This is a genomic window from Herbaspirillum robiniae, assembly GCF_002213415.1.
Lineage (GTDB): Bacteria > Pseudomonadota > Gammaproteobacteria > Burkholderiales > Burkholderiaceae_D > Herbaspirillum > Herbaspirillum robiniae.
The window spans coordinates 514,945-571,290 of record NZ_NJGU01000004.1; the positions used below are offsets into that span (position 1 = coordinate 514,945).

Consider the following 56,346-nt stretch of genomic DNA (forward strand, 5'->3'; position numbering starts at 1 on the left):
CAGGCTGTAAGCAAAGGCAATCAGGGGCGACACCCGTCGCCGGTCGCTTTACAATAGCGGCCATGTATATCGATTCCCATTGCCACATCAATTTTCCCGATCTCGCCGCGCGCCTGCCCGAGATTTTCGGCAAGATGGCCGAAAACAAGGTCAGCCATGCGCTGTGCGTCTCGGTGGACCTGCCTGACTTCCCGCAAGTGCTCGCCCTGGCCGAACAGTATCCCAACATCTACGCCTCGGTCGGCGTGCATCCCGACTACGAAGACACGCCCGAGCCCGACGTCGCGCAGCTGGTCAAGCTGGCCGAACATCCGCGCATCGTCGCCATCGGTGAGACCGGGCTGGACTATTACCGCCTGCAGGGCGATCTGGAATGGCAGCGCGAGCGCTTCCGCACCCATATCCGCGCCTCGCGCGAAACCGGCAAGCCGCTGATCATCCATACCCGTTCCGCCTCGGAAGACACCATCCGCATCATGCGCGAAGAGGGCGCCAGTCCCGATGCCGGCGGCGCGGCCGGGGTGATGCACTGCTTTACCGAGTCGCAGGAAGTGGCCGACGCGGCCATCGAGCTGGGGTTCTATATCTCGTTTTCCGGCATCGTCACCTTCAAGTCCGCCAAGGACCTGCAGCAGGTGGCGCGCACCATTCCGCTGGAACGCATGTTGATCGAGACCGACTCGCCCTACCTGGCGCCGGTGCCGTTCCGCGGCAAGACCAATGAACCCGGTTACGTGCGCCATGTCGGAGAGTTCATCGCCGACCTGCGCGGCATTTCGGCCGACGAGGTCGCGCGCCAGACTTCCGCCAATTTCTTCAAGCTGTTCGGAATCAAACAATGACGTCTTTGCTGGAAAAGCTCCGTTCCCGTTTTCCCCGTTTCCGCGGCCTGGGCCGCGTCCTGCTCTACACCTCGCTGCTGCTCCCGGGCGCGGCGCGCGCCGGCGCCTATGAGGACTATTTCCAGGCGATCCGCATGGACAACGTCTACTTCCTCAAGCAGCTCATGCAGCGCGGCATGGGACCCAACCTGATCGAGCCCAAGCGCGGCTATACCGGCCTGATGCTGGCCATCCGCGAAGACTCGATGAAGGCTTTCGAGGTGCTGGTCAACGCGCCGGACGTCAATCTGGAAGCCCAGGCCGTCAACGGCGACACGCCGCTGATGCTGGCCGCCTTCTATGGCAACGTGCCGGTGGTGAAGCTGCTGCTGTCGCGCGAGGTGGAGGTCAATCGCCAGGGCTGGACGGCGCTGCATTACGCCGCCATCAACGGCAGCTCCGAGATCGTCAAGCTGCTGCTGGATGCGTCCGCTTACATCGACGCCGAGTCGCCGGACGACAAGATGACGCCGGTCATGCTGGCGGCCATGCGCGGCCGTGTGGCGGCGGTGGCGGTGCTGCGCGACGGCGGTGCCGACCTGACGCTGAAGAACAAGGACGGCCTGACCGCGCTGGACCTGGCGCAACGCTACGGCCAGGACGGCGTGATCGACGTGCTCAAGGAGCCGCCGAAGCAGTGAGCCCCACGTCATACGTCTGTGGCAGATAAAAAAATCCCGGAGCGCCGCAAGGCGTCCGGGATTTTTTTGCGCTGTTCGCGTGCGCTCAGGCGCGCAGGGCGCGTGCTCAGGGCACGAGAATTTGCGGGCCGACGTCCTTGATGTCCTTGGTGCCGGTCAGGGCCATGCTCACGTCCAGCTCCTTGCGCAGGATTTCCAGCATCTGCGACACGCCTTCGCCGCCCATGGCGCCCAGGCTGTAGAGGAAAGCGCGGCCGATCATGGTGCCCTTGGCGCCCAGTGCGGTGGCCTTGAGGATGTCCTGGCCGCTGCGGATGCCGCCGTCGAACCAGACCTCGATCTGGTCGCCCACCGCCTGGGCAATCGCCGGCAGCGCCTCGATCGACGACATCGCGCCGTCCAGCTGGCGCCCGCCGTGGTTGGACACCACCAGCGCGTCGGCGCCGGTCTGGGCGGCGATCTTGGCGTCTTCCACGTCGAGGATGCCCTTGAGGATCAGCTTGCCGCCCCATTGTTCCTTGATCCAGGCGACGTCGTCCCAGTTCAGGGTCGGGTCGAACTGGCTGGCGGTCCACTTGGAGAGGGTCTGCACGCCGCTGCCGCTGTTGCCGCCGTTGATGTGGCCGGCCAGGTTGCCGAAGGTCTTGCGTCCGCCCAGCGCCCGCAGCGCCCAGCCGGGTTTGCTGGCCAGGTCCAGCAGCGTGTCCAGGGTCAGCTTGGGCGGCACCGACATGCCGTTCTTCAGGTCCTTGTGGCGCTGGCCGAGGATCTGCAGGTCCAGCGTCAGCACCAGCGCCGAGCACTTGGCGGCCTTGGCGCGGTCGATCATGGACTTCACGAAGCCGCGGTCGCGCATCACGTAGAGCTGGAACCAGAACGGCTTCTTGGTGACGCTGGCGACGTCTTCGATGGAGCAGATGCTCATGGTCGACAGCGTGAAGGGGATGCCGAACTTCTCGGCGGCCATGGCGCCCAGCATTTCGCCGTTGGCCCATTGCATGCCGGTCAGGCCGGTCGGAGCGATCGCCACCGGCATGGTGACGTCGTGGCCGATCATGGTGGTGCGGGTGCTGCGTTCGTCGACATTGATGGCCACGCGCTGGCGCAGCTTGATGGCGGCCAGGTCGTCGCTGTTGGCGCGGTAGGTGCCTTCGGTGTACGAGCCGCTGTCGGCATAGTCGTAGAAGGCTTTGGGAACCCGCTTTTTCGCCAGCAGGCGGAAGTCTTCGACACAGGTCATGACCGGCATATTGTTATCTCCGTATAAATGAAACGCGGCGTTTGCCGCCGGGCGGTGTGGACTGCAGGCACGAACCGGAATCGGGGCTGCTCTCAGGATGCGTCATCCTAGAGCAAAGCGGCGATGCGTGGGGTGAATCCATTTCCGGCTATCCATGAAAATTTTATATGAGGTCACCCCGGGCGGATATGGGCGCCAGCTTTGGATGGCTATGGATTGCGGCAAATGATTCAGGGGTTTTCTTCAGGCCGGCGGGAGACCAGCCGCTTGGCCGCCGCCGTGCCGCTGCGCACCGCGCCTTCGAGCGTGGCCGGGTAGTCGCCGGCCACGTAGTCGCCCGCCAGCGCCAGCCCGGCAGGCAGGCCCGCGTTGTCCGGCCGGACCAGTCCCGGCGTGCAGGAGAAGGTGGCGCGCTTTTCCGTGATGAGCTTGCTCCAGCGGGGCGCGGCCAGCGCCGGCATGCCGAAATCGTCCGCCAGTTGCCGGACGATGCCTTGTTCCAGCGCGGCGTGGCCGTCTTCGACGGCCGTGCCGGCTGCGCTGACCACCACCGCCAGCAGGCCCGCCGGGCCGCCCAGCTGGCCGCGGTCGAACACGAACTGGCCCCACGCGCGGCGCGCGGGATCGTCCGCCAGCGCGTAGAACGGCTGCGGCAGCCGCAGGCCGTCGTCGTACTGCAGGTAGCAGGTGCTGATCGGTTCGTGTTCCAGGGCGCGCAGCAGGGTGGTATCGGCGTGGCCATCGAGCAGTTGCGCGGCCGCTTCGGGGCCGGTGGCCAGGACCGCGCCGGCGAATTCTCCCAGGCTCTCGCCCTGGCGGTCTTCCAGGCGCCAGGCGCCGGGCTCGCTGCCGGGCAGCAGGCGGCTCACGGCCGTGCCGGTGTGCGCCTGGCCCGCGTGGCGCGCCAGCCAGGCGGCGGCGGCTTTGGGCAGCAGGGCGCTCAGGTCGATGCGCGGGATCAGCATGTCCGACGCCGCGCGGCGTGCGCCAAGGCTGTCGCGCAGCACGTTCAGGAACACCCGGGCTGACGCTCGTTCGGGCGGCGTGTTCAGGGCGGCGATGCACAGCGGGTTCCACATCAGGCGGATCAGGCGCGGGGTTTGCTCGTAGCGCTCCAGCAGCTCGGCCACGCTGCAGTCCTGGTGCAGTTGCCAACCCATCCAGCGCGCGGTGCTGGAAAAGCGCGCCAGCGCCATCTTGTCGTCGCGCCCCAGGCCTTTGGCGCGCAGCAGCGCGAACGCCACATGCAGCGGCGCCGGCAGGCGCGGCGCGGCGAAGTCCATGCCGTCGGCGCCCGCGGCCAGCGGGTAGCGCATCTGCAGCGGCAGGCGCAGCATGGCCTCCGAGGGGGAAATGCCGACCTGCTTCATCAGTTTCAGGCAGGCGGCATAGGCGCCCAGCAGGATGTGCTGGCCGTTGTCCAGCAGGCGACCGTCGGCCTCCACCCGGCGCGCGCGCCCGCCCAGCGTGCGCGATGCTTCGAAGAGGCTGACCCGATGGCCGGAGCCCGCCAGCGCCACCGCGGCGGCGCAGCCGGCCCAGCCGCCGCCGACGACGGCGTAGTGGCGCGGGGCGTTCATCGGGGAAGGGCGGCCGGCATCAGCCGCTCAGCCGAAGACGTAGGTTTTCCACGCCAGCCACAGCTTGCGGATGGGCGTGAGCGAGATGCGCTGGTTCAGCACGTGGTAGCCGTCGCGCTCTATCTCGTCGAGCAGGGTGCGGTAGATGGCCGCCATCATCAGGCCGGGACGCTGGGCGCGCCGGTCTTCCTTGGGCAGCAGGGCGAAGGCCTCGTCGTAGACGCCGCGGGCGCGCTGCACCTGGAACTTCATCAGCGCCTCGAACTGGTCGCTGTGGCGGGCGTTGAGGATGTCGGCCGCGGTCACGTTGAATTGCTGCAGCTCGTTGACCGGCAGGTAGATGCGGCCCTTGCGGCCGTCTTCGCCGACGTCGCGGATGATGTTGGTGAGCTGGAAGGCCAGCCCCAGCTTTTCAGCGAACAGCAGGGTGCCGCCCTGGGTGTGGCCGAAGATGCTGGCCGACAGGATGCCCACCACGCCGGCCACGTGCCAGCAATAGCGCTGCAGGCCGGGATAGTCGAGGTAGCGGCTCTGGTCCAGGTCCATCTCCATGCCGTCGATGATGGCCTGCAGGTGTTCTCCCTTGAGCTTGTAGACGGCCACGTGGGGATACAGGGCCTTGGTCACCGGATGGCTGGGATTGCCTTCCAGCATGGCGGCGATTTCCTTGCGCCACCACATCAGCTTGGTGCGCGCCACCATCGGATCCTCGATCTCGTCGACGGTGTCGTCGACTTCGCGGCAGAAGGCGTACAGCGCCGTGATCGCGCGCCGGCGTTCCGGCGGCAGGAACAGGAAGCTGTAGTAAAAGCTGGAACCGCTGGCGGCGGCCTTCTGCTGGCAGTATTCGTCTGGAGACATGGATGGCGGTGGCTGCGTGTTCGGTGCGAGGCCGGAATATGCCCGTCAAGGCACCCGGGGCGGGCAAAATCCGGCAAAGGCGCTATGCTAGCCGAGTGCGCACGGCAGGGCAAATGCGGCAGCGGTCTCTTATTGCGGCCGCCGGCGTTGTCCATTAAGCTCAGCGCATCGATCGCCCGCAAAAAATGATGGCAGGAGCATAAAAATCAGGGCGCCGCATGCCGATATGGATACAGGAACCGGCGAGGCAGCACAGACCGACCGGAGCAGCGCTAGCGAACATACGAGGAGGCTGGAGACGTCATGGACAGACTGGAAATCTTTCGCAATATCGCATCGCAGGCCGGACGCGGGGAGCTGGTGTTCCCGGCCAACGTCAGCGCATCGATGAAGCTGCAGCAGGCGTTGTCGGATCCCGACTGCCACCTGGAGCAGGCCGCCAAACTGGTGATGGCCGAGCCGCTGGTCTCGGCGCGCACCGTGGCCATCGCCAATTCGGCCGCCTACAACCGCTCCGGCGGCGAAATCAACAACGTACGCACGGCCGTGATGCGGCTGGGCTTTCGCACCCTCAACACCATCACCACCTCGGTCATCGTCCGCCAGCTGGGGCGCACCATCAGCAACCCGGCCATGCGCATCAAGTCGGCGCAGCTGTGGGAGCATTGCGCCCACGTCGCGGCGACGGCGCATGTGCTGACCGCCAAGCTGACCAACGGCGATCCCGAGACGGCCATGTTCGCCGGCATCGTGCATGAGGTCGGCGGCTTCTACCTGCTCTCGCGCACCGATGAATATCCCGACCTGCTGGCGGGCGGCATCGAGGACTGGGCTGAATATGGGGAGAAGATGATCGGCCGCGCCGTGCTGAAGAAGCTGGGCGTGCCGCAGCCGGTGGTCGACGCCATCGAGTCGCTGTGGCACGGCGTGCGGGTGCTGCCGCCGCAAACCATCGGCGACGTGCTGCTGCTGGCCAAGGAGCTCTCGCCGGTGCCTTCGCCGCTGCAGCGCACCGTGGCCGAAGCCGGCATCGGCGGCGAGAACCTGGTGGACGATTACATCGGCGACCAGTCCCTGCGCAACCTGCTCGACGATTCGGAAGAGCAGATCCGCTCCCTGACCTCGGCCTTGCTGGTCTGACAACGACTGCAGGCCTGCTTGCGCCCGTTCGGCCATCATCGGCCGCGCAGGCGTTTTTCGTTTAGTTTGTCGTCTACATGGTCAGGCCGCGCCAGCCCACGACCATCCAGTCGGCCTTGCCCAGTTTCGGCCGCTGGCGGAAGACATCGCCTCGCACGGCCTCGATGCGTTCCAGGATGCGCAGGCCGCCCTGGACCACCAGCCGCAACTCCCAGCCTATCCGCCCCGGCAGCCGCCGGGCCAGCGGCGCGCCCGACAGCATCAGGGCGCGAGCGCGTTCCACCTCGAACTGCATCAGCCGGCGCCAGTTGTCGCCGTCGGTCGCGGCGGCGATATCGGCTTCGCTCACGCCGTAGCGCTGCAGGTCTTCCTGCGGCAGGTAGATGCGCGCTTTTTCCCAGTCGACGGCGACGTCCTGCCAGAAATTGATCAGCTGCAGCGCGCTGCAGATGGCGTCGGAGTCGCGCAGGTTGGTTTCGCTGGCCGCGTCGTAGAGATGCAGCATCAGCGTGCCGACCGGGTTGGCCGAGCGCCGGCAATAATCGAGCAGGTCGTCGTAGCTGGGGTAACGGGTGGTCACGACATCCTGCCGGAAGGCTGAGAGCAAATCGCGAAAGGGCTGCAGCGGCAGCCGGTAATCGCGAATCGTCTGTTGCAGGCGCTCAAAGATCGGCGGCCGGCAAGGCTGGCCGGATTCGATCAGGTCCAGTTGCTCTTCATAGGCCTGTAGTGCCGCCAGGCGCTGCGGGGCGAGGGCGTCGCCTTCGTCGGCGAGATCGTCGGCGCTGCGGGCGAAGGCGTAGATTGCGGTCACGGCCGGGCGCAGGCGGGCCGGGAGCAGCAGGGAGGCAACGGGGAAGTTTTCGTAGTGGTCGACAGCCATGAAGGCGCTTTTTCCGGTTCGGGTCTGCTGAAGATGCTGCGGATTTTCAGCCCGAATAGTAAAGGAAAAACGGCGCGGCCCGACGGCCGACTGCGCGCGGCGGTCTCAGTCGATAGCGCGGGCCGGCCCGCATGGCCGGACAGGCGCGGGTCAGCCGACCGCCTGGAGCTGCGGCTCGCCGCCCGGCTGGGCCTTGTAGATTTCGTAGCCGCTCTTGCCGTTGCGCTTGACCTGGTACATGGCGCTGTCGGCGCACTGGATGAGCTTGTGCAGGTCGCGCGCGTGCAAAGGGTAGAGGCTGATGCCGATGCTCGCCCCAAGCAGGTACTGGCGGTCGCCGACCTGCACGTGCTGCATCATCTGGGCCAGCAGTTTCTTGGCCACTTCGAAGGCCTGGTTCTCGCTCTCCAGCTGGGTGCCGATGACGATGAATTCATCGCCGCCCACGCGCGCGCAGATGTCGGTGCTGCGCACGATGCCCTTGATGCGCGCGGCGATGGCCTTGAGCACCTCGTCGCCCACATGGTGGCCGGCGGTATCGTTGATCGGCTTGAAGTTGTCGAGGTCGATGTAGAAGATCGCCACCATGTGATGCGGGCGTGTGGCCAGCAGCAGCGCATGGTCGAACAGGGTATTCATGTAGCGCTTGTTGTTCAGGCCGGTCAGCGGGTCGAGAAAGGCCATGTCCAGCGCCTTGGCCTCGGCATCGACCAGGCGCCGCTGGAACAGCGTCAGCATGGCGCCCAGCAGGGACAGGTACTGCAGCGACACCAGGATCGTGCCCAGCACGAAGCCGGTCTTGAACCAGCCGGGCTGGAAATCGATCACGACCGGGCCCACGAGCCAGTGCACGCCCATGGCCGCGCTGGCGGCCGCGGTCATGTGCAGCCAGCCCTTGGAGTCATTGCGGCGCTGGTAGCTGAACCAGGCGATGGCGAACATGAAGCCCGCGTTCGTCACCGAGTAACCCAGGCTGCGCGCCAGCGTCGAGGCGTCCTGCGTCCATGCCGCCAGCAACCACAGCTCGGCGGCGGCGGCGGCGATCCAGAACCAGCGCTCCCTGGCGTCGATACCGAGGAATCGGCACAGGCCGGTCAGCAGCAAGGGCTTCTCGAGCACGTTGAGCACGGCGTAGGCGGTGACGATGAGCTTCATGTCGCCGCTGGGGATCAGCAGGACCAGCGTGAGGCGCGCGAGGAGCGCGAAGGAAATCGAGGCGGCCCACCAGCCCGAACCGGGATTGGTGCGCGGGACGCGGTAGGTCCAGAGGAACATCAGCAGAAACACAAGGTAAACGCTGAAGCCAAAGGTATGCACAATCTCGTACGACATGAACAGTCACCCCCGCCCTTGAAATCGGCATCACTCGTTTTTTTCTGGTAATCCCAGGATCCGAGATGAGCGGCTTCGCAGCGAAGCGCCAGGTCATGATCCCCCTCATGGTTGAAGTGATAATAAACAAGGCGGCCGGTGCGGTAAACAGGCAGAGCGCAAAGCGTGCCGTTTGCCCACAAAGCTTGTCTGGAAAGGATTTGCGGGCAGGTCCGCTTATTTCCGGAGGGCTATTTTTCGGTGAGGTTTCGTGTGCGGCGAGCGGGCGGGCGACGCATTCCCCGGGCAAGGCCGGGGCGTGGCGGGAGAGATGTCAGCGCAATCCCGGGCTCAGTCGAACTTGTCCTTGAGCAGCGCTTCGATGGTCGCGATTCGCGTTTCCACCGTCTCCAGCAAGGCGGTCGGCATATTGCCGCCGACGGCGAGCTGGGCGGCGAGCGAGCGGGCGATGCCCATGGCGCCCTGGGTGAACTGCTTGCCGTCCTTGGACAGCACCGCCGCTGCCGTAAACAGCGTGGAGAACAGGATCTGGTCGGCGGTATTGTTTTCGATGAACTTGTTGAGCAGCGCGTTGTGGCTTTGCTTGAGCGCGTCGAATTCTTCCTGGGTGGGCATGGCGGTTCCTGGAATAGGGCCTGAAGACTTCCGGCGCGGCGACGAAGCCTCGCTCAGGCCGGAAGGGTATACGGTTTCAGGGAATCATCTGGTGCGAGGAGGGGGACTCGAACCCCCACACCATTGCTGGCGTCAGGACCTAAACCTGGTGCGTCTACCAATTTCGCCATCCTCGCTGAAGGTGTCGGTCATCGGCGCGATAGCAGTCTGGAAGCAGTGTGCAGCAGATTTGCCGCTACCGATGCGGGTAGCTTTTTATCAAAGCGCGCTATTGTACTGCAAGCCGTTGCCAATGTCCGTTTTTTTGCGGAAAGCTTGTCAGCCCACTGGAAAGGGCCGGCGGGGCAGTATCATGCGCGCTCGGATCCGTTCTCTGTTCCTTCGGTCCTTTTCCTCTCTTTATAACGGTTTTTCATGACACGCTATCGCCATTACAAAGGCGGCATCTACGAGTTCGTCGGCGATGCCATCCTCGAATCCGACCTGTCTCCCATGGTGGTCTACCGGGCCGCCGATGGCCGCCTGTGGATTCGTCCCAGCGCGGTTTTTCATGAACTGGTCGAAGTCGACGGCAAGCAGGTGCCGCGCTTCGAGAAGATCGCGGACTGATCGTCCGCTCCAACCTACGGATATTCCATGAAACAGACATCACGCGCGCTGGCCGGCGTCCTGCTCCTGGCGGGCGTCGCGGCCGCGCCCATTTCGCTCGCCGAGGACCTGGCCGACGTCAGCACGGCTTTTCGCTGGCTGGGAAAGAACGACCGGGTGGTCATCGAAGCCTATGACGACCCCAAGGTGCTGGGCGTCACGTGTTACGTCTCGCGCGCCCGCACCGGCGGCGTGAAGGGTTCGGTCGGCCTGGCCGAAGACAAGGCGGAGGCCTCCATCGCCTGCCGCCAGGTGGCGCCGACCCTGCAGTTCACCGGCAAGCTGCCGGTGCAGGAGGATGTGTTCACCGAGCGCATGTCCATCCTGTTCAAGCGCCTGCACGTGGTGCGGGTGGTCGATGCCAAGCGCAATACGCTGGTCTACCTGACCTATTCGGACAAGCTCATCGACGGCAGCCCCATGAACGCGGTCACGGCCGTGCCGGTGGCCGCCTCCACGCCGATACCGGTGAAGTAGGCGCCGTCGGGCGCGGGCAGACAAGGCGTTTTCCCGTGGGCAACGGCGGGGCTTCGGGGTGTCGGCTGAAGCCCGCGCCAGCCTTGCATTGCGGGCAATGACGGGGCTTTCGGGTTTGTTTGCGATGCGGCAAGTCCAATTTTGGACTTGCCGTGGTTTTTGCGTATAAAATAGCGAGCTTTAGCGCGGTCGGGCTGGCCGCTTTTCGTCTGGAAAATATTTCGATGCGGACGGGAAGCGAATGCTCCGGCTTACGGAATTCTTAATTATTTGGACGATTTAAATGGCAACTGCAGTCGAAACCCTGAGCAAACTCGAACGTCGTATGACCCTGACTTTCCCGCTGGCCGATGTTCAGGCTGAAGTGGAAAAGCGCCTGAAGGTGCGTGCCCGCACTGCCAAGGCGCCGGGTTTCCGTCCGGGTAAAGTGCCGATGAAGATGGTTGCCGCCCAGTTCGGCTACCAGGTCGAAACCGAAGTGCTGAACGACAAGGTCGGCCGTGCATTCAACGACGCTGCCGTGGAAAACAACCTGCGCGTCGCCGGCTTCCCCTCGATCGAACCCAAGACCAGCGAAGAAGCCGGCGAAGGCCAACTGGCTTTCAACGCCACCTTCGAAGTCTATCCGGACGTGGCCATTGGCGATCTGACCGGCGCCGAAGTCGAAAAGACCACCGCTTCGGTGTCCGACGCTGAAATCGACAAGACCATCGACATCCTGCGCAAGCAGCGCGTGCACTACCACGTCAAGGGCGAGCAAGGCGCGCACGGCGACGGCGGCGCTGACCAGTCGGCTCAGAACGGCGACCGCGTGACCGTGGACTTCGTCGGCAAGATCGACGGCGTGGAATTCCAGGGCGGCAAGGCCGACAACTTCCCGTTCGTGCTGGGCGAAGGCCGCATGCTGCCGGAATTCGAAGCTGCCACCATCGGCCTGAAGGTTGGCGAAGCCAAGACCTTCCCGCTGGCATTCCCCGAGGACTACCACGGCAAGGACGTGGCCGGCAAGACCGCAGAATTCACCATCACCCTGAAGAAGGTCGAATGGGCGCACATGCCTGAAGTCGACGCAGTCTTCGCTCAATCGCTGGGCATCGAAGACGGCGATCTGGGCAAGATGCGCGAAGACATCAAGAAGAACCTGGAGCGCGAAGTCTCCGCACGCACCAAGGCCCAGACCAAGGACAGCGTGATGAACGCCCTGATCAAGGCAAGCGACCTGGAAGTGCCGAAGGCGCTGGTCGAGCAGGACGTCGAGCGCCTGGCTGAAATGGCCAAGCAGGACATGGCCCAGCGCGGCATGGACCCGAAGGTCATGCAGCTGCCGCGCGAGCTGTTCACCGCGCAGGCCGAGCGCCGCGTGCGCCTGGGTCTGATCCTGGCTGAAGTGGTCAAGGCCAACAAGCTGGAAGCCACCGAAGAGCAGGTCAAGGCCCAGATCGAAGATTTCGCCCAAAGCTACGAAGACCCGCAGCAAGTCCTGAAGTACTACTTCTCCGACCGTCGCCGCCTGGCTGAAGTCGAAGCCCTTGTTTTGGAAGAAAACGTCGTCAACTACGTTCTCGGCAAAGCCAAGGTTTCGGAAAAGCCGGTTTCGTTCGACGAACTGATGGGCAATCAGGCGCAAGCGTAATCGGGTTTTCTCGCGTAGTATCGGAAAACATTTTTACGCTAAGGATGCACACATGACAGGTCTGATCAGAGGTTCTGCACTGGACACGCAAATGCTCGGCATGGTGCCGATGGTGATCGAACAGAGCGGCCGCGGCGAGCGCGCGTATGACATCTACTCGCGCCTGCTGAAGGAACGCATCATTTTCCTGGTCGGACCGGTCAATGATGCTACCGCCAACGTGATCGTCGCCCAGCTGCTGTTCCTGGAAAGCGAAAACCCGGACAAGGACATCTCGCTGTACATCAATTCGCCTGGCGGTTCGGTTTCGGCCGGCATGGCGATCTTCGACACCATGCAGTTCATCAAACCGCAAGTGTCGACGCTGTGCACGGGCCTGGCCGCGTCCATGGGCGCATTCCTGCTGGCCGCCGGCGCCAAGGGCAAGCGCTTCTCGCTGCCGAACTCGCGCATCATGATTCACCAGCCACTGGGCGGCGCCCAGGGCCAGGCATCGGATATCGAGATCCAGGCGCGTGAAATCCTGTACCTGCGCGAACGCTTGAACGGCATCCTGGCCGAACGTACCGGCCAGGACGTCGAAAAGATCGCGCGCGATACCGATCGCGACAACTTCATGTCGGCCGACGCCGCCGTGGAGTATGGCCTGATTGACAAGGTGCTGACCGAGCGCGGTTGAGCTTGCAGTGCGGTAAAACGCCGTAAAAATGCCCGGATGCATTGCCGTCCGGGCATTTTTTTTACGGATTTGGCAAAGAGCGGCTTTTCGGGCTCTGTTTTCTTGATAAATCGGTGCGGCGATGACATATAACTGTCAGGAAGCGAACCGGAATCGGGGACGGGCGTCGAAAAATGACCAAGCCGTGACGAATCCGTATTTCGCGGGTATGATCAAGTCGTAACTTCTATCCTTGTAGCTCTATGTCTGAGAAAAAATCATCCAGCGGCGAAAAGTTGCTTTATTGCTCCTTCTGCGGCAAAAGCCAGCACGAAGTCAAGAAGCTGATCGCCGGCCCTTCGGTCTTCATCTGCGACGAGTGCATTGACCTGTGCAACGACATCATCCGCGATGAAGCCGCCAGCGTGGAATCGGTCCCGGGCGCCAAGTCGGACCTGCCGACGCCGCAGGAAATCAGCGAGCTGCTGGACCAGTACGTCATCGGCCAGTCCACCGCCAAGCGCATCCTGTCGGTAGCGGTGTACAACCACTACAAGCGCCTGAAGCACATGGGCAAGAAGGACGACGTCGAACTGGCCAAGAGCAACATCCTGCTGGTCGGCCCGACGGGTTCCGGCAAGACTTTGCTGGCGCAGACGCTGGCGCGCATGCTCAACGTCCCGTTCGTGATCGCTGACGCGACCACGCTGACCGAAGCCGGCTATGTCGGCGAGGACGTCGAGAACATCATCCAGAAGCTGCTGCAGAACTGCAATTACGAAGTCGAGAAGGCCCAGAAGGGCATCGTCTATATCGACGAAATCGACAAGATTTCCCGCAAGTCGGACAATCCTTCGATCACCCGCGACGTCTCCGGCGAGGGTGTGCAGCAGGCGTTGCTGAAGCTGATCGAAGGCACCATGGCGTCGGTGCCGCCGCAGGGCGGCCGCAAGCATCCGAACCAGGATTTCGTGCAGATCGACACGACCAACATCATGTTCATCTGCGGCGGCGCATTCGACGGCCTGGCCAAGATCATTTCCGACCGCTCCGAAAAGAGCGGCATCGGTTTCTCGGCCAGCGTGAAGAGCCAGACCCAGAAGACCAATTCCGAGGTGCTGCTCAACGCCGAGCCTGAGGACCTGGTCAAGTTCGGCCTGATTCCCGAACTGGTCGGTCGTCTGCCGGTCATCGCGACCCTCAATGAGCTGGACGAGGAAGCGCTGATCCAGATCCTGGTCGAGCCGAAGAACGCCCTGATCAAGCAATACGCCAAGCTGCTGCAGATGGAAGGCGCGGAACTGGAAATCCGCCCGGCCGCCATGCATGCCATCGCCAAGAAGGCGCTGGCGCGCAAGACCGGCGCGCGCGGCCTGCGCTCGATCCTGGAGCACGCATTGCTCGACGTGATGTATGAATTGCCCAGCCAGCAGAACGTGGCCAAGGTCGTGGTCGACGAAAACACCATCACCAACGGCGCCAAGCCGCTGCTGATCTACCACGACCAGCCGAAGGTGTCCGGCGCTTAAGCACGTTGCGCAAGCGCGGGATTGCCGAAGGAGCAGTGGTGCGGCGCATGAAGATGTGCCGCATCATGCAGAAATGGCCGCACAAAGTCCGGTATCCGCAAAAGCGGTAAAATAAACCGGCGGAACATACTCTGGCTTCCATCGAAAAGCCACCCGGAGGAGACTTCGTGTGTGGCTTTTTTAGTTTTTATTGCGATCATGACATTGGTCTCCCGGCCGTGATTTTTTAGCTCAGCCGGACTTGTGTTTTGATCACTCGTGCCAACATCATTCACAGTATTCATTGATAAGGCCCGCCATGACGACTCCAATACTCACAGAACAGTCCCAATTGCCGCTGTTGCCGTTACGGGATGTGGTTGTTTTCCCGCACATGGTGATTCCGCTTTTCGTCGGCCGCCCGAAGTCGATCAAGGCGCTGGAAGCGGCCATGGAGCAAGGCAAGAGCATCATGCTCGCGGCCCAGAAGGCCGCCGCCAAGGACGAGCCTTCGCCCGACGACATCTATGAAATCGGCTGCGTGGCCAACATCCTGCAAATGCTCAAGCTGCCCGACGGCACCGTCAAGGTGCTGGTCGAAGGCGCACAGCGCGCGCGCATCCATCACATCAGCGAACTGGAAACCCATTTCGTCGCCGACCTGACCCCGGTGGAGTCCGAGCAGGGCGATGAAGCGGAAGTCGAAGCCATGCGCCGCACCATCGTGCAGCAGTTCGACCAGTACGTGAAACTGAACAAGAAGATCCCGCCCGAGATCCTGACCTCGCTGGCCGGCATCGACGACGCCGGCCGCCTGGCCGACACCATCGCCGCGCACCTGCCGCTGAAGCTCGAGCAGAAACAGGTGATCCTTGAGATCTTCAACGTCGCCAAGCGCTACGAGCACCTGCTCGGCCAGCTCGAGGGCGAGCTCGACATCCTGCAGGTGGAAAAGCGCATCCGTGGCCGCGTCAAGCGCCAGATGGAGAAGTCGCAGCGCGAGTACTACCTGAACGAACAGGTCAAGGCGATCCAGAAGGAGCTGGGCGAGGGCGAAGACGGCGCCGACCTGGAAGAGCTGGAAAAGAAGATCCTGGCCGCCAAGATGCCCAAGGAAGCGCTGGAGAAGGCGCAGAGCGAGCTGAAGAAGCTCAAGCTGATGTCGCCGATGTCCGCCGAGGCGACCGTGGTGCGCAACTATATCGATACGCTGGTCGGCCTGCCCTGGAAGAAGAAGTCCAAGGTCAACAACGACCTGCCCAACGCCGAGAAGGTGCTGGAAGGCGATCACTATGGCCTGGAGAAGGTCAAGGAACGCATCCTCGAGTATCTCGCCGTGCAGCAGCGCGTGGACAAGCTGAAGGCGCCGATCCTGTGCTTCGTCGGTCCCCCGGGCGTGGGTAAGACCTCGCTGGGCCAGTCGATCGCGCGCGCCACGAACCGCAAGTTCGTGCGCATGGCGCTGGGCGGCGTGCGTGACGAGGCCGAGATCCGCGGTCATCGTCGTACCTACATCGGTTCCATGCCGGGCAAGATCCTGCAAAGCCTGTCCAAGGTCGGCGTACGCAATCCGCTGTTCCTGCTCGATGAAATCGACAAGCTGGGCATGGATTTCCGCGGCGATCCGTCGTCGGCGCTGCTGGAAGTGCTGGATCCGGAGCAGAACCATACCTTCTCCGATCACTACATCGAGGTGGACTTCGACCTGTCGGACGTGATGTTCGTGGCGACGTCCAACTCCTTCAACATCCCGCCAGCGCTGCTGGACCGGATGGAAGTGATCCGCCTGTCGGGTTACACCGAAGACGAGAAGACCAGCATCGCCCAGCGCTACCTGCTGCCCAAGCAGATCAAGAACAACGGTCTGAAGGAAGGCGAGATCAGCGTGGCCGAATCGGCGATCCGCGACATCATCCGCTACTACACCCGTGAAGCGGGCGTGCGTTCGCTGGAACGCGAAGTGTCGAAGATCTGCCGCAAGGTGGTCAAGCTGCTGCTGCTGAAGAAGCAGGAGAAGAAGGTGACCGTCACCTCGCGCAACCTGGACAAGTTCCTGGGCGTGCGTCGCTACGACTTCGGCATCGCCGAGAAGGAAAACCAGATCGGCCAGGTGGTGGGTCTGGCGTGGACCGAAGTCGGGGGCGACCTGCTGACCATCGAAGCGGTGAACATGCCCGGCAAGGGCCAGATCATCCGCACCGGCACGCTGGGCGACGTGATGAAGGAGTCGATCGAGGCAGCCCGCACCGTGGTGCGCAGCCGTGCCCGCAAGCTGGGCATCAAGAACGAAGTGTTCGAGAAGAGCGACATCCACATCCACGTGCCGGAAGGCGCGACACCCAAGGACGGTCCGTCGGCGGGTATCGCGATGACCACCGCGCTGGTGTCCATCTTCAGCGGCATTCCGGTGCGCGCCGATGTGGCCATGACCGGCGAGATCACGCTGCGCGGCGAAGTGCTGCCTATCGGCGGCCTGAAGGAAAAGCTGCTGGCGGCCCATCGCGGCGGCATCAAGACCGTGCTGATCCCCGAGCAGAACGTGAAGGACCTGGCCGAGATCCCGGACAACGTCAAGAACAAGCTCGAGATCATCCCGGTGCGCTGGATCGACAAGGTGCTGGAAGTCGCGCTGGAACGCCAGCCGGCCCCGTTGCCGGAAGACGAAGCCATCGTCGAATCGGCGGTGGCGCCGAAGGACGGCGCTACCGATCCGGTGGTCAAGCACTGAGTTCGCCGCAAGGCATCCGCTCGTGAAAAGCGCCTCTTCGGAGGCGCTTTTTTCTTGCCGGATGAGTTTGTGAGGAAATTTCCCTCAGGAAAATGACTGCCGCCCCTGAAAATCACCGCAAATGCCGGAAAGCCGCTTGACACCTGGTTTTGCGGCTTGTTTAATAGCCGCTGCGGAATTTTTCCGCAAGGCAAGCGACGGTGAAGGGGGCTCTGCCGTTGAGTCGCAAACGCTGTCATTCAAATCAAACTTAATGTACAAGAGGGCGTAAGTGAATAAAGGCGAACTGATTGAACACATTGCCGACGCGGCAGACATCTCCAAGGCCGCAGCCGGCCGCGCGGTGGACGCATTCGTCGGTGCAGTAAAGACCACGCTGAAGAAGAACGGCACCGTGACCCTGGTGGGTTTCGGCACCTTCGCCGTCGGCAAGCGCGCAGCCCGCACCGGCCGCAATCCGCAGACCGGCGCCGCGATCAAGATCAAGGCCGCCAAGGTTCCGAAATTTAAAGCTGGTAAAGCGCTGAAAGATGCTATAAAATAATTGTCTTTCGTCGCCGCTGAACCGGTGACGGGCTGTTAAGGTAGCCGGGCGCTTAGCTCAGTTGGTAGAGCGGAGCCCTTACAAGGCTTAGGTCGGGAGTTCGAGCCTCTCAGCGCCCACCAGCACCAAGCAGTCGAGCCAGTTTAGGAGTGGTAGTTCAGTTGGTTAGAATACCGGCCTGTCACGCCGGGGGTCGCGGGTTCGAGTCCCGTCCACTCCGCCAGATAAAAGCCCCGTTCGCAAGAACGGGGCTTTTTCTTTTTCGCGCGCCAAAGAGGGCCGTGAATAAAGGCGCGGTTGAGCCCAGACGGAGCATTTGTCCCTGGCGTGCAGGGCAAGAATGCCGGGCCTGGTACAAGGATTACTCTCCAGGCAAAAAAAGCGGCGCACCTCTCGCGAAGTGCGCCGCATCCCCCTCCGGGTCAAGCCCCGATATAAGCCTGCGTCTTGCATCCCGAACCCCTCCGGGATTTGCTGCCGGCGGCCGTGGCCGCCGTTCAATCAACGAACAAATCAGTAGGTCAGCGTGACGGTCACGGTGTCCGAATAGGCGCCGGCCAGCGGTGTTTGCGAAGCCGGGATCTGGCCGTACACGGTCAGCGTTTGCAGCAGACCGGTGCCGGTGCCGGCCTGGGTGTCGGTGCCGATGGTCGAACCCCAGTTGTTGGTGCGGCCCGAATCGCGGTACAGCGCGTAGTTCAGCGTGCCGCCGCCGGTGGCGCTCATCTTGCGGGTGGTCACGGTGGAGCCGCTGCCGGTGCCGGCGTCAAGACCGACGTTGTAGGTGGTGCCGTTGGTGCACAGCACGGTGATGCTGCCGCTCTGGTTCACCACCGTTTGCGTGTAGGCGCCGAAGGCGATGGCCGAGCCTACCACGGTGCACGATGCAACCACCGACGCGGTGATCGCGAGCGAGCCGCTGGCAGTGGCGGCGAAGGATGCGGGAGCGCTGGAAGCCAGGACGACGGCGGCGATGGAAGCGCAGACGAAGCGATTTTTCTTGGCAAAAAACATGTTCATTCTCCTGTGGATCCCTGCGACTGCCCTCGCCCTGTGCGAGAACTTCTGTGTGCAGCGGGTATGGAGACACTTTAATTTTTCAGCGTGCGACACGACATCCGGCGAATCCTGAGGCAGCCTTTCCAGGGATCAGGGAAAACCTGAAATGTCGGTTAAATGCTGCCCAATGGCGGGAAAACTTTCTCCCCGGCCATGATTTTCGCTAGTACGAGATCAAAATCGTCAGCGTATCGGCGTAGGCGCCGGCCTTGACGTTCTGGCTGCCGGTGATGCGCCCGTAGGCCGTGTACTGCTTGACCACCGGCGTCAGCAGTTGCAGCAGGTAGCCGTCGGTGATGTAAGTGGTGCTGGAGGAGCCGTCTCCCCAGATGGAGGTGCGCGCGTTGTCCTGGTACACCTGGTAGTTGAGGGGTGTCGTGCCGTTGAGCATCTTGCGTTGGCTGTAGGCGCCGCTGTTGCCTGAGCTCAGTTTCACCGTGTAGGCGATGAGCAGCGATATCGTCGCCTGGCAACTGACCGTGATGGTGGCGGTGTTATCGATGTTGGCGCTCGATTGCGGGTCATAGGTGCCGAATGACAAGGTGGTGGCGGATGCCGAGCAGATCTGCTGGGCCTGCGACGCTGACGCGGCCAGGGCCAGGGCGATCGCGATCATCAGTTTGAAGAGCATGTGCATGGCGGCTCCAGTTTGATTCAGCGGCAGACCACGGTTTCGTTGGTCATGCCGCCGTCCGCCCGGCCGGGCGGCGTGAGTGTCGCGTGGCATTGCGCGCCCGAGGGCAGCAGCACGTCGAGCGTATTGACCGGCGCCAGCTCTTGCAGGTAGCTGATGCCGTCGTAACCGACCGGCGCCGACAGGCCGGTTTCGCGCACCCTGATCGAGGATCCCATCGGGATGAAATTGCCGGCGGCGTCCTTGAGCGTAATGGTGACGTCGGAGGCGCGTTTGGCGGTGAAGTTGATGACCACGCCCGAGCGATCGCGCGGCTTGACGTATTGGTCGGACTGGTCGAGCTGCAGGGTCAGCGGCAGGTCCAGCACGTCCACCGACACCTTGTTGACGTCATAGGCGCGCAGGTCGGTCAGCAGCAGCTGGCCATTGTCGTCGGTGCGTCCGGCATAGCGGTTCTCGGTATAGATCCCCACATTCTTCACGCCGCTGGCGTTGACCACGGCGAAGCTGTCCTCGATCCAGTCCGAGGCGAACACGCTGCCGTCCATCATCGTCAGCGAGCCGCGTGCGCCCAGCCGCTCGCTGGTGACATTGACCGACTGCGATGCGGCCGCGCTGAAGCTGCCGTAGCGGCTCTTGTAGTTCACCTGGCCCAGGCGCTGGCGGTAGCTGCCTTCGGTGTCCTGCAGCTGCCAGCCGATGTCGCCGATGGAAATGGTCGGGCGGCTGGCCTGGAAGGTGGTGGTGCGCTGGCCGTTGCTGTTGTTCACGCTGGCGCCGCCGACGTCGCGGCCGCCGAAGGGGATGATCAGGCCCACCGTGGCGCCGTAGCCGCTGTTGCGGAAGTCGCGATAGGCCGTCATGTACATGTTCGACGTCGAGCCGACCGACTTGAAATAGGTGATGGTGACGGTCTCGCTGTCGGAAATGCTGGTGGCGCCGCCATCGGTCAGCAGGATGGGGCTCTTGGTCATCGCATAGGCCATGCTGAGCGAGCCGGCGCTGCCCAGGTTCAGGCCCAGCGTGGCGATGGTCGAGGAGCGCGAAACCGGCGCGCCTTCGATGGCGCCGATATCCTGGTAGCCGCGCGTGGACTGGCTGCGGCTGAGCGACAGGCTGATCGGATCGGCGTTGCGTTCGATGGCCACCGAGACCTGCTGTCCCGAGCCGTTGTCCGAGCTGCTGCCCGACAAGGCGGTCGCCAGCACGGCCCGGTTGCCCAGGTTGAACACCGCGCCGGCGCCGGCCAGCTTGAGGCTGCGCATGGCCTCGCCGTGCGTTTCCAGGGTCAGCCAGTCGCTCATGCCGCGCCGGGCCGTCCCCGACAAGGCGAATTGTCCGTAGTTGTTGCTGCGCAGGCCGTAGTTGCGGCGCACCCAGCCGCCTTCGGCCGAGTAGGACGACAGGCCTTCCTTGAGCAGGCGGTCGGTAGCGTAGAAATTGACGGTGCGGAAGGTCTGGCGCCCCAGCTCGTCGGTCACCGCGACCGCGATCTGGCCGGCGCCGCTGGCAATAGGCGGCTGGCGGATCTCGAACGGTCCGGGCGGCACCGGTTGCGACAGCTGGCGCACGCCGTTGACGAACAGGTCGACGGTGGAGGGCACCACCGTCTCGCCACCCAGCGACGGCGTCGGGAAGCGAACCAGGTCGGGGCGCAGGTTGAAGTCCGACGCATACTGGAAACCGCCCATGCGCACCGAGCGGCTCCATGCCAGGCTGCCGTTGATGACGTCGCCGACCCGGTAGCGCGTCAGCGTCGCCGGTTCGGAATAGGTATAGGTGGTTTCCAGGCGCGCCGAGGTGCCGCCGCTGTTGCCCAGGTAACCCAGGCCGGTGGAGCTGAACACGCTGCTGCCGGAGAACCAGCGCGCGTCGAACAGCCCGCCAAGTGCATGCAGTCCCGAACTGGAGGTGGCCAGCAGGTCGTAGTTCAGCACCAGGCCGCGCCCGCCGGCGGACAGCGGGACATTGTTGGCGACGCTGTTGGCATCGATGTCGGTGGTGTTCATGAATCGCGCCGGGATATCGAGGTTGACCTTCGCGGCAGCTTCATCGAGCTGGATGCGGGTAGCGATGGAGCTGATCGCAATCAGGTCGTTGTCGGCTCCGTCGACTTTCAGTTTCAGGCTGCGCAGTTCAGCCGCCGTGGAGTACAGCGTTTGCTGGCGCCGCGTGAACTGCGCCACCAGGTCCGTGCCGCGCCCGTTGATCGATACTTCCAGCAACAGGGCTTCGTCCCCGGGCTCGGCGGCGCGTGCTGCCGCGCTGAGAATGACCAGGGTTAAGAGCAGTATCCAGTGTGCAAGGCGTTTCAAGGCGCCACGGTCAGTTCGGTTTCAATCGGTCCCGAGTCGCCTGTGGCCGTCATCTTCACTTTGCTGCCGGCAGCCAGAGGGGTCTCGGTGTCGATCAGGTATTGCCGCGTCACTCCTGCAAGGGTGTAAGGATTGCCGCCGGCGGGGACATTGATCTTCTTGCCGTTGGGCAGGGTGAAGGCGACGTCGAGCAGGCGCGCGCGTCGATTGCCCGTGTTCTGCACTTCCAGGCGGGCCGGCTTGCCGGCGCGCAGCGTGTAGTCAAGCTGCAGCTTCGAGGTGCCGTTGGCGGCGATGAAGACCGGCATCGAAATGCGGAACTTGAAGTTGATGGTGGCGCCTTCGGCCGCCGACGGGATCTCGTCGATCAGCATGCGGAAGGCGATTTCGTTGGGGCCGGACGGTTGCTTGGAGACGATCCGGATTACCTGCGAGGCGCCCGGCGCCAAGCTGAACACCGGCGGGCTGATGATCAGGTTCTGGGTCGGCTGGAGGTCGTCCTTGCTGTCGTTCTGCTTCCATTCGAACGCGCGCAGCTGCAAGGAGACGTCGTGATTGTCGTTGTTGACGATCTTCACCACGCCTGCGGTGCGTGATGAGGAAAGTTCGAGCACCACCGGAGCGATCTCGAAATTGGATGCCTGCGCCGTCCCGCACACCCCTGCTGCGGCGATGCAGACCATCGGCCATACCCGCGCCAAGCTCTGGAAAATGGTTCTCGTCACTGTGCGAAAACTCCGTTTTAGTTATCAGGCATCTAGATATGTTTCTAGAGTAAAACGAAATATGATTTTAGTAATGGTTTTGGTTGCATGATCACCACAAAATTTGATTGAAAGTTAATCATGCGCTTGATTTGCAGTGACTCAAGATTTTTATTCGGGGCGAGGGGCGGCGCTCACGTGCTCGATCAATGTCCAGCTCGCGCGGGCCGAGCAATGCAAAATGGCGCGGTCCTTGCGGAGCGCGCCATTGTCGGGGATGGAGCTTTGCGGTTCAGTACGACAGGGTGATGGCCACCACGTCGCTGTAGGTGCCGGCGCGCGTAGCCTGGCCGGCCGGGATGTAGCCATAGACCGGGATGCTCTGGGCCGCACCGTTGCCCACGCCGCTGAGCGTGTCGGTGCCGTTGGCGTTGCCCCAGGTCTTGGTGCGGGCCGAATCCTGGTACAGCGCGTAGTTCAGGGTGCTGCTGCCATCGGTGGTGGCGAGCTTGCGCGCGGTGGTGTTGGCGCCGCTGCCGGTGCCGGCGTCGAGGCTGATCGTATAGCTCGTGCCGTTCGAGCAGGTCACCCCGATCTGGGCGTTCTGCTGGATCGCGCTGGAGGAATAGGTGCCAAAGGGAATGGCTGCGCTCTGGACCACGCATTGCGCGGTCACCACTGCGCTGATGGCCAGATTGCCGGTGGAGGACGCTGCGAAGGCATCCGCGCCAACGGAAAATACTAGCGCGGCTGCGAGCATCAAATGATGTATTTTTTTCATTGTCAGGGGATGCCGTCTAGTAACACATTGGGGTTGAGACTATTATAGAATAAATTCGAATAAAAACTACAGAAGTGCAGAGACACAACACGCGCCAAAACGGAAAATTATAGGAAGATGCCGGATTTTGGTTCCTGAATGAAAACATTTGATGACAAGAAGCAATTGCATTCCTGTCATCTGGCTGGATTTGCTGCCATGTTGGCAATGAAGGCGCCGGATTCTTGCCCTGCAAGTGCCGGTCGCGATACGAACCGATCCGCCTTCGGTCGCAGCGCGAAGTGATCAGATTGCCGTAACGGCGACGGCGGGTTTCTCACGAGTCGGATGTCTCGCGCCTGATGCAGGGCTGCGATATCAGTCGACACCGGGGGTAACAAAGTAGTAAGTTCGCTATGTGACTAGTCAATGGAAGGGCGGAAGTGCGGCAGTGTTGCGCCAGCCGGTGCTGATGGCCGGCGCATCGTAAAACTTGCGGATGCGCGCAGGTGTCAGCAACCGGCATGAAAATGAAGAACGCGCCGGGCGGCACAAGCGACGTGTAACTGTTGAAAGTCTTGCTGCATATAGAAAAAGATGCCGATCTTCGATAAAACCAGACTGGCAACGGCCAGCACGGGCATATTCTTTTCTTTGGCGCTGCTGCTGTCGATCGGCGTGGCGGGTTTTTCCTATTACAGCGTGCGCGATTTCGAGGAGCGCGCGGTCTGGGTGCAGCATACGCACACCGTGCTGAACGTACTGGAAGAGGCGCACTCGACCCTGCGCGACACGGTCAGCAGTTCGCGCGGCTTTGTCTTGTCGGGCAACGACGAGTATCGCGGCAATTTCGAGGCGGGCGTGCGCCAGCTCAATTCGCTGATGCACGAATTACGCGGCCTGATGCGCGACAACCCGGAGCAGATGAAACGCCTGGTGGCGACCGAAGACCTGGTCGCGCAGCGCCTGCTGATGGCGCGCAAGCTGCTGGAGATCAGCCCGGATGCGGCCCAGCCCCGGCTGCTGGAAGGCAAGGCGCTGAGCGATGAGATCCGCGCCAATTTCCTGGAGATGAAGGGAGCCGAGAATGCCTTGCTGGCCACGCGATCGCATGAAACCGCCAGCAGCGCCGACGTGACTATCCTGACCGTGCTGGGCGGCAGCCTGCTCAGCATCGTGCTGCTGGTGGTGGTCTATCGCAAGCTGCGCCGGGAAATGTTCCGTCGCGTGGAAGCCCAGCAGCGCGCGCAGGCCTACTCGGACGAAATCGAAGACCTGTACAACAATGCGCCCTGCGGCTACCACTCGGTGGACGAGACCGACAAGAAGATCATCAAGATCAACGACACCGAACTGAAGTGGCTGGGCTTTACGCGCGAGCAGGTGGTGGGGCGCATGACCCACGCCGATTTGCTGGCGCCCGACAGCGCCGAGCGCTACCTGAAGGAGTTGCTGCCGCAGTTCCTGCTCAAGCGCGAGATCAACGGCGTCGACCTGAACTACCGTCGCGCGGACGGCACCATATTCACCGCCCTGGTCAACGCCACCGCCGTGGTGAACCGCGAGAGCGGGCGCCTGATCAGCCGCACGGTGATGTACGACATTTCCGACCGCAAGCGCTCCGAGGAAGAGATCGAGGCCCTGAACGCCGACCTCAAGCGCCAGGCCCTGCACCTGCACAGCGTGAACAAGGAGCTCGAGAGCTTCTCCTATTCGGTTTCGCATGACTTGCGCGCTCCGCTGCGCGCGATCTCAGGCTATGCAATGATTCTGGAAGAGGACTACGCCGAAGCGATCGACGAGAAGGGCCGCGAGCAATTGCAGGTGATCCGCCGCAACGTGCGCAAGATGGACGAGCTGATCAACGACCTGCTCAAGCTGGCCAAGTCGACCACCGGCGAACTGACCCTCGAACGCTTCTCGATGGAAGACATCGTGGAGCAGGTGATCAGCGGCCTGAAACGGGAAAACCCGAGCGTGGAATTCGAGCTCGCGCAACTGGACGGCGTGGTCGCCAACCGCGGGCTGATCACCCAGGTCTGGGAGAACCTGCTCAGCAACGCGGTCAAGTTCAGCAGCAAGAACGAGCATCCGCTGGTGCGGGTGACCATGCAGGTGAGCGAAGACGAGATCGTCTACGGCGTGCACGACAACGGCGTGGGCTTTGACATGCGCTACGCGCACAAGCTGTTCGGCACCTTCCAGCGCCTGCATCGCCAGGAAGAATACGCCGGCACCGGCATCGGGCTGGCGCTGGTGCAACGCATCGTGATTCGCCATACCGGCCGCGTATGGGCCGAGAGCAAGCCCAAGGAAGGCGCGAGTTTCTACTTCTCGCTGCCGCGCAAGGGATTGGCGCCGACGATGGTCGAGCCGCAATAGAAACGGGAAGCAGGGCGGTCGTGCCGTGACGCGCCGTCCTTGTGTCATTCAACGCATTTGTGAGAGTCAGAGGCCATGAGTATTCCGCTTCGCGTCCTGTTTGTCGAAGACATGGAAGAAGACGCCGTGCTGATGGTGCGCGAGCTCAAGCGCGGCGGCTTCGAGCCGACCTGGCAACGGGTTGACGACGAGCAGGCGCTGCTGGACGCGCTGCGCGAACAGCGCTGGGACATCGTCATCTCCGATTATTCGATGCCCACCTTCAGCGGCGTCGAGGCGCTGAAGGTCGTCAAGAAGGACAACGACCAGACGCCGTTCATCATCGTCTCGGGCATCATCGGCGAACAGACCGCGGTCGAGGTGATGAAGGCCGGCGCCCAGGATTACTTCCTCAAGAGCGCGATTACCCGCCTGCCGCACGCGGTCGACCGCGAGCTGCGCGACGCCCAGGCGCGGCGCAAGCAGCGCGCCAGCGCCCAGGCATTGCGCGAGATGCAGGCGCGCTTCAACGCCTTCATGAACGCCGCGCCGATGCCGACCTGGATCAAGGATTCGCAGCTGCGCTACAGCTACGTCAATCCGGCGCAATCCAATTTCTTCGGCATGACGCCGGGCGACATGGACGGGCTCACCGACTTCGACCTGATGTCCTCAGGCGCGGCCGAGGCTTCCCAGGAAAACGACCGCAAGGTGTTGCTGGAAAAGCGCGAGCTGCACACCCAGGAGACCGTGTTCGACCACAACCACAACGCCCGCATCCTGGACATCGTGCGCTTTCCCATCCACGGCGAAGGCAAGGGCGACATGGTGGCCGGGCTGGCCATCGACGTCACCGAGCGGGTGCAGTCGCGGCGCGAGCTGGAGCTGGCGATCCAGCGCCAGCAGCTGCTGTCTTCACGCGTCATCGAGGTGCAGGAGCGTGAGCGCCAGCATCTGGCGCGCGGCCTGCACGACGACGTCGGCCAGTCGCTGACCGCCCTGAAGATCAACCTGGAAACCATCAAGAAGACCGGTTCGCTGGAAGGCCCGTCGCTGCAGAACGGCATCGACATCGTCACCTCCGTGCTGGCCCAGGTGCGCAGCCTGTCGCTGGACCTGCGCCCGCCGCAGCTGGACAACCTGGGCCTGATCGCCGCGCTGCGCGCCTATGTCGAACAGAAGTCCAAGCTGGCCAACGTCAACGGCTGGTTCGAGAGCAGCGGCCACGACGAGGAGCTGCATCACGACATCGAGAACACCGCCTTTCGCATCGTGCAGGAGGCGGTCACCAACATCCTGCGCCACGCCAAGTGCGAGAACATCTGGGTCAAGGTCGACCGCAAGCAGGATCAGGTCTACCTGAGCATACGCGACGACGGCCGCGGCTTCGACCTGGAGCGCGCGCGCAGCAACGCCATTTCCGGCACCAGCTTCGGCATTCTGAACATGGAAGAGCGCGCGGTGCTGGTGGGCGGTTCCATGGATATTTCATCTGCGCCCGGCGAGGGGACGGAAATCGTCATGCACTTGCCGGTCGCGCCTATCGTGAGAGGGATATGACCATGCTGACACGAATCATGCTTGCGGACGACCATGCGCTGGTGCGCAGCGGCATCAAGGCGTTGCTGGCCGCGATGCCGGGAGTGGAAGTGGTGGGCGAGGCGTCCGACGGCGCCGAGGTGATAGAGATGATTCCGCAGCTCAAGCCCGACCTGGTGGTGATGGACATCGCCATGAAGGGCATGAACGGGCTGGAGGCCTTGCGACGCCTGCGCGGCGACTATCCGACCACGCGCTTTCTGATGCTGTCGATGTACGGCAGCGAGGAGTACGTGATGCAGGCACTGAACGCCGGCGCCAACGGTTACCTGTTCAAGGACTCGGCGGCCACCGAGCTGGAGAAGGCGCTCTACGAGGTCAAGCACGGGCGCCAATACCTGGATTCGCACATCTCGCGCGAGGCGCTGGACAACTACATGAAACGGGTGGCGCAGAACGGCACGCCGGTGGAAGTGTTGACGCCGCGGCAACGCGAGATCCTGCAGCTCATCGCCGAAGGCAACAACACCAAGGAGATCGCCTACCAGCTCAACGTCAGCGCCAAGACCATCGAGACGCACCGTGCGCAGCTGATGGAAAGGCTGGACATTCGCGACGTTCCAGGCCTGGTGCGCTATGCCATCCGCACCGGCATCGCGACGCCCGACAAGTGAGCCCGGCGGCATGGTGAAATAGCAACGGCGGCGCCGGAAAAATGGGGCGGAAAAATTCCTGCAGGAAGCATTTCTCCCCGGTTTTAATGTACTTCAGGAAAATTCTGATTTCTTTTGAAAGTGCCTGTGCAATAATCGCCTCACAGTGCTGAAATCGGCGTCGGCACTGGTTTTCAAGCGGACCGCCGATGTTGGACAACATTGCTGAGAGGCGCAAGCGGCATGAACGCAGGTGCGCGGTGGAGGGATCTGCCGACATGCGGTCACGGTGCAAATGCAGAGGGCATGACCATCGATGTGGTCAAACCGGCAACAATAGTTCCAGCTTGAAACTTACTGAAGAAAGCGATCCTTTATATGGATATCGAGCAATATGACATCATCCTCGTCGACGACAGCCCGGAAGTGGCGGAGTTGACTCGCTTGGCGCTGGGCACCCGCAAGCTTGCGGACAGCATGACCTGGTTTGCCGACGCGGAACTGGCCGAAGAATTCTTCTTCCAGGGCGGATATGCGGATCGCAAGGACTTGCACCCGTACCTGATTCTGCTGGACCTGAACCTGCCGATGATGAGCGGCCACGACTTCCTGAAGATCATCAAGTCCAACGCTGCAACTTCCCATATCCCGGTCGTGATGTTCTCGTCCTCGGACGACCAGCGCGACATCGACCACAGCTACGAGCTGGGCGCCAACGGTTACGTCGTGAAGTGCACCGATCCCAAGGAATTCATGGGAACGGTGGCCGACACCGGCGTCTACTGGCTCAACCGCAACCGCCCGGCGCGGGGAGGCGAGGGCAGCCAGCCCGGTCGCCTGCCGACGGGCCAGTGAGCCGATAAAAAAAGCTGCCCTCGGGCAGCTTTTTTTACGCCTGCGCCAGATACGCCGCGCGGGTGTCAGCAGTGCATGGCGCGTTGTGCGATCAACCGTGAAACTGGCGCAGGCCGGCCAGGTCGTTGATAGTGATGCTGCCGTAGTCGACCTTCAGCAGTCCCGCCTTCTCCAGCACCTGCAAGGCCTGGTTGGCGCGCTGGCGCGACGTGCCCGAGAGGTTGCCGACTTCCTCCTGGGAAATCTGCAGGTTCAGGCCGATGCCTGGGTTCAGGTAGGGATTGAACAGCGCCGCCAGGCAGCGCGCCACGCGCGCGTCGGGCTCCAGCATGCGGTCGTACTCCACCAGCGAGATGAACAGCCCCAGGCGCTCGTTGAGCTGCGTGATGAGGAAGCGGTTGAAGGGGATGCTGTTGTCCAGCAGCCAGGCGTAGGTCGCCTTGGGCATGTACATCAGCTCGCTGTCGCGCAGCGCCACCACGTCGTACTTGCGCGGCTCCTCCTTGAGCAGCGAGCCTTCGCCCAGCCAGCCGCCGTTGGCCATGCCGGCGAACGACACCGTCTTGCCCTCGGGCGAGACGCTGCTCATCTTCAGCAAGCCCTCGTGCACGCCGATCCAGTGCGTGACCGGATCGCCCTTGCGGCAGACGAAGCCGCCCGCCGGAATCTTGCGGCTGTACATCTCCGACTCGATCCGGGCCAGCTGATCTTCCGTCAGCGCCTGGGCCCAGATGCTTTTTGCCAGCATGCTTCTTATTGGTGTCTCCATCATGATGCGTCGCAATATCGAAAGTTTGACAATTGTCGGTGAGATGACATCCGCTGGCAACAACTGACTCTACTATCATCGCAAAAAAGCAGTCACCAAAAATACAGGACGGCTGGCACGCCAGGCGACACCGCAGAGGAAGTAAGAGCGGCGTAAGCAAGGCGGCACAGACTGATCCGACACCGGGCATTTCCCGCATCCTGGAAATGTCCTCCGAACCTACAAAAGCAAGGTGGGAAGATGGTGGAGACGAGACAAGACACGGAAGCGACGACGTTTCCGCGGTTGCTGCTGGCGCACGCGCAAACGCGCGGCGAGCGGGCGGCGTTCCGCGAGAAGGACCTTGGCATCTGGCAGGCCACGAGCTGGAAGCAGGTGGCCGATGAAGTGCGGGCTTTCGCCTGCGGCCTGGCCGCGCTGGGATTCAAGCGCGGCATGAGCCTGGCGATTATCGGCAACAACTGCCCGCGCCTGTATTGGGCGATGTCGGCCGCGCAGGCGCTGGGCGGCATGCCGGTCCCGCTGTACCAGGACGCGCCGGCCGCCGACATGGCCTACGTGCTCACCGACGCCAACGTCGACTTCGTCATGGCCGAAGACCAGGAGCAGGTCGACAAGGTCTTCGAGATCAAGGAAAACCTGCCGCGCATCGCCCACGTCATCTACGACGACGAGCGAGGCATGCGCAACTACCACCAGCCCGAGCTGTTGTCCTTTGCGCGCGTGCAGGAACTGGGTCGCGCCTACGACCGCCAGCATCCGGACTTCTTCATGAATGAAGTCAACGCCGGCCAGCCGGACGACGTCGCCATCATCCTCTACACCTCCGGCACCACCGGCAAGCCCAAGGGCGTGTGCCACTCGCACCGCGCGATGGTCACCACCGCGCGCACGCTGGTGGAGTTCGACCAGTTGAACGAGGACGACGACATCCTCTGCTACCTGCCGCTGGCCTGGGTGGGGGATTTCCTCTACTCGTTCGCGCAGCAGCACGTCGCGGGCTTCTGCCTGAACTGCCCGGAGTCGCCCAATACGGTGATGACCGATCTGCGCGAGATCGGCCCGACCTATTACTTCGCGCCGCCGCGCATCTACGAAAACATCCTCACCCAGGTGATGATCCGCATCGAAGACGCGGGCTGGCTCAAGCGCAAGATGTTTCATGGGTTCATGCGCGTGGCGCGCCGCGTGGGCATGCGCATCCTCGACGGCAAGCAGGGCGTGTCGGCCCTGGACCGGCTGCAGTACGCCCTGGGCAACCTGCTGGTCTACGGTCCGCTGAAGAACGTGCTGGGCATGTCGCGCCTGCGCGTGGCCTATACCGGCGGCGAGGCGATCGGCCCCGATCTGTTCGACTTCTACCGTTCGCTGGGCATCAACCTCAAGCAGCTGTACGGCATGACCGAGACCTGCGTCACGGTCTGCATGCAGCCCTCCGGCGACGTCAAGCTCGACAGCGTGGGCCGCCCCATGAAGGGCGTGGAGGTGCGCATCGCCGACAACGGCGAAGTGCTGGTGCGCTCGCCCGGCCTGATGAAGGAATACTTCAAGCGCCCCGACGCCACCGCCGAGGCGATCGACACCGAGGGTTACTTCCATACCGGCGACGCCGGCTTCTTCGACAGCGACGGCCACCTGAAGATCATCGACCGCGCCAAGGATGTCGGCAAGATGGCCTGCGGCAGCATGTTCGCGCCCAAGTACATCGAGAACAAGCTGAAGTTCTTCCCCTTCGTGAAGGAGGCGGTCACCTTCGGCAACGGTCGCGACCAGTGCATGGCCTTCATCAACATCGACATGGACGCGGTCGGCAACTGGGCCGAGCGGCGCAACCTGCCTTACAGCGGCTATACCGACCTCGCCGCCAATCCGGCGGTCTACGAGCTGGTGCGCGAGTGCGTGGAGAAAGTCAACGCCGACCTGGTGGCCGATCCGCTGCTGGCCGATTCGCAGGTCCACCGCTTCCTGATCCTGCACAAGGAGCTCGACCCGGATGACGAGGAACTGACCCGCACGCGCAAGGTGCGCCGCGGCTTCATCGCCGAGAAATACGCGGTGCTGATCGAGGCGCTGTACGCCGGCCGGACCACGCAATACATCGAGACCCAGGTCAAGTTCGAAGATGGCCGCCAGGGCATGATCTCGGCCGACCTGAAGATCGCCGAGGCCAGGACCTTCGGCGCGCTCAAGAGCGCGGCCTGAGCAGCAGTTCGCAGTCTTCATCCGGAGCAGGATCCGGCCACCAGCGCAGCAGCACCCAGACCACCGCTGAATGAACACGACCATGAAACGACACATGACCGCAGAAATCATCCCCTCCGGGATGCCGCCAGTGCCCAGTCCGGATTCGACGGCGCCGGCCATGGCCGCCAACGGCCGCCGCATCGGCGAAGTGATCCTCGACCTGCAGAACATCTCGCTGTCCTTCGGCGGCGTGAAGGCGCTGACCGATATCTCCTTCAACGTGCGCGAGCATGAGATCCGCGCCATCATCGGCCCCAACGGCGCCGGCAAGAGCTCGATGATCAACGTCATCAACGGCGTCTACCATCCGCAGAAGGGCAGCATCGTCTATCGCGGCCAGCAGCGGCGCGGCATGCATCCCAGCGCCATCGCGCGCCAGGGCATCGCGCGCACCTTCCAGAACATCGCGCTGTTCAAGGGCATGACGGTGCTCGACAACATCATGACCGGGCGCAACACCAAGATGCGGTCCGGCCTGTTCTCCAACGCCCTGTGGTGGGGTGCGGCGCGCCGCGAGGAGATGGAACATCGCCACAAGGTCGAGGAGGTGATCGATTTCCTCGAGATCCAGCACATCCGCAAGACCCCGGTCGGGCGCCTGCCGTACGGCCTGCAAAAGCGCGTGGAACTGGCGCGGGCGCTGGCGGCGGAGCCCGGCATGCTGCTGCTGGATGAACCGATGGCCGGCATGAACGTGGAAGAGAAGCAGGACATGTGCCGCTTCATCCTCGACGTGAACGACCAGTTCGGCACTACCATCGTCCTGATCGAACACGACATGGGCGTGGTGATGGATATCTCCGACCGCGTGGTGGTGCTGGACTACGGCAAGAAGATCGGCGACGGCACGCCCGACGAGGTGATGAGCAACGAGGAAGTGATCAAGGCTTACCTCGGCACCTCGCACTGAGCAAGGCTTATCCAACAAGAACAACAACAAGAACGCTGCAAGGAGACGACATGCAATTCTTTTTCGAAGTGACCCTGAGCGGTTTGCTCTCGGGGCTCATGTATTCGCTGGTGGCGCTGGGCTTCGTGCTGATCTACAAGGCGTCGGGCGTGTTCAATTTCGCCCAGGGCGCGATGGTCTACTTCGCGGCCCTGGCGGTGGTGGGGCTGATGGAGAAGGGCATGCCGATGTGGGCCGCCATCGTCGGCGCCTTCATCGTGATGATCCTGGTGGGCCTGGCCACCGAGCGCTTCGTGCTGCGCAAGCTGGTCAACCAGCCGCCGATCACGCTGTTCATGGCCACCATCGGCCTGACCTTCTTCCTCGAAGGACTGGGGCCCCTGCTGTTCGGCAGCGAGGTGCGGCCGATCGACCTTGGCATCGTCGATGAACCGATCATGTCGGTGATGGACAGCATCGGTATCGGCATCTCCAAGTTCGACCTGTTCGCCTCCGGCATGGTGGTGGCGCTGGTGGCGGTGCTGGCGCTGTTCTTCCAGAAGACCAAGGTCGGCCGCGCGCTGCGCGCCGTGGCTGACGACCACCAGGCGGCGCTGTCGCTGGGCATCCCGCTGCAGCACATCTGGGCCGTGGTGTGGGGTGTGGCCGGTTTCGTGGCGCTGATCGCGGGCCTGCTCTGGGGTTCGCGCAACGGCGTGCAGTTCGCGCTGACGATGACGGCGCTGAAGGCGCTGCCGGTGCTGATCCTGGGCGGCTTCACCTCGATTCCCGGCGCCATCGTCGGCGGCCTGATCATCGGCGCCTCCGAGAAGCTGGCCGAGATCTACATTCCGCCGGTGATGCAGGACGCCTTCGGCGGCAACTTCGGCGGCATCGAAGGCTGGTTCCCGTATGTGTTCGCGCTGCTGTTCCTGCTGGTGCGGCCGGAGGGGCTGTTCGGCGAGCGGCATATCGACCGGGTGTGAGAGCTGGACGGAAGTGATATGGCTCCGTTCGCCCTGAGTAGGCCGCAGGCCGTATCGAAGGGCAGATTCGGAGAGATAAAGAAACGCATGCGCGCCGGCTTCGATACGCCGTCCAGGACGGCTACTCAGCCCGAACGGAATCGGGTGGGACATAGAGCACAGGATTCAGGAGGAAGACATGCTGTACCGTGAAGCAGGACAATTCAAGACAAGCTACATCGCCGACAGCCAGATCTTTCCGATCCGCCAGGATCGCATCGTGTTCGCGCTGTTCATGGCCTTCGCCTTCATCGCCGTGCCCTTCATGGGCAGCGAGTACTGGTTCTCGGCGATCCTGATCCCGTTCCTGGTCTTCGCGCTGGCGGCGCTGGGGCTCAACGTGCTGACCGGCTACGCCGGCCAGCTGTCGCTGGGCTCGGCGGCCTTCATGGCCGTCGGCGCCTATGCGGCCTACAACTTTCAGCTGCGCATCGAGGGCATTCCCATCCTGCTCTCCTTCGTGCTGGCCGGCGGCTGCGCGGCCGTGGTCGGTGTGCTGTTCGGCCTGCCGTCGCTGCGCATCAAGGGCTTCTACCTGGCCGTGGCGACGCTGGCGGCGCAGTTCTTCGTGGTGTGGGCGCTGACCAAGTTTCCCTGGTTCTCCAACAACAGCTCGTCAGGCGTGATCAGCACGCCCAAGATCGACCTGTTCGGCCTCGCCATCGACACTCCGGTGAAGAAATACCTGTTCGTGCTGGGCATCGTCTGCGTCATGGCGCTGCTGGCCAAGAACCTGGTGCGCTCCTCCACCGGCCGCGCCTGGATGGCGGTGCGCGACATGGACGTGGCGGCCGAGGTGATCGGCATTCCCCTGATGCGCACCAAGCTGACCGCGTTCGCCGTCAGCTCCTTCTTCTGCGGCGTGGCCGGTGCGCTGTACGCGTTCTGCTACCTGGGTTCGGTGGAGCCGGACGGCTTCTCGCTGGACCTGTCCTTCCGCATCCTGTTCATGATCATCATCGGCGGCGTGGGCAGCATCCTCGGTTCTTTCCTGGGCTCAGCCTTCATCCTGTTGCTGCCGATCTTCCTGGACAACGTGCTGCCGCCGCTGGCATCGCTCTTGCACCTGCCGTTCACCAACGCCACCGTCTCGCACATCCAGATGATGGTGTTCGGCGCGCTGATCATCTTCTTCCTGATCGCCGAGCCGCACGGCCTGGCGCGGCTGTGGCAGATCGCCAAGGAGAAGCTGCGGCTGTGGCCGTTCCCGCACTGAGCCGGGCAAAGGATTTCATGAGTTGGAAGGGCCGGTTCGCCGGCGATAAGTCGGCAACGACAACACAAAGAGGAGACGACACCATGAAGAGCATGAAGAAAATACTGTTTGCGGCAGCCTGCGCCGCAAGCCTGCTGTCGACGGCCATGCCGGCCGCCGCGCAGAGCAACGAGCAGTTCATCGCCATCCCCAGCTACCGGGTCGGCCCCTACGGCACCAACGGCCAGTCCTACTATGGTGGCTATGTCGACTACCTGAACTACGTCAACCTCAAGGACGGTGGCGTCAACGGCGTCAAGCTGTCCTGGGAAGAGTGCGAGACCGAGTACAACAACGCCAAGGGCGTGGAGTGCTACGAGCGCATGAAGAACAAGAACCCCGTCACCCGGGGCACTGCCTACAATCCCATGGCCACCGGCATCTCCTATGCGCTGATCGACAAGACCGCCGAGGACAAGGTGCCGCTGCTGATGATCGGCTACGGCCGCACCGACGCGGTAGACGGTTCGGTGTTCCCGTACGCCTTCCCGCTGGTGACCACCTACCAGATGCAGGTCTCGGCCATCGTGAAGTACCTGGCCGGCAAGAACGGCGGCTCGCTGGCCGGCAAGAAGATCGTGTTCCTGTACCACGACTCGGCCTACGGCAAGGAGCCCATCGTCGCGCTGCAGGCGGAATCCTCGATCGGCAAGTTCAAGCTGGTCGAGATTCCGGTGGCGCACCCCGGCAACGAGCAGGGCGCGCAATGGCTGCGCATCCGCCAGGAGAACCCGGATTACGTGATCTTCTGGGGCTGGGGCGTGATGAACCAGACCGCGCTGAAGGCGGCGCAGAAGGTCGGCTATCCGCGCGACAAGATCGTCGGTTCCTGGTGGGCCGGCTCCGAGGAAGACACCCTCCCCGCGGGTGAGGCCGCCAAGGGCTACCTGTCGGCCACCTGGAACGTGGCCGGCCGCGACGTGCCGGTGATCGCCGACATCGACAAGGTGGTCTACGGTGCGGGCAAGGGCAACATGCAGGACAAGAACAAGCTCGGCTCGGTGCTCTACAACCGCGGCGTGTCGGCGGCGATCGCCACCGTCGAGGGCGTGCGCACCGCGCAGGACAAGTTCGGCAAAGGTAAGGTCATGAGCGGCGAGCAGGTGCGCTGGGGCCTGGAGAACCTGAACATCACCAATGCCCGCCTGCAGCAACTGGGCGCGACCGGCCTGCTGCCGGAGATCAAGACCTCGTGCGACAACCATGAGGGCTCGGGCAAGGTGAAGATCCAGCAGTGGGACGGCAGCAAGTGGGTGCTGGTGTCCGACTGGATCGAAGGCAACAAGAACCTGATCCACCCGCTGTTCAAGGCCTCCGCCGCCAAATACGCAAAAGAAAAAGGCATTACTCCTGCCTGCATGAAGTAGGCGCTTGCGCCGGCGGTCTTGCACGTCTCCCAACGGCTGCCGGCGCTTTTTTGGATTGCGAACCAGAAATGAACAACGCGATGAACACTGCCACCAGCGCTGCCTTGGATGCGGCGGGCACGGTACTGTCGATCAACAACATCGAAGTCATCTACGACCACGTGATCCTGGTCCTGAAGGGCGTGTCGCTGGATGTGCCGGAAGGCAAGATCGTGGCGCTCCTGGGCGCCAACGGGGCCGGCAAGAGCACCACGCTCAAGGCCATCTCCAACCTGCTGCGCGCCGAGCGCGGCGACGTCACCAAGGGCAGCATCGAATTTCGCGGCGAGCGGGTCGACCGCATGACGCCCAATGACCTGGTGCGGCGCGGCGTGATCCAGGTGATGGAAGGGCGCCATTGCTTCGGCCACCTGACGGTGGAAGAAAACCTGCTGACCGGCGCCTACACGCGCGGCATCAGCAACGGCGAGGTGAAGCAGGAGCTGGAAAAGATCTACGACTATTTCCCGCGGCTGAAGGTCAGGCGCAAGTCGCAGTCGGGCTATACCTCGGGCGGCGAACAGCAGATGACGGCGATCGGCCGCGCCATGATGGCCAAGCCGTCGATGATCCTGCTGGACGAGCCTTCGATGGGCCTGGCGCCGCAGATCGTCGAAGAGATCTTCGAGATCGTGAAGGACCTGAACACCAAGGAGAAGGTCTCCTTCCTGCTGGCCGAGCAGAACACCATGGTGGCGCTGCGCTACGCCGACTTCGGCTACATCCTGGAGAATGGCCGGGTGGTGATGGAGGGCGCGGCGCGGGACTTGTCGGATAACGAGGACGTCAAGGAGTTCTACCTCGGCGTCTCGGCGGCCGGGCGCAAGAACTTCCGCGACATGAAGTTCTATCGTCGCCGCAAGCGCTGGCTGGCGTAAGGAAAGGGGGGCGATATGGGAAATATGGCTGACCCGAACCAGGTACTGGCGCTGCTGGACGTGCTGGAAAAGCGCGATCCCCAGCAGCGCGAAGAGCAACTGATGCAGCGCCTGCCGCAACTGGTTGCGCGCGCGCAGTCCGCGCCGGGCTGGGCGCGCATCCTGCGCGGCGTCGATGCGCAGGCGATCCGCTCGCGCGCCGACCTGGCGCAGCTGCCGGTGACGCGCAAGTCCGACCTCAAGGAGCTGCAGACCCGCGAGTCGCCCTTCGGCGGCCTCAACACGACGCCGGCGCGCCAGCTGCGGCGGCTGTTCGTCTCGCCCGGGCCCATCTTCGATCCCGAGGGGCACGGCGCCGACTGGTGGCGCTTCGCCAGCCCGATGAAGGCGCTCGGCCTGCATGGCGGACACATCCTGCAGAATTGTTTTGCCTATCACTTCACCCCGGCCGCCTTCATGGTCGAGGGCGGCGCCGCGCGCCTGGGCTGCGCGGTGATCCCGGCCGGGATCGGCCAGACCGAGCTGCAGGTCAACGCGATGGCGGCCTTGAAGCCGGACGCCTATGTCGGCACGCCGTCCTTCCTGAAGATCATCATCGAGAAGGCGCGCGAGATGAACGCCGACATCTCCAGCGTGCAGCGCGCGCTGGTCAGCGCCGAGGCGCTGCCGCCGTCGCTGCGCGCCTGGTTCCATGAGCACGGCGTGCCGCAGGTGCTGCAGCTGTACGCCTCGGCCGACATCGGCAACATCGCCTACGAGACCATGCACGAGGGCGCGGTCAATCCGGGCATGGTGCTGGACGAAGACCTGATCCTGGAAATCGTGCGGCCCGGCACCGGCGACCCGGTGGCCGAAGGCGAGGTCGGCGAAGTGGTGGTGACCTCCTTCAATCCGGACTATCCGCTGATCCGCTTCGGCACCGGCGACCTGTCGGCGGTGGTGGCCGGCAGCTCCGCCTGCGGACGCACCAACACCCGCATCAAGGGCTGGATGGGCCGGGCCGACCAGACCACCAAGGTACGCGGCATGTTCGTGCATCCGTCGCAGGTAGCCGACGTGCTGCGCCGGCACGGCGACGTCATTCGCGCCCGCCTGGTGGTCAGCGGCGAGATGGCCAACGACATCATGACCTTGCATTGCGAAGTCGGCGATCCGCAAAACCCCGGCTTCGACGCCGCCGCGATTGCCGGCAGCCTGCGCGACGTCACCAAGCTGCGCGGCGAGGTGCTGCTGGTGGCGCCGGGCAGCCTGCCCAACGACGGCAAGGTGATCGAGGACGCGCGCAAATACGAATGACGTCAGGCCTTCGGCCGGGGAGCATCGCATGAAGCTGCAACTGGTGTTGGTCGCGATCCTGATGGCGCTGGCGCATGTCCGCGCGCACGCAACGGATATCGGTGGGGAGGAGGGACGGCAAGCGCACGGCGCCGATGACGGCGCCGTGCTGTTGCCCTTGCCTTGCATGATGTATTGAGGCTGCGCTTCATTGCCTCGCCGGGCGCCGCGCACATTTTGTCGCGTCGTATTGTGCCGCCGCGAAATCGCGCATAGAATCCTTGGCGGAACATGTGTTCCAACGTCGCTCGGACGGTTCCGGGCGCTTACGTGAAAGCCACCATGACGCAATCCGCAGATTCGCGCGATCCTTCGCGCACGCCGCAAGCTTCTTCATCCGTTTCTTCCCCAGTTTCCCCTGTTTCTTCTCCGGCTTCTGCCGCCGGCGGCAACGCCATCCCGGTCAGCTTCCCGCGCATCGAGCGCCTGCCGCCCTACGTCTTCAACATCACCGCCGAACTGAAGATGGCCGCGCGCCGCCGCGGCGAGGACATCATCGACATGTCCATGGGCAACCCCGACGGGCCGACGCCGCCGCACATCGTCGCCAAGCTGGTGGAAGTGGCGCAGCGCCCTGACACGCACGGCTATTCGTCTTCCAAGGGCATTCCGCGCCTGCGCCGCGCCATCACGCACTGGTACAAGTCGCGTTATGAGGTGGATTTCGATCCCGACAGCGAAGCCATCGTCACCATCGGCTCCAAGGAAGGCCTGGCGCACCTGATGCTGGCCACGCTGGACAAGGGCGACACTGTGCTGGTGCCCAATCCCAGCTATCCCATCCATATCTACGGCGCGGTGATCGCCGGCGCCAACATCCGCTCGGTGCGCATGAGCCCGGGCGTGGATTTCTTCGACGAGCTGGAGCGCGCGGTGCGCGAGAGCTATCCCAAGCCCAAGATGATGATCCTGGGCTTTCCCTCGAACCCGACCGCGCAATGCGTGGAGCTGGAGTTCTTCGAACGCGTGGTGAAGCTGGCGCGCGAGCACAACATCCTGGTGGTGCATGACCTGGCCTACGCCGACATCACCTTCGACGGCTGGAAGGCGCCGTCCATCATGCAGGTGCCGGGCGCGCGCGATGTCGCGGTGGAATTCTTCACGCTCTCCAAGAGCTACAACATGGCCGGCTGGCGGATCGGCTTCATGGTCGGCAACAGCAAGCTGGTGGCGGCGCTGGCGCGCATCAAGAGCTACCACGACTACGGCAGCTTCACGCCGGTGCAGGTGGCGGCGATCGCGGCGCTCGAGGGCGACCAGTCGTGCGTGGAAGAGATCCGGCTCAACTACGAGAAGCGCCGCAACGTGCTGGTCAAGGGCTTGCACGAGGCGGGCTGGATGGTCGATGTGCCCAAGGCGTCGATGTATATCTGGGCGCGCATCCCCGAGCCTTATCGCGCGCTCGGGTCGCTGGAGTTTTCCAAGATCCTGATGGAGCAGGCCAAAGTCTGCGTTTCGCCCGGCATCGGCTTCGGCGAATACGGCGACGAGTACGTGCGTTTCGCGCTGATCGAAAACGAGTCGCGCATCCGCCAGGCGGTGCGCGGGATCAAGGCCATGTTCAAGGCGGCCAAGGGCGGTTGAGGCAGCGTACGCGGAAAGAAAAGCGGCGCCCGATGTGGCGCCGTTTTTCATGAGCGCTTCAGATCCAGACGTCGCCCGGCGTGGTGCGCTCGCCGCCCTGGTCGCCGGTGTTGGGCGTGCCGCCGGGCTCGACCAGCAGCAGCTTGACTTCCTGTTCGGCCACCGGCTTGTGTTCGCGGCCCTTTGGCACGACGTACATCTCGCCGGCCTTCAGCGTCACGGCGCCGTCGCGAAATTCGATGCGCAACTCACCCTCGATAACGATGAAGGTCTCGTCTGTGTCGGCATGCGTGTGCCAGATGAATTCGCCCTGCAGGCGCGCCAGCTTGAACTGGTAGTCGTTCATCTCGGCGATGATCTTCTGCGACCACTGTTCGCTGAACAGCGAGAACTTCTGGGCGAGGTTGACCGGGTGGTAGCTGGTGGATGCTGCAGGCATGGGACGCTCCCGTTGATGGAAAGCGCCCAGTCTAGGCGGCGGCCGCGGGCACGTCTTGAACGATTGTGCAGCGTCGAATAGCGTCGGGCAGCTGCTAGCGGGTGCGCGCCCTCAGCATGCGCAGCCAGGCGCCCGGCGGCAGGCCGTAGGCGCGCACGAAATGCCGCGTCATGTGGCTCTGGTCGGAAAAGCCCGCTGTCGCAGCCGCCGAGGCCAGCTCGGCGCCGCCGGCGGCCAGCTTGCGCACCAGCTCCAGCCGGCGCATCGTCAGGTAGCGGTAGGGGCTGGTGCCATACAGCGCGCGGAAGTCGCGCGACAGGCTCCAGCGGTCGTTGCCGCTGGCGGCGGCCAGTTCGTCCAGCGTGACGGTGCGCTCCAGCGAGGCGAGGATCAGCTCGCGCGCCCGTTCGGCGCCGGCAAAGTCGAACGACCTGCGCCCGCGCCGCGTGCCGGCCACCGCGCTCATGGCCTGCGCCAGGTCGTACAGGGCGTCGTCTTCCTCCAGGTTGTCCAGATGGCGGTCCATGCCGCGCAGCAAGGCGTCGATGGTGCGAAACAGGCGCGGGTCCTGCGACAGCCCGGTGTCGATATACGGCAGCGCGCGTCCGCCCAGCGCCTGCTGCAGCAGGGCCGGCTGCACATAGATCATGCGGTAGCGAAAGCCGTCGCGGTCGCCGGCCTGGCCGTCGTGCAGCTCGTCGGGATGCAGGACCATGGAGCCGCCCGGCAGGCTGTGGCGCAGCGCGCCGCGATAGTGGAAACTCTGCACGCCGGCCAGCGTGCGGCCGATGGCGTAGGTGTCGTGGCGATGGAAATCGTAGCCGCGGCCGCTGAAATAGGCTTCGATGCGCTCCATGCGCGAGGACGGCGGCGCGCGCATGACCCAGTCGCGTGAAGAATGTCTGATGGTGGCCATGGGGGACGGGCGGTGGAAAGGCGATGCGGGAATTGTAGTGCAAGCCGGCAGGCGACGGGAAACGGTGCTATTGTCTCGCGGCAATGCGCGGCGCGGCTCTTCAGGAACTGTGCCGGGTCTTGCGCAGTCTGAACGGTAACCTCATCCGCATCATTGAACATCATGAAAAAAATAATACTCGCCAGCATTCTCGCCGCCGCCGTATCGGGCGCGATTTTTCCTGCGGCGCAAGCCCAGGTTTCCGTCAACATCAACATCGGCACGCCGCCTCCGCCGCCGCGCGTGGAACGCCTGCCGCCGCCGCGCCACGGCTACGTCTGGGTGCCCGGCTACTGGGACTGGAACGGCCATGCGCACGTCTGGCGCGGCGGACGCTGGGTGCGCGAGCGCCGCGGCTATGTCTACGCGCAGCCGGCATGGCGCGAAGGCCCGCGCGGCTGGGAGCTGGATCGCGGCGGTTGGCGTGGCGGTCCGCCGCCCCGTCCGGCCCCGCCGCCACCGCCGCCGCGCTATGACGACCATGGCCCCAGGCATGGTCACGGGCCGGATCATTGCCCGCCCGGACATGCGAAAAAGGGCGAGTGCTGGTAAGCGCAGCAACCAGGCCTCACAAGTAAAAACGGCCGCAACGTGCAAGACGTTGCGGCCGTTTTTTATCGGCGCGGCAATCAGACCTTGTCCATCAGCGCCGACACCGCGAAGGACACCAGGCCGGCGGTGATGCACCAGACCGCCAGGCGGTATTGCGGAATGAACTTGGTCACGAAGGGCAGCAGGAAATACAGCACGACGGCGATCAGGATGCTGGTGATGAGTCTTTTCATTGTCATGGCGATGTTGGTTGAACGCTGGTCGCTATGATAGTGCCATTTTGTTGCCCGTGGTCATTCAGCGTGCCGGCGCCGGCGGCGTCGGCGCTGCAACGGCCGGGCCGGGCGCGGCTGCGCCGGTTGCGCCCGTTGCCGCGGCAGCCGGTTTCAACGGCGCCGATCCCGGCGGCAGGTTGTCGTCCGGGGCTTCGTCAGGGCGTCCGCCGCCATGGCGATTGAAGAAGTCGATGATGGTGCGCGAGGTGTCCAGGTTCTGCGAGGACTTGCCGCCGTTGGCGATCGGCGTGGCCGCGCCCGGCCAGTTGTGGCCGCCGCCCTTGACCTCGTAGAGCACGACGGCCAGCGGGTCGGTCTTGCTGTGATAGGTGTATCGGCGCACCGTGGTGCCGTCGCCGGCAGTGTCGGGGATGTCGCTCACGTCCGGCTTGGGATCGGCGCCGTTGGCCCGGATCCACGGCTCGATGCTTTTGGCCACCGACAGGCGCGGTATCTGCGACGGCTCCTTGCTGCCGATGCCGCCGAGGAAGGGGATGAAGGGGTCGTCGCTGCCGTGGATGTGCAGCACCGGCACGCCGGTCTTGACCGTGTCGGGCGCGATATCCATCACCGCGCTGACCACCGCCACGCCCTTGAACAGCTCCGGCGCTTCAGTCGCCATGCGGTAGGCCATCATGCCGCCGTTGGAGAGGCCGAGGATATAGACGCGCTTGCGGTCGGCCAGCCCCTCGGCGGCCAGCTTGTCGATCAGCGCGCGCAGGAAGGCGACGTCATCCACCTTGTGCATCTGCGCATAGCCGCAGCAGCCGCCCGAGTTCCAGGTGCGGGCGTCGATCGCCAGCCCGGTGCCGTTGGGGTAGACCACCATGTAGCCGGCCGCCTCGGCGATTTCGGTCAGTCCGGTGCTGCGCGCCAGCAGCGAACCGGTGGAGCCGCTGGCGTGCAGCGCGATGATCAGCGGCTTGGGGTCGCCCTGGCCGCCGCGCTCCGAAAAGTAGGCGCGCGCCAGGTTGCCTACGCGCACGGTCTTCAATGACAGGTCGACGGCCTGCGCGGGCGCGGCCGTCATGGCGCCGCACAATGCGCACAATGCGCACAATGCGACCAGCAGGGAAATTCGGTACAGGCGGGACAGTGAGCGGATCGTCATGGGCAAGCGTGTGGTCGGAACGGTCACATGGTGTTGACCCGATGTTAACGCTTTGGTCCGGATGGGGAAAGGGGATTTACACCCCTCGGCAAGACCGCCGCCGTCGCGCGCCCGCAGGCAGGGAGCGACGGCGGCGCCGCAGCGCTTAGCCGCGGGCCGGGATGGCCAGGCCGCGCACCACGGCCGGGCGCGCCACGAAGGCGTCCAGCGCGCGCTGCACGTTGGGGAAGTCCTTGAAGCCGACCAGCTCGCCGGCCTCGTAGAAGCCGACCAGGTTGCGCACCCACGGGAAGGTGGCGATGTCGGCGATCGAATACTCGTCGCCGCCCAGCCACTTGCTCTCGGCCAGGCGTTTGTCCATCACGCCCAGCAGGCGCTTGGATTCGTTGACGTAGCGGTCGCGCGGGCGCTTGTCTTCATATTCCTTGCCGGCGAAGCGGTGGAAGAAGCCCAGCTGGCCGAACATCGGCCCGACGCCGCCCATCTGGAACATCACCCACTGGATTACCTGGTAGCGCGCGGCCGGATCGGCCGGCAGGAACTTGCCGCTCTTCTCGGCCAGATACAGCAGGATCGCGCCCGATTCGAACAGCGGCATCGGTTTGCCGCCGGGACCGTCGGGGTCGATGATCGCGGGGATCTTGTTGTTCGGGTTCAGCGAGAGGAATTCAGGCGAGAACTGGTCGTTGGTCTCGAAGCTGACCAGGTGCGGCTCGTAGGGCAGGCCGGTCTCTTCCAGCATGATCGACACCTTCACGCCGTTGGGCGTGGGGAGCGAGTACAGCTGGATACGGTCGGGATGCTGGGCCGGCCACTTGGTGTTGATGGCCAGGCTCGACAGTGCGTTGCTCATATGCGTGTCCTATAGCGTGTCTTATGCTGCGGTGAATTGAGGATCGAATTCCTGCGCGAACTTCTCGAAGGCGTCGACCGTCACCGGGCGGCAGAAGAAATAACCCTGGTAGGCATGGCATCCGGCATCGGCCAGGAAGCTGCGCTGGGCATCGGTTTCCACCCCTTCGGCGATGACGCCCAGGCCCAGGCTCTGGGCCAGGTTGACGATGGTCTTGGCGATCGATGCATCGTTGGGATCGATCAAGACGTCGCGCACGAAAGACTGGTCGATTTTAAGCTGATTCAGCGGCAGCCGCTTGAGGTAGGACAGGGAGGAGTAACCGATGCCGAAATCGTCCAGCGAGAACTCCACCCCGTAGGCCTTGAGGGCGAACATCTTCTGGATGATGTCTTCGACGTTGTCCACCAGCAGGCTCTCGGTCAGTTCCAGCTTCAGGCGCCGCGGGTTGGCGCCGGTGCGCTCGATCGCCTCCAGCACCGTCTGCACGAAGTCCGCCTCCCGGAACTGCTGGGCGCTGACGTTGACCGCGATGGTCAGGTGCGCGGTCTGCGGCACGGCGGCCCAGGCCGCCAGCTGGCGGCAGGCGGTTTCCAGCACCCAGTTGCCCAGCGAGAGGATCAGGCCGGTTTCTTCGGCCAGCGGAATGAAGTCGCCCGGCGGCACCATGCCGCGCTGCGGATGCTGCCAGCGCACCAGCACCTCGGCGCCGGTCACGCGGCCGCCCTCGACCACCTGCGCCTGGTAGTGCAGCAGCAGCTGGTCGCCTTCGATCGCCTTGCGCAGCCCGGCTTCCAGCGCGGCGCGCTCCAGCACCACGGTCTGCATCGCCGGGTCGAAGAAGCGCAGCGCGTTGCGGCCGGTTTCCTTGGCCTTGTACATGGCCAGGTCGGCCTGCTTCATCAGCTCGTCCACCGAGGACTGGCGGCCGAGGAAGACAGTGGCGCCGACGCTGGCGGTGGTGCGGTATTCGACCTCGTCGAGCTGGTAGGTGCAGCCCAGCGCGGAGAGGATCTTTTCGCCGATGGCCTTGGTCTGGTTGGCGGCCTCCTGCGGATGTTCGTTGAGGCCTTCGAGCACCACCACGAACTCGTCGCCGCCCACGCGCGCCACCGTATCGTTCTCGCGCACGCTGGTCACCAGGCGCTGCGCCACCTGCTTGAGCAGCAGGTCGCCTTTCTCGTGGCCGACGGTGTCGTTGAGGGTCTTGAAATGGTCGAGGTCGATGAACAGCAGCGCCGCGCAGGTCTTGGTGCGGGTCGACAGGGCGATGGCCTGCTTCAGGCGATCCAGCAGCAGGGTGCGGTTGGGCAGGCGCGTCAGCGCATCGAAGAAGGCCAGTTCGCGGATGCGCTCCTCGGCCAGCTTGCGGTCGCTGATGTCGTGATGGGTGCTGACGTAATGGGTGACGGCGCCATCCTTGTTCTTGACGGCGGAGATGGTCAGCCATTCCGGGTAGACCTCGCCGTTCTTGCGGCGGTCCCAGATCTCGCCCTGCCACTTGCCGAAGCGGCGGATGCTCTCGCGCATCTCCTGGAAGAAGGCCGGGCCGTGGCGGTCCGAGCGCAGCAGGTTGGGATGCTTGCCGACGATTTCTTCGGCGCTGTAGCCGGTGATCTCGGTGAAGGCCTTGTTCACGCGCAGGATCTTGCTGTTGGCGTCGGTGATCAGCATGCCCTCGCGCGAGTCGAAGGCCACGGCCGAAATGCGCAGCTCGGCTTCGATCTGCTTGCGTTCGGTGATGTCGCGGCTGCTGGTGCGAAAGCCCGTGAAGTTGCCCTGCGAATCGGTGATCGCGGCCGATGACAGCGCCAGCCAGAAGACCGAGCCGTCCTTGCGCACGCAGCGGAATTCGACGTCCTCGCGCTTGCGACCGTCCATGAATTTCGCCAGTTCGCCACGGATGCGATGCTCGTCTTCCGGATGCACGATGGTGCCGATGAAGTCCTTCATCGCCAGGCATTCGTCGACGGTGTAGCCGGTATAGTCGCGCACCGCATGGTTGACCCAGCGCGGTCGCCCGTCCAGGCCCCACCAGACTTCCCAGTTGACCGTGCAATCGGCGATGGCGCGGAACTGTTCTTCGCTGGCGCGCAGCTCGGCGGTCATCTTCTGCGCCAGGCGCACGGCGCGCACGCGGGACGACATCATCAGCCAGCCCAGCAGCGCCAGCGTGATGCTCATGCCGATGCCGGTGGCCGCGATCAGGTGCTCGGCGTTGCGGCCGTACTGCAAGGCGAAGCTGTCCCGGGTGCTCATGGAGAGCGTCCAGTTGTGGTTGGCGACGACCAGGTATTCGGTCGCCGAGATCGGCGTGGCCAGCGCCTGCGTGCCGTCGTCGTGCGAGCGGTAGAGCAGGGCGCCCGGCGTGGGTTCGACGCCATCGTAGAGCGCGAAGGCGATGCCGCGCGCGCTCTCGCCGTACAGGCTGGCGATCACGTCGTTCATGCGAAACACCGCATGCACCCAGCCCACCAGGCTGGCGCGGCGCTCGGCGATGGTGCCTTGCGGCTTGCCGCGCTCGTACAGCGGCAGGTACATCAGGAACGAGGGCTCGGTCTTGCCGCCGTTTTCCAGGTCCAGCTCGATCTTGCCGGAGATGGCGGCCATGCCGGAGTCGCGCGCCTTTTCCATGGCCACGCGGCGCACCGGGTCGGACCAGTGGTCGAAGCCGAAGGGAACGCGGTTGCGTCCCACATAGGGCTCCAGCAGCACCATCGGCGCATAGGCGTTGCGGTTGCCGGCCGGGCGGATCTCATAGGCGTCGATGCCCAGCTTGCGCATGCGCGCCAGGTGCTCGTCCAGGCGGGCGGCGGGCACCCATTCCTGCAGGCAGATGGCCTGGATGCCGGAGAAGTTGGCGTCCAGGTTCAGCGCGCTGACGTAGTCGTGGAAGTCGGAGCGGTCGATCGCGCCGGTGGCCGAGACCAGTCCCTGCACGCCGTGCAGCATCTGCTCGTAGGAGGCCATGCGCTGCTCGATGCGGCTGACGGTTTCACGCAGCGCCGAGGCGAACTGCGAATGCAGTTCCTTGCTCGAGGCCTGGCGCTCGTGGTCCCATGCCACCCAGGTCACGCCCAGGCCCGTCACCAGGATCATGAGCGGCAGCAGAATCAGGCGTATCCAGTTCACGGTTTGACCTGATCGACCATGGCCGCTGCCAGCTCGGCGTTGAAGTATTTTTCAAAGATGCGGCGCACGGTGCCGTCGGCCAGCATGTCGTTGACCAGCGCGCGCCACTTCTCCTGCTCGGCCGGCGACAGCGCCTTCTTGGACATGATCAGCCCGTGCGGCACCGAGGGATCGTTGAAGCTGATGATGGCGGTCACGTCGCGGATGCGCTTTTCCTGCACCGCCGGATAGTCGAAGGGCTCCATGATCATGCCCTGGATGCGGTTGAGCAGTAGCGCGTCGTACAGCGGCTCAAGCCCGCCGGCCAGGCTCACGCGGTTCGACGCGGTGAGCTTGTCGACCAGCTTGTTGGCGTTGTCGCTGTAGCGAAAGCCGCGGATCACGCCGAGCTGGAAATGTTCGTTGCGGGCGAAATCCTCCAGGCGGGTGATGCCGGAGTCCTTGCGCACCAGCAGGTAGTACTTGTTGCTGAAGTACCAGGCGAAGGAGGCGAACTGCTCGCGTTCGCGGCTGGAGATGCCCGACAGGCTGAAGTCCAGTGCGCCGGATTCGATCAGTTGCCAGATGCGCGCGCGCGACATCAGGCTGACATTGACCTTGCAGCCGCTGCGGCGGATCAGTTCGTCGGCGAAATCCTTGTCGATGCCGGTGTCGGTGGCGGCCGAATACAGCAGGCCATGATCGTGCATGGCCAGCGTGTAGGGGCGCGAGCAATCGGGGCCGGTGGCCGGCGCCGCGGCGCTGGGACGGGACAATCCGCACAGGGCAATCAGCAGGGAGGCGGCGCCCAGGCAGGAGCGCATTGCTCGATTGCGGAAAATTTGACTGAAAATACTGCCCCCTCTTGTCCCTCTTCGTACTTCGCCGTCCTGACTCCGCAGCGAAAAAAGGGAGGGCGCGACGCGCCCTTGGTTTCCTCCACCGCCCGGTGTCTCTCTTGTTGAGCGGCCGCGACTACGCGGCCTGTCTGTCATGCATTGATCGCAGCTTCGTCGCGTATTGGTATGACCAATTGTCTGGGCATACAAGTTACACGGAACTTACTGATTTATTGAAGAATTTCTAGATCAACGCCGAGCGATGTTACCCGAGCACAATCCAATCCGCAACACAATGCGAAGGCCTTTGCAATCGTTGTGAACAAGGGTGCACAGGCGTGCCGGGACAAGCGCGAAAACAGGGCAAAAAACGGGGCAAAAACAGGATGCAGGGCGCGACGGGATGCCCCGAAAGCGGGCGCGTTGTAGGACAAGTGACGAGCGGGCGTCGCGGGCTGAAAGCCGGATGAAGGGATGAGGGGAGAAGGTTGGGCGCACACCGGCCCTGTGGCCGGCGTGCCCGCGCGCTCACGCAATTCTGTGAAGGCGCGGAGTGGCGCATTACATCAGATGAACATGCCGCCCGACACTTCAACCCGCTGGGCGTTGATCCAGCCGTTCTCCGGACGCAGCAGCGAGGCCACCGCCGCGCCGATGTCGTCGGGCACGCCGGCGCGTCCCAGCGCGGTCTGGCCGGCCACGAAGGCGTTGAGTTCGGCGTTGTCGCGCACGCGGCCGCCGCCGAAATCGGTTTCGATCGCGCCCGGCGCCACGGTGTTGACCGCGATGCCGCGCGCACCGAATTCCTTGGCCATGTAGCGCGTCATCACTTCCACGCCGCCCTTCATCGCCGCGTAGGCCGCATAGCCCGGCAGCGAGAAGCGGGCCAGGCCGCTGGAGGTGTTGATGATGCGTCCGCCGTCGGCGATCAGCGGCAGCAGCGCCTGGGTCAGGAAGAAAGTGCCCTTCAGGTGCACGTTGCACAGTTCATCGAAGACTTCTTCGCTGGTCTCGGCGATGGAGGCGTGCATGCCCATGCCGCCGTTGTTGACCAGGTAGGTGAAGCGCTCGGTGTTCCAGGTGCTCTTCAGGGTCTCGCGCACGGTGTCGGCGAAATCGGGGAAGCTGCGGCTCTTGGCAAGGTCCAGCTGCAGGGCCACGGCCTTGACGCCGGTGGCGGCGAGCTCGGCGCTCGCCTGTTCGGCGGCGGCGCGGTTGCCCACGTAGGTGAGGATGATGCCCACGCCCTCGCGCGCCAGGTGCAGCGCGGCGTTCTTGCCGAGGCCGCGGCTGCCGCCGGTGATCAGGGCGATGCGGGGAGTGGTGGTGTTGGCTTGGGTCATGTCTGGCTCCTGTCGATGAGGTGGGCGTGGCCCGGCGGGCCGCGTTGTCTTGACTACGGAGCTCAGTATATTGAGCAGTATTTACTTAATAAATTTCGGATTTGATATTAGACTTTTCATTATTTACTAATAATCGGAGCCGCGATGAACCAGCTCGATACCCTCCAGATCTTCCAGCGCGTGGCCGAGCTGGCCAGTTTCAGCGGCGCCGCGCGCCAGCTGGGCCTGCCCAACGCGACCGTTTCACTGGCGGTGCAGCAGCTGGAGCAGATGCTGGGCACGCGGCTGCTCCAGCGCACCACGCGGCGGGTGCAGATGACGGCCGACGGCGAGGCTTTTTATCAGCGCAGCAAGGAGCTGCTGGACGACTTCGAGTCGCTGCGCGCCATGTTCCGCTTCGGCGGCAAGGCGTTGACGGGCAAGCTGCGGGTGGACATGTCCAGCGCCATGGCGCGCGAAGTGGTGCTGCCGGAGCTGCCGGACTTCCTCGAACGTCACCCGCAGCTGGAGGTGGAACTGTCGGCCAGCGACCGCCGGGTCGACCTGGTCAGCGAGGGCTTCGACTGCGTGCTGCGCACCGGCACGCTGGACGACTCTTCATTGGTGGCGCGCCCGATCGGACACCTGGTGCAGGTCAATTGCGCCAGTCCGGCCTATCTGGAGCGCCATGGCGTGCCGCACACGCTGGACGACCTGGCCGGCCACAAGCTGGTGCATTACCGCCAGATGCTGGGCGGGCGCTCCCCCGGTTGGGAATGGTTCGACGGCAAGCAGACGCACTATGTGCCGATGGGCGGCAGCGTCACCGTCAACAGCACCGAGACCTATTACGCCGCCTGCCAGGCCGGCCTTGGGATGATCCAGCTGCCGCTGGTGGGTCTGCGCAAGCGAAGCTCGCTGGTGCTGGACTCGCTGGTGGAGGTGTTGCCGCAATACCGCCCGGCGCCGATGCCGGTGTCGATGCTCTACGCCAGCCGGCGCCATGTGCCGGCGCGGCTGGCGGAGTTCATGGACTGGTTGCACGCGCTGATCTTCCCGCTGACGCAGGAAGGCGGCATGAAAGTGTGAGTGCTTCGCCGGCGCAGGCTCAGGCCAGCAGCGTGCGTCCCACGGCATCGATGGTGACCGTGCCGCGGCCGATCTCGATGACGCGGCCGCCGACCTGGATCGCGCCGTCCGGCGACACCGCCAGGTGCAGGCGGGAGGGGCGATCCACCGCCGCGCCCTGGTCGACCGCATAACGCGCCGGCAGTGGGTGGCCGGTGGCCAGCAGCCAGCCGCCCAGGTTGGCGCAGGCCGAGCCGGTACCCGGATCTTCCGCCACGCCGCCGCCTTGCTTGGTGAAGAAGTAGCGCGCCAGCACATTGCCCGGTTCATCTGCGTCGAAAGCGAACACATACGCCGTCTTGCGCCCCAGGCTGCTGGCCGGCCAGCGCTCCAGCGAGCCGCTGTCGGGCTGGGCGCGGCGCACCGCCTCGGGCGACTTCAGCGGGATCAGGAACTGGTCGGCGCCGGTATCGACCCATAGCGGTTCGCCGGCCAGGTCGTCGGCCGACAGGCCCACCAGCGCGGCGACCTGCGCCGGCGGCAGCGGCGAGGGCGCGGTTCTGGGCGCGCCGGCGCTGGGCGCGGTGAAGGTCCACACGTCGCCTTGCGCGCTGACCGGCACTACGCCGGCCTTGAACTCCAGCTTCAGCGCATCGCTGGTCTGCAGCAGCTCGCGCACCACATGCGCGGTGCCCAGCGTGGGGTGGCCGGCGAAGGGCATCTCATAGCCGGTGGTGAAGATGCGCACGCGCGCATCGGCCACCGCCGAGGGCAGGATGAAGGTGGTTTCGGAGAGATTGAACTGCAGCGCCAGCGCCTGCATGGTGGCGTCGTCGATGCCGCGCGCGTCTTCGAACACGCACAGGGGATTGCCGCCGAAGGTCGATTCGGCGAAGACGTTGAGCAGGCGGTAGGCGTAGGTGGTCGGCATGGTCGTCCCGGGAAAGAAGATGGGCCGATTCTATCGGCCCATGTCCATGCCAGACAGATACAGTTTATTCGTCCACGGCGATACAGTTGCGGCCGAGCTGCTTGGCCTTGTACAGGCGCTGGTCGACGCGCTCCATGAAGGCGATGCGGTGATCCTGCGCCGAGGGCACGATGGTGGACACGCCCACGCTGATCGTGACCACGTCGGCCACCTGCGACTTCTCGTGCGGGATGGCCTCGTCCTGCACCAGCTTGCGGCAGCGCTGGGCCACCTGCAGCGCCGCCTTGGCGTCGGCTTCCGGCAGGATCAGCACAAACTCCTCGCCGCCGTAGCGGGCGAAGAAATCGCGCGTGCGGGTGGCGGCCTTGGTCAGCACTTCGGCCACCTTCTTCAGGCATTCGTCGCCGCGGATATGGCCGTAATGGTCGTTGTACTGCTTGAAGTAGTCGATGTCGAGCATGATCAGCGACAGCGGCGTGCGGTTGTTGAGCGCATTGGCCCATTCCACTTCCAGGGCCGAGTCGAACATGCGGCGGTTGGCCACGTTGGTCAGGCCGTCGCGGTAGGACAGCGCCTCCAGTTCCTTTTGCAGCTCGATCAGGCGCGCCTCGGTCTTCTTGCGCTCGGTGATGTCGAACATGAAGCCGATCAGCGCATTGGGGCTGCCGTCGGGATTGCGCACCACGTGCACCACGTCGCGGATCCAGACGTGTTCGCCGTCGCGGGTGAGGGCGCGGTAGTCGGCTTCGTGGTCGATGCCGGACTTCGATTGCGAGATGCAGAAGTTGACCACCGCCTCGCGGTCTTCGGCGTGGATGCGCATGGCCCAGTCTTCGGCGGTAACCCAGCTCTCCGGCGTCCAGCCCAGCAGTTCCTCGATTTGCGGTCCGATATAGGCGAACTGCATGGTGCTCCAGTCGATTTTCCAGGGAATCGCCTTGGTGGATTCAAGCAGCGTCTTGTAGACCGCGCTGTCGGGTTCCATTTGTGCCTTGATCGTATCGCTCATGGTGTCCTGAAAGTGAGTTGGATAGGTTTTATTGATTTGCGGAAATGTCGCTTGCCTTGTTGCGATGAGGAAAGCACGAAACATTCCAGCCGGCATCACATGCGAGTCTTGTCCGGGCGAAAGCATACCTTGGATCAATGACTGCGGCATGAAAAGCTTGGCAAGATGCCATCCGCCGCTTCACGCAAGGCTATCGTTTTTCCTTATGGCCCTATCCCCAATCGGTATTTCCAGCTTTTGCAGGCCAGGCGATAGACTTCAGTCACAGCAGTTTTCGAGACGGAGATTGTTGTGATGACCGCTACCACGGTCGAAGTGTCTGGCAGTGATGCGCCGTACCCGGCGCGGTAATGCGAGGCGCTATTCAAAGCAAAATTTTGGAGACAAACGATGGAAATCCGTTCGGCAGCTGAGCCTGTCGGATCGATGGCGCCAACCGTAGACGGCGTTCGCGATTCCGATCTGGCTGCGACCCAAGTGAGCGCTCACTCGCCGGTCCCCGGCAACGACACCGGGAACACCGGCACCGCGACAGGCGGCTTGCATACCGCCGTTGCACATACTTCAGAACCCGTCGCGCTGGCGCCCGTCAGCCTGGACGACAAATATACCGCTACCGAAGGCGCGATCTATCTCTCCGGCATCCAGGCCCTGGTGCGCCTGCCCATGCTGCAGCAGATCCGCGACCGCCGGGCGGGCCTGCATACGGCCGGCTTCATTTCGGGCTATCGCGGCTCGCCGCTGGGCGGGCTGGACGAGGCCTTGTGGAAGGCCCAGCCGCAGCTGGAGGCGCACCGCGTCAAGTTCCAGCCGGGCGTGAACGAAGACATGGCCGCCACCGCCGTCTGGGGCACGCAGCAGGTCAGGCTGATCGGTCCTTCCGAGTACGACGGCGTGTTCGCCATGTGGTACGGCAAGGGGCCCGGCGTGGACCGCTGCGGCGATGTGTTGAAGCACATGAACCATGCCGGCACCTCGGCCCACGGCGGCGTGCTGCTGGTGGCCGGCGACGACCACGGCGCCTATTCCTCGACGCTGCCGCACCAGTCCGACCACATCTTCTCGGCATCGATGATCCCGATGCTCTATCCCTGCAACGTGCAGGAATACCTCGACCTCGGCCTGCACGGCTGGGCCATGTCGCGTTATTCCGGCTGCGTGGTGGGCTTCAAGGCGCTGGCCGACACGGTGGAGTCGAGCGCCTCGGTGGACGCCGATCCTTTCCGCATCAGCATCAACACTCCGGCCGACTTCGTGATGCCCGAAGGCGGCCTCAACGCCCGCCTGTCGACCGACACGCTGGGCGTGCAGGCGCGCAAGCAGGAAGCGCTGATGCAGGACTACAAGATCTACGCCGCGCTGGCCTACGCGCGCGCCAACAAGTTGAACCGCGTGATGATCGACAGCCCCCGCGCGCGGCTGGGCATCATCGCCTCGGGCAAGTCTTACCTTGACGTGCTGGAAGCCTTGTCCGAACTGGGCATCGACGAAGCCTTCGCCGCCGAGATCGGCCTGCGCCTGTTCAAGGTGTCGATGCCGTGGCCGCTGGAGCCCGAGGGCGTGCGCGAATTCGCGCAAGGGCTGGATGAAATCCTGGTGGTGGAAGAAAAGCGCCAGATGGTCGAGTACCAGTTGAAGGAGCAGCTCTACAACTGGCGCGACGACGTGCGCCCGCGCGTGATCGGCAAGTTCGACGAGAAGGGCGAGTGGGTGGCGCCGCGCGGCGAATGGCTGCTGACCTCCAAGGCCGATTTTTCGGTGGCGCAGATCGCCCGCGTGATCGCGGCGCGCATCGCGCGCTTCCATACCAGCGACCTGATCAAGGCAAGGCTGGCCTTCCTCGACGCCAAGGACGCGGTGCTGTCCAAGGCCGTCAACACGCCGCCGCGCCCGGCCTATTACTGCTCGGGCTGCCCGCACAATACCTCGACCAAGGTGCCTGAAGGCAGCTTCGCGCTGGCCGGCATCGGCTGCCACGTGATGGCCACGGCGATCTATCCCGAATACAACAAGCTGACCACGCATATGGGCGGCGAAGGCGCGCCGTGGATCGGCCAGGCGCCGTTCTCGCAGGTGCCGCACGTGTTCGCCAACCTGGGCGACGGCACCTACTTCCACTCCGGCTACCTGGCCATCCGCGCCGCGGTCGCCTCCGGCGTGAACATGACCTACAAGATCCTCTACAACGACGCCGTGGCGATGACCGGCGGCCAGCCGGTAGACGGCACGGTGTCGGTGCCGATGATCGCGCAGCAGATGGCGGCGGAGGGCGTCAAGCGCATCGCGCTGGTGTCGGAAGACATCGCGCGCTACACCGACCGTTCGAACCTGCCGGCGGCGGTCACCGTGCACGACCGCCAGGACATGGACGCCGTGCAGCGCGAACTGCGCGAACTGCCGGGCGTCACCGTCATCATCTACGACCAGACCTGCGCGGCCGAGAAGCGCCGCCGCCGCAAGAAGGGCGAGTTCCCCGATCCCAACCAGCGCCTGTTCATCAACGAGGCCGTGTGCGAAGGCTGCGGCGACTGCGGCGTGCAGTCCAACTGCACCTCCATCCTGCCGCTGGAGACCGAGTTCGGCCGCAAGCGCGCGATCGACCAGTCGTCCTGCAACAAGGACTACTCCTGCGTGAAGGGTTTCTGCCCCAGCTTCGTCACCGTCACCGGCGGCAAGCTGAAGAAGTCGAAGGCCGGCGTGGCGAAGAAGGGCGCCGTGGACGACTTCGGCGCGCTGCCGCAGCCGGTCATTCCGTCCTGCGATACGCCGTTCAACATCCTGATCAACGGCATCGGCGGCACCGGCGTGATCACCATCGGCGCGCTGATGGGCATGGCCGCGCACCTGGAGGGCAAGGGCGCCTCGGTGCTGGACATGACCGGCATGTCGCAGAAGAATGGCTCGGTCACCTCGCACGTGCGCATCGCCGCCACGCGCGAGGCCATCCGCGCCCAGCGAATCGCCACCGGCGAGGCCGACCTGATCCTGGGCTGCGACATGCTGACCGCCGGCTCCTTCGACGCCATCTCCAAGATGCGCCCGGGCCGCACCCGCGCCGTGGTCAACGTGCACCAGCAGCCGCCGGGCCAGTTCGCCAGGAATCCGGACTGGCAATTCCCGTTCGAGGAAGTCAAGGCGCTGATCGAGGAATCGGTGGAGCAGCAGGCCGACTTCATCGATGCCACCCGCCTGGCGACCGCGCTGATGGGCGACTCCATCGCCACCAACCTGTTCATGCTGGGCTATGCCTGGCAGCGCGGCGAGCTGCCGCTGACCGAAGCCGCGCTGCTGCGCGCCATCGAGATGAACGGCGTGGCCGTCGAGGCCAACAAGACCGCCTTCCTGTGGGGCCGGCGCGCCGCGGTGGACCTGGCGAAGGTCGAGCGCATCGCGCTGCCGGCCCAGCCGGTGGTGCTACGCATGCCGGAGTCGCTGGACAAGCTGGTGAAGCGCCGCATCGCCTTCCTGACCGACTACCAGAACGCCGCCTACGCCGCCCGCTTCGCCGAGGTGGTGGAAGCGGTGCGCGCCGCCGAGGCGCCGCTGGGCGGCGACAGGCTGGCCATGGCGGTGGCGCGCAACCTCTCCAAGCTGATGGCCTACAAGGACGAGTACGAGGTCGCGCGCCTCTACACCGACGGCAACTTCACGCGCCAGCTGGAGCAACAGTTCGAGGGTGACTTTTCACTGAGCTTCAACCTGGCGCCGCCGGTCTTTGCGAAGAAGGACGCGCAAGGCCACCTGGTCAAGGCGCGTTACGGCGGCTGGATGTTCAAGGCCTTCAGGCTGCTGGCGAAGATGAAGGGCTTGCGCGGCAGCGCGCTGGACCTGTTCGGTCGCACCGAGGAGCGACGCATGGAGCGGCAGTTGATCGTCGACTATCGCGACATGGTGTTGAATCTGCTGCGCACGCTGGATGCCTCCAACCACGCGCTGGCCATCGAGCTGGCGCAACTGCCGGATCAGGTGCGCGGCTATGGTCACGTCAAGGACAAGGCCGTCGCTGCGATGCGGGAACGTCAGGCGAGCTTGCTTGCCGCCTACGGCAAGGCCGGCGCCGGCCGTCATGCATTGGATGCCGCTGCCTGAGGCCGCCGTTTAAGGCCGCTGGATCCTGACCCTCGCCAGGATGACGGCGCGTGGTTGATACGCCGTCCTCCCGGCGCCGGCCGGGATCCGGTGGCGTTGCCGTTGCTGGCAAGGCGGCCCTCAATGTCGCGCCGGCGACAACCCCATTCCCCAAATTC

49 protein-coding genes and 3 tRNA genes are annotated in these 56,346 nt (G+C 64.1%); 28 read left to right on the forward strand and 24 right to left on the reverse strand.

The features are described from left to right. Nucleotides 1–62 precede the first annotated feature (62 nt). Nucleotides 63–842 (forward strand): TatD family hydrolase, encoded by a 780-nt coding sequence (locus tag CEJ42_RS08935; RefSeq protein WP_079214761.1) that lies wholly within the window; start codon nt 63–65, stop codon nt 840–842. Then, nucleotides 839–1,522: an ankyrin repeat domain-containing protein gene (locus CEJ42_RS08940; RefSeq protein ID WP_079214762.1), complete on the forward strand. Its 684-nt coding sequence runs from the start codon at nt 839–841 to the stop codon at nt 1,520–1,522. The genes CEJ42_RS08935 and CEJ42_RS08940 overlap by 4 nt, the downstream gene beginning before the upstream one ends. 106 nt (nt 1,523–1,628) lie before the next feature. Here the strand turns inward: CEJ42_RS08940 and CEJ42_RS08945 are convergent, their stop codons facing one another. The 3 genes from CEJ42_RS08945 to hpnD form a co-directional block, all read right to left on the reverse strand. Beyond that, complete coding sequence (locus CEJ42_RS08945; protein WP_079214763.1) at nt 1,629–2,771, reverse strand: alpha-hydroxy acid oxidase; 1,143 nt, start codon at nt 2,769–2,771, stop codon at nt 1,629–1,631. Between the two features lie 221 nt (nt 2,772–2,992). Then, nucleotides 2,993–4,342, reverse strand: coding sequence for a hydroxysqualene dehydroxylase HpnE (hpnE, locus tag CEJ42_RS08950; RefSeq protein ID WP_088750686.1), 1,350 nt, complete (start codon nt 4,340–4,342; stop codon nt 2,993–2,995). Between the two features lie 27 nt (nt 4,343–4,369). Then, complete coding sequence (hpnD, locus tag CEJ42_RS08955; RefSeq protein WP_079214765.1) at nt 4,370–5,203, reverse strand: presqualene diphosphate synthase HpnD; 834 nt, start codon at nt 5,201–5,203, stop codon at nt 4,370–4,372. Nucleotides 5,204–5,506: 303 nt separating this feature from the next. Here hpnD and CEJ42_RS08960 point away from each other — a divergent pair, with 303 nt between their 5' ends. After that, nucleotides 5,507–6,343, forward strand: coding sequence for an HDOD domain-containing protein (locus CEJ42_RS08960; RefSeq protein WP_079214766.1), 837 nt, complete (start codon nt 5,507–5,509; stop codon nt 6,341–6,343). Between the two features lie 73 nt (nt 6,344–6,416). Here the strand turns inward: CEJ42_RS08960 and hpnC are convergent, their stop codons facing one another. The 4 genes from hpnC to CEJ42_RS08980 all read right to left on the reverse strand — a co-directional run bounded on the left by hpnC (nt 6,417) and on the right by CEJ42_RS08980 (nt 9,349). Beyond that, on the reverse strand, nt 6,417–7,226 hold the full coding sequence (hpnC, locus tag CEJ42_RS08965; protein ID WP_088750687.1) for a squalene synthase HpnC: 810 nt from the start codon (nt 7,224–7,226) through the stop codon (nt 6,417–6,419). A 150-nt stretch (nt 7,227–7,376) separates the two neighbouring features. Then, nucleotides 7,377–8,558 carry a GGDEF domain-containing protein gene (locus tag CEJ42_RS08970; RefSeq protein ID WP_079214768.1) on the reverse strand — a complete coding sequence of 394 codons (1,182 nt, stop codon included), beginning with the start codon at nt 8,556–8,558 and terminating at the stop codon, nt 7,377–7,379. Between the two features lie 330 nt (nt 8,559–8,888). Further along, complete coding sequence (locus CEJ42_RS08975; RefSeq protein WP_079214769.1) at nt 8,889–9,173, reverse strand: hypothetical protein; 285 nt, start codon at nt 9,171–9,173, stop codon at nt 8,889–8,891. A gap of 89 nt (nt 9,174–9,262) precedes the next feature. After that, nucleotides 9,263–9,349, reverse strand: a tRNA-Leu gene (locus CEJ42_RS08980). Between the two features lie 238 nt (nt 9,350–9,587). Here CEJ42_RS08980 and CEJ42_RS08985 point away from each other — a divergent pair. From CEJ42_RS08985 to clpX, 5 genes are all read left to right on the forward strand, one after another. Beyond that, a complete protein-coding gene (locus CEJ42_RS08985) occupies nt 9,588–9,782 on the forward strand; it encodes a DUF1653 domain-containing protein (RefSeq protein ID WP_079214770.1) in 195 nt (64 codons plus the stop codon). Between the two features lie 27 nt (nt 9,783–9,809). Next, a complete protein-coding gene (locus CEJ42_RS08990; protein WP_088750688.1) occupies nt 9,810–10,298 on the forward strand; it encodes a CreA family protein in 489 nt (162 codons plus the stop codon). A gap of 283 nt (nt 10,299–10,581) precedes the next feature. Further along, entirely contained in the window at nt 10,582–11,931 is a 1,350-nt protein-coding gene (gene tig / locus CEJ42_RS08995) for a trigger factor (RefSeq protein WP_079214772.1), read from the forward strand. A gap of 52 nt (nt 11,932–11,983) precedes the next feature. Next, the gene (gene clpP, locus CEJ42_RS09000) at nt 11,984–12,610 is read left to right on the forward strand and encodes an ATP-dependent Clp endopeptidase proteolytic subunit ClpP (protein WP_079214773.1); all 627 of its coding nucleotides are present in this window, start codon (nt 11,984–11,986) and stop codon (nt 12,608–12,610) included. A 242-nt stretch (nt 12,611–12,852) separates the two neighbouring features. Beyond that, the gene (gene clpX / locus CEJ42_RS09005) at nt 12,853–14,118 is read left to right on the forward strand and encodes an ATP-dependent Clp protease ATP-binding subunit ClpX (protein ID WP_079214774.1); all 1,266 of its coding nucleotides are present in this window, start codon (nt 12,853–12,855) and stop codon (nt 14,116–14,118) included. Here the strand turns inward: clpX and CEJ42_RS24455 are convergent. Continuing rightward, complete coding sequence (locus CEJ42_RS24455; protein WP_129587691.1) at nt 14,115–14,402, reverse strand: hypothetical protein; 288 nt, start codon at nt 14,400–14,402, stop codon at nt 14,115–14,117. The genes clpX and CEJ42_RS24455 overlap by 4 nt on opposite strands. A gap of 14 nt (nt 14,403–14,416) precedes the next feature. Here CEJ42_RS24455 and lon point away from each other — a divergent pair, with 14 nt between their 5' ends. The 4 genes from lon (at nt 14,417) to CEJ42_RS09025 (ending at nt 17,592) form a co-directional block, all read left to right on the forward strand. Beyond that, nucleotides 14,417–16,825, forward strand: a complete 2,409-nt coding sequence (lon, locus tag CEJ42_RS09010; protein WP_079214775.1) for an endopeptidase La — start codon at nt 14,417–14,419, stop codon at nt 16,823–16,825. 271 nt (nt 16,826–17,096) lie between these two features. Beyond that, on the forward strand, nt 17,097–17,369 hold the full coding sequence (locus CEJ42_RS09015; RefSeq protein ID WP_079214776.1) for an HU family DNA-binding protein: 273 nt from the start codon (nt 17,097–17,099) through the stop codon (nt 17,367–17,369). A gap of 46 nt (nt 17,370–17,415) precedes the next feature. Further along, nucleotides 17,416–17,491 (forward strand) — tRNA-Val (locus CEJ42_RS09020). Nucleotides 17,492–17,515: 24 nt separating this feature from the next. Continuing rightward, nucleotides 17,516–17,592 (forward strand) — tRNA-Asp (locus tag CEJ42_RS09025). Nucleotides 17,593–17,882: 290 nt separating this feature from the next. Here the strand turns inward: CEJ42_RS09025 and CEJ42_RS09030 are convergent. The 5 genes from CEJ42_RS09030 to CEJ42_RS09050 all read right to left on the reverse strand — a co-directional run bounded on the left by CEJ42_RS09030 (nt 17,883) and on the right by CEJ42_RS09050 (nt 22,862). Next, the gene (locus CEJ42_RS09030) at nt 17,883–18,383 is read right to left on the reverse strand and encodes a Csu type fimbrial protein (RefSeq protein WP_088750689.1); all 501 of its coding nucleotides are present in this window, start codon (nt 18,381–18,383) and stop codon (nt 17,883–17,885) included. A 208-nt stretch (nt 18,384–18,591) separates the two neighbouring features. Next, nucleotides 18,592–19,065: a Csu type fimbrial protein gene (locus CEJ42_RS09035; RefSeq protein ID WP_079214778.1), complete on the reverse strand. Its 474-nt coding sequence runs from the start codon at nt 19,063–19,065 to the stop codon at nt 18,592–18,594. Nucleotides 19,066–19,082: 17 nt separating this feature from the next. Next, nucleotides 19,083–21,377, reverse strand: coding sequence for a fimbria/pilus outer membrane usher protein (locus CEJ42_RS09040; protein WP_079214779.1), 2,295 nt, complete (start codon nt 21,375–21,377; stop codon nt 19,083–19,085). Next, nucleotides 21,374–22,102, reverse strand: a complete 729-nt coding sequence (locus tag CEJ42_RS09045) for a fimbrial biogenesis chaperone (RefSeq protein ID WP_243397826.1) — start codon at nt 22,100–22,102, stop codon at nt 21,374–21,376. Before CEJ42_RS09045 ends, CEJ42_RS09040 begins: the two co-directional genes overlap by 4 nt. Before the next feature lie 271 nt (nt 22,103–22,373). Further along, nucleotides 22,374–22,862, reverse strand: coding sequence for a Csu type fimbrial protein (locus tag CEJ42_RS09050; protein WP_079214781.1), 489 nt, complete (start codon nt 22,860–22,862; stop codon nt 22,374–22,376). Nucleotides 22,863–23,438: 576 nt separating this feature from the next. Here CEJ42_RS09050 and CEJ42_RS09055 point away from each other — a divergent pair. From CEJ42_RS09055 to CEJ42_RS09070, 4 genes are all read left to right on the forward strand, one after another. Then, nucleotides 23,439–25,223 carry a sensor histidine kinase gene (locus tag CEJ42_RS09055; protein WP_079214782.1) on the forward strand — a complete coding sequence of 595 codons (1,785 nt, stop codon included), beginning with the start codon at nt 23,439–23,441 and terminating at the stop codon, nt 25,221–25,223. A gap of 75 nt (nt 25,224–25,298) precedes the next feature. Then, complete coding sequence (locus CEJ42_RS09060; protein WP_079214783.1) at nt 25,299–26,762, forward strand: hybrid sensor histidine kinase/response regulator; 1,464 nt, start codon at nt 25,299–25,301, stop codon at nt 26,760–26,762. A gap of 2 nt (nt 26,763–26,764) precedes the next feature. Continuing rightward, entirely contained in the window at nt 26,765–27,415 is a 651-nt protein-coding gene (locus CEJ42_RS09065; RefSeq protein ID WP_079219048.1) for a response regulator, read from the forward strand. 357 nt (nt 27,416–27,772) lie between these two features. Further along, nucleotides 27,773–28,249 (forward strand): response regulator, encoded by a 477-nt coding sequence (locus CEJ42_RS09070; RefSeq protein ID WP_079214784.1) that lies wholly within the window; start codon nt 27,773–27,775, stop codon nt 28,247–28,249. Between the two features lie 91 nt (nt 28,250–28,340). On the opposite strand, the gene CEJ42_RS09075 is transcribed toward CEJ42_RS09070, so the two are convergent. Next, nucleotides 28,341–28,997 (reverse strand): Crp/Fnr family transcriptional regulator, encoded by a 657-nt coding sequence (locus CEJ42_RS09075; RefSeq protein ID WP_237772474.1) that lies wholly within the window; start codon nt 28,995–28,997, stop codon nt 28,341–28,343. Nucleotides 28,998–29,258: 261 nt separating this feature from the next. Between CEJ42_RS09075 and CEJ42_RS09080 the strand changes: the two genes are divergently transcribed. The 9 genes from CEJ42_RS09080 (at nt 29,259) to alaC (ending at nt 39,634) form a co-directional block, all read left to right on the forward strand. Next, nucleotides 29,259–31,220, forward strand: coding sequence for an AMP-dependent synthetase/ligase (locus tag CEJ42_RS09080; protein ID WP_088750691.1), 1,962 nt, complete (start codon nt 29,259–29,261; stop codon nt 31,218–31,220). Between the two features lie 70 nt (nt 31,221–31,290). After that, nucleotides 31,291–32,172, forward strand: a complete 882-nt coding sequence (locus CEJ42_RS09085; protein ID WP_079214786.1) for an ABC transporter ATP-binding protein — start codon at nt 31,291–31,293, stop codon at nt 32,170–32,172. Nucleotides 32,173–32,222: 50 nt separating this feature from the next. Continuing rightward, on the forward strand, nt 32,223–33,137 hold the full coding sequence (locus CEJ42_RS09090; RefSeq protein ID WP_079214787.1) for a branched-chain amino acid ABC transporter permease: 915 nt from the start codon (nt 32,223–32,225) through the stop codon (nt 33,135–33,137). A gap of 178 nt (nt 33,138–33,315) precedes the next feature. Then, nucleotides 33,316–34,392, forward strand: a complete 1,077-nt coding sequence (locus CEJ42_RS09095; protein WP_088750692.1) for a branched-chain amino acid ABC transporter permease — start codon at nt 33,316–33,318, stop codon at nt 34,390–34,392. A gap of 83 nt (nt 34,393–34,475) precedes the next feature. Next, a complete protein-coding gene (locus tag CEJ42_RS09100; RefSeq protein WP_088750693.1) occupies nt 34,476–35,798 on the forward strand; it encodes an ABC transporter substrate-binding protein in 1,323 nt (440 codons plus the stop codon). Between the two features lie 80 nt (nt 35,799–35,878). Then, complete coding sequence (locus tag CEJ42_RS09105; protein WP_079219050.1) at nt 35,879–36,715, forward strand: ABC transporter ATP-binding protein; 837 nt, start codon at nt 35,879–35,881, stop codon at nt 36,713–36,715. Between the two features lie 24 nt (nt 36,716–36,739). Continuing rightward, nucleotides 36,740–38,011, forward strand: a complete 1,272-nt coding sequence (locus CEJ42_RS09110) for a phenylacetate--CoA ligase family protein (protein WP_088750694.1) — start codon at nt 36,740–36,742, stop codon at nt 38,009–38,011. A 28-nt stretch (nt 38,012–38,039) separates the two neighbouring features. Continuing rightward, on the forward strand, nt 38,040–38,189 hold the full coding sequence (locus tag CEJ42_RS24990; RefSeq protein ID WP_158522503.1) for a hypothetical protein: 150 nt from the start codon (nt 38,040–38,042) through the stop codon (nt 38,187–38,189). Nucleotides 38,190–38,332: 143 nt separating this feature from the next. Continuing rightward, complete coding sequence (gene alaC, locus CEJ42_RS09115; RefSeq protein ID WP_088750695.1) at nt 38,333–39,634, forward strand: alanine transaminase; 1,302 nt, start codon at nt 38,333–38,335, stop codon at nt 39,632–39,634. 58 nt (nt 39,635–39,692) lie between these two features. Here alaC and CEJ42_RS09120 read toward each other — a convergent pair whose 3' ends face one another. Together CEJ42_RS09120 and CEJ42_RS09125 are read right to left on the reverse strand one after the other, a co-directional pair. Further along, on the reverse strand, nt 39,693–40,073 hold the full coding sequence (locus CEJ42_RS09120; protein WP_088750696.1) for a cupin domain-containing protein: 381 nt from the start codon (nt 40,071–40,073) through the stop codon (nt 39,693–39,695). A 94-nt stretch (nt 40,074–40,167) separates the two neighbouring features. Further along, nucleotides 40,168–40,989 carry an AraC family transcriptional regulator gene (locus tag CEJ42_RS09125; RefSeq protein WP_088750697.1) on the reverse strand — a complete coding sequence of 274 codons (822 nt, stop codon included), beginning with the start codon at nt 40,987–40,989 and terminating at the stop codon, nt 40,168–40,170. Nucleotides 40,990–41,151: 162 nt separating this feature from the next. Between CEJ42_RS09125 and CEJ42_RS09130 the strand changes: the two genes are divergently transcribed. Continuing rightward, nucleotides 41,152–41,580 (forward strand): YXWGXW repeat-containing protein, encoded by a 429-nt coding sequence (locus CEJ42_RS09130; RefSeq protein ID WP_088750763.1) that lies wholly within the window; start codon nt 41,152–41,154, stop codon nt 41,578–41,580. Nucleotides 41,581–41,657: 77 nt separating this feature from the next. Here CEJ42_RS09130 and CEJ42_RS24995 read toward each other — a convergent pair whose 3' ends face one another. From CEJ42_RS24995 to CEJ42_RS09155, 6 genes are all read right to left on the reverse strand, one after another. Beyond that, complete coding sequence (locus tag CEJ42_RS24995) at nt 41,658–41,813, reverse strand: hypothetical protein (RefSeq protein ID WP_165774412.1); 156 nt, start codon at nt 41,811–41,813, stop codon at nt 41,658–41,660. Nucleotides 41,814–41,877: 64 nt separating this feature from the next. Beyond that, nucleotides 41,878–42,966, reverse strand: a complete 1,089-nt coding sequence (locus tag CEJ42_RS09135; protein WP_243397827.1) for a CE1 family esterase — start codon at nt 42,964–42,966, stop codon at nt 41,878–41,880. A 145-nt stretch (nt 42,967–43,111) separates the two neighbouring features. Next, nucleotides 43,112–43,819 (reverse strand): glutathione S-transferase N-terminal domain-containing protein, encoded by a 708-nt coding sequence (locus tag CEJ42_RS09140; RefSeq protein WP_079214795.1) that lies wholly within the window; start codon nt 43,817–43,819, stop codon nt 43,112–43,114. A 21-nt stretch (nt 43,820–43,840) separates the two neighbouring features. After that, nucleotides 43,841–46,951: a bifunctional diguanylate cyclase/phosphodiesterase gene (locus tag CEJ42_RS09145; RefSeq protein ID WP_088750699.1), complete on the reverse strand. Its 3,111-nt coding sequence runs from the start codon at nt 46,949–46,951 to the stop codon at nt 43,841–43,843. After that, a complete protein-coding gene (locus tag CEJ42_RS09150) occupies nt 46,948–47,754 on the reverse strand; it encodes a substrate-binding periplasmic protein (protein ID WP_088750700.1) in 807 nt (268 codons plus the stop codon). Before CEJ42_RS09150 ends, CEJ42_RS09145 begins: the two co-directional genes overlap by 4 nt. 581 nt (nt 47,755–48,335) lie before the next feature. Beyond that, on the reverse strand, nt 48,336–49,112 hold the full coding sequence (locus CEJ42_RS09155; RefSeq protein WP_079214798.1) for an SDR family NAD(P)-dependent oxidoreductase: 777 nt from the start codon (nt 49,110–49,112) through the stop codon (nt 48,336–48,338). Nucleotides 49,113–49,256: 144 nt separating this feature from the next. Here CEJ42_RS09155 and CEJ42_RS09160 point away from each other — a divergent pair, with 144 nt between their 5' ends. Then, on the forward strand, nt 49,257–50,180 hold the full coding sequence (locus CEJ42_RS09160) for a LysR family transcriptional regulator (protein WP_079214799.1): 924 nt from the start codon (nt 49,257–49,259) through the stop codon (nt 50,178–50,180). 19 nt (nt 50,181–50,199) lie between these two features. Here the strand turns inward: CEJ42_RS09160 and CEJ42_RS09165 are convergent, their stop codons facing one another. Together CEJ42_RS09165 and CEJ42_RS09170 are read right to left on the reverse strand one after the other, a co-directional pair. Beyond that, complete coding sequence (locus CEJ42_RS09165; protein ID WP_088750701.1) at nt 50,200–51,090, reverse strand: PhzF family phenazine biosynthesis protein; 891 nt, start codon at nt 51,088–51,090, stop codon at nt 50,200–50,202. A 64-nt stretch (nt 51,091–51,154) separates the two neighbouring features. Beyond that, entirely contained in the window at nt 51,155–52,075 is a 921-nt protein-coding gene (locus CEJ42_RS09170) for a GGDEF domain-containing protein (RefSeq protein ID WP_079219052.1), read from the reverse strand. A gap of 414 nt (nt 52,076–52,489) precedes the next feature. Here CEJ42_RS09170 and CEJ42_RS09175 point away from each other — a divergent pair, with 414 nt between their 5' ends. Continuing rightward, nucleotides 52,490–56,188, forward strand: coding sequence for an indolepyruvate ferredoxin oxidoreductase family protein (locus tag CEJ42_RS09175; RefSeq protein WP_420840751.1), 3,699 nt, complete (start codon nt 52,490–52,492; stop codon nt 56,186–56,188). Nucleotides 56,189–56,346 lie beyond the last annotated feature (158 nt).

What these genes read in the sequence shown, in the direction of transcription:
- CEJ42_RS08935 (WP_079214761.1), top strand. Translation starts at nt 63, where the DNA reads ATGTATATCGATTCCCATTGCCACATCAATTTTCCCGATCTCGCCGCG.
- CEJ42_RS08940 (WP_079214762.1), top strand. Translation starts at nt 839, where the DNA reads ATGACGTCTTTGCTGGAAAAGCTCCGTTCCCGTTTTCCCCGTTTCCGC.
- CEJ42_RS08945 (WP_079214763.1), bottom strand. Translation starts at nt 2,771, where the DNA reads ATGCCGGTCATGACCTGTGTCGAAGACTTCCGCCTGCTGGCGAAAAAG.
- hpnE (WP_088750686.1), bottom strand. Translation starts at nt 4,342, where the DNA reads ATGAACGCCCCGCGCCACTACGCCGTCGTCGGCGGCGGCTGGGCCGGC.
- hpnD (WP_079214765.1), bottom strand. Translation starts at nt 5,203, where the DNA reads ATGTCTCCAGACGAATACTGCCAGCAGAAGGCCGCCGCCAGCGGTTCC.
- CEJ42_RS08960 (WP_079214766.1), top strand. Translation starts at nt 5,507, where the DNA reads ATGGACAGACTGGAAATCTTTCGCAATATCGCATCGCAGGCCGGACGC.
- hpnC (WP_088750687.1), bottom strand. Translation starts at nt 7,226, where the DNA reads ATGGCTGTCGACCACTACGAAAACTTCCCCGTTGCCTCCCTGCTGCTC.
- CEJ42_RS08970 (WP_079214768.1), bottom strand. Translation starts at nt 8,558, where the DNA reads ATGTCGTACGAGATTGTGCATACCTTTGGCTTCAGCGTTTACCTTGTG.
- CEJ42_RS08975 (WP_079214769.1), bottom strand. Translation starts at nt 9,173, where the DNA reads ATGCCCACCCAGGAAGAATTCGACGCGCTCAAGCAAAGCCACAACGCG.
- CEJ42_RS08985 (WP_079214770.1), top strand. Translation starts at nt 9,588, where the DNA reads ATGACACGCTATCGCCATTACAAAGGCGGCATCTACGAGTTCGTCGGC.
- CEJ42_RS08990 (WP_088750688.1), top strand. Translation starts at nt 9,810, where the DNA reads ATGAAACAGACATCACGCGCGCTGGCCGGCGTCCTGCTCCTGGCGGGC.
- tig (WP_079214772.1), top strand. Translation starts at nt 10,582, where the DNA reads ATGGCAACTGCAGTCGAAACCCTGAGCAAACTCGAACGTCGTATGACC.
- clpP (WP_079214773.1), top strand. Translation starts at nt 11,984, where the DNA reads ATGACAGGTCTGATCAGAGGTTCTGCACTGGACACGCAAATGCTCGGC.
- clpX (WP_079214774.1), top strand. Translation starts at nt 12,853, where the DNA reads ATGTCTGAGAAAAAATCATCCAGCGGCGAAAAGTTGCTTTATTGCTCC.
- CEJ42_RS24455 (WP_129587691.1), bottom strand. Translation starts at nt 14,402, where the DNA reads ATGAATACTGTGAATGATGTTGGCACGAGTGATCAAAACACAAGTCCG.
- lon (WP_079214775.1), top strand. Translation starts at nt 14,417, where the DNA reads ATGACGACTCCAATACTCACAGAACAGTCCCAATTGCCGCTGTTGCCG.
- CEJ42_RS09030 (WP_088750689.1), bottom strand. Translation starts at nt 18,383, where the DNA reads ATGTTTTTTGCCAAGAAAAATCGCTTCGTCTGCGCTTCCATCGCCGCC.
- CEJ42_RS09035 (WP_079214778.1), bottom strand. Translation starts at nt 19,065, where the DNA reads ATGCACATGCTCTTCAAACTGATGATCGCGATCGCCCTGGCCCTGGCC.
- CEJ42_RS09050 (WP_079214781.1), bottom strand. Translation starts at nt 22,862, where the DNA reads ATGAAAAAAATACATCATTTGATGCTCGCAGCCGCGCTAGTATTTTCC.
- CEJ42_RS09055 (WP_079214782.1), top strand. Translation starts at nt 23,439, where the DNA reads ATGCCGATCTTCGATAAAACCAGACTGGCAACGGCCAGCACGGGCATA.
- CEJ42_RS09060 (WP_079214783.1), top strand. Translation starts at nt 25,299, where the DNA reads ATGAGTATTCCGCTTCGCGTCCTGTTTGTCGAAGACATGGAAGAAGAC.
- CEJ42_RS09065 (WP_079219048.1), top strand. Translation starts at nt 26,765, where the DNA reads ATGCTGACACGAATCATGCTTGCGGACGACCATGCGCTGGTGCGCAGC.
- CEJ42_RS09070 (WP_079214784.1), top strand. Translation starts at nt 27,773, where the DNA reads ATGGATATCGAGCAATATGACATCATCCTCGTCGACGACAGCCCGGAA.
- CEJ42_RS09075 (WP_237772474.1), bottom strand. Translation starts at nt 28,997, where the DNA reads ATGCTGGCAAAAAGCATCTGGGCCCAGGCGCTGACGGAAGATCAGCTG.
- CEJ42_RS09080 (WP_088750691.1), top strand. Translation starts at nt 29,259, where the DNA reads ATGGTGGAGACGAGACAAGACACGGAAGCGACGACGTTTCCGCGGTTG.
- CEJ42_RS09085 (WP_079214786.1), top strand. Translation starts at nt 31,291, where the DNA reads ATGAACACGACCATGAAACGACACATGACCGCAGAAATCATCCCCTCC.
- CEJ42_RS09090 (WP_079214787.1), top strand. Translation starts at nt 32,223, where the DNA reads ATGCAATTCTTTTTCGAAGTGACCCTGAGCGGTTTGCTCTCGGGGCTC.
- CEJ42_RS09095 (WP_088750692.1), top strand. Translation starts at nt 33,316, where the DNA reads ATGCTGTACCGTGAAGCAGGACAATTCAAGACAAGCTACATCGCCGAC.
- CEJ42_RS09100 (WP_088750693.1), top strand. Translation starts at nt 34,476, where the DNA reads ATGAAGAGCATGAAGAAAATACTGTTTGCGGCAGCCTGCGCCGCAAGC.
- CEJ42_RS09105 (WP_079219050.1), top strand. Translation starts at nt 35,879, where the DNA reads ATGAACACTGCCACCAGCGCTGCCTTGGATGCGGCGGGCACGGTACTG.
- CEJ42_RS09110 (WP_088750694.1), top strand. Translation starts at nt 36,740, where the DNA reads ATGGCTGACCCGAACCAGGTACTGGCGCTGCTGGACGTGCTGGAAAAG.
- CEJ42_RS24990 (WP_158522503.1), top strand. Translation starts at nt 38,040, where the DNA reads ATGAAGCTGCAACTGGTGTTGGTCGCGATCCTGATGGCGCTGGCGCAT.
- alaC (WP_088750695.1), top strand. Translation starts at nt 38,333, where the DNA reads ATGACGCAATCCGCAGATTCGCGCGATCCTTCGCGCACGCCGCAAGCT.
- CEJ42_RS09120 (WP_088750696.1), bottom strand. Translation starts at nt 40,073, where the DNA reads ATGCCTGCAGCATCCACCAGCTACCACCCGGTCAACCTCGCCCAGAAG.
- CEJ42_RS09125 (WP_088750697.1), bottom strand. Translation starts at nt 40,989, where the DNA reads ATGGCCACCATCAGACATTCTTCACGCGACTGGGTCATGCGCGCGCCG.
- CEJ42_RS09130 (WP_088750763.1), top strand. Translation starts at nt 41,152, where the DNA reads ATGAAAAAAATAATACTCGCCAGCATTCTCGCCGCCGCCGTATCGGGC.
- CEJ42_RS24995 (WP_165774412.1), bottom strand. Translation starts at nt 41,813, where the DNA reads ATGAAAAGACTCATCACCAGCATCCTGATCGCCGTCGTGCTGTATTTC.
- CEJ42_RS09135 (WP_243397827.1), bottom strand. Translation starts at nt 42,966, where the DNA reads ATGACGATCCGCTCACTGTCCCGCCTGTACCGAATTTCCCTGCTGGTC.
- CEJ42_RS09140 (WP_079214795.1), bottom strand. Translation starts at nt 43,819, where the DNA reads ATGAGCAACGCACTGTCGAGCCTGGCCATCAACACCAAGTGGCCGGCC.
- CEJ42_RS09150 (WP_088750700.1), bottom strand. Translation starts at nt 47,754, where the DNA reads ATGCGCTCCTGCCTGGGCGCCGCCTCCCTGCTGATTGCCCTGTGCGGA.
- CEJ42_RS09155 (WP_079214798.1), bottom strand. Translation starts at nt 49,112, where the DNA reads ATGACCCAAGCCAACACCACCACTCCCCGCATCGCCCTGATCACCGGC.
- CEJ42_RS09160 (WP_079214799.1), top strand. Translation starts at nt 49,257, where the DNA reads ATGAACCAGCTCGATACCCTCCAGATCTTCCAGCGCGTGGCCGAGCTG.
- CEJ42_RS09165 (WP_088750701.1), bottom strand. Translation starts at nt 51,090, where the DNA reads ATGCCGACCACCTACGCCTACCGCCTGCTCAACGTCTTCGCCGAATCG.
- CEJ42_RS09170 (WP_079219052.1), bottom strand. Translation starts at nt 52,075, where the DNA reads ATGGAACCCGACAGCGCGGTCTACAAGACGCTGCTTGAATCCACCAAG.
- CEJ42_RS09175 (WP_420840751.1), top strand. Translation starts at nt 52,490, where the DNA reads ATGGAAATCCGTTCGGCAGCTGAGCCTGTCGGATCGATGGCGCCAACC.